This is a genomic window from Nostoc sp. (assembly GCF_036917095.1).
Taxonomy (GTDB): Bacteria; Cyanobacteriota; Cyanobacteriia; order Cyanobacteriales; family Nostocaceae; genus Nostoc.
This window is the reverse complement of record NZ_JBALFH010000006.1, coordinates 1-57,671: the sequence shown is the minus strand read 5'-3', so window position 1 is coordinate 57,671 and position 57,671 is coordinate 1. Positions and strand designations below refer to the sequence as shown.

Annotated in this window: 37 protein-coding genes (1 of these 37 running past the window's edge); 19 read left to right on the top strand and 18 right to left on the bottom strand. The window is 42.0% G+C overall.

The features are described 5' to 3' along the window. Positions 1 to 329, top strand: the 3' end of a protein-coding gene (locus V7L01_RS01605) for a tetratricopeptide repeat protein (RefSeq protein WP_335031292.1). Its footprint begins 613 nt before the window's first position; 329 of the gene's 942 nt are visible here — the last part of the coding sequence; the start codon falls outside the window, past its left edge; it ends in the stop codon at positions 327 to 329. A gap of 11 nt (positions 330 to 340) precedes the next feature. Here V7L01_RS01605 and V7L01_RS01600 read toward each other — a convergent pair whose 3' ends face one another. The 4 genes from V7L01_RS01600 to glgX form a co-directional block, all read right to left on the bottom strand. Further along, positions 341 to 967, bottom strand: coding sequence for a Uma2 family endonuclease (locus V7L01_RS01600; RefSeq protein ID WP_335031289.1), 627 nt, complete (start codon positions 965 to 967; stop codon positions 341 to 343). Positions 968 to 1,052: 85 nt separating this feature from the next. After that, on the bottom strand, positions 1,053 to 1,805 hold the full coding sequence (locus tag V7L01_RS01595) for a hypothetical protein (RefSeq protein ID WP_335031287.1): 753 nt from the start codon (positions 1,803 to 1,805) through the stop codon (positions 1,053 to 1,055). Positions 1,806 to 2,066: 261 nt separating this feature from the next. Next, complete coding sequence (locus V7L01_RS01590; RefSeq protein ID WP_335031285.1) at positions 2,067 to 2,681, bottom strand: ankyrin repeat domain-containing protein; 615 nt, start codon at positions 2,679 to 2,681, stop codon at positions 2,067 to 2,069. Between the two features lie 86 nt (positions 2,682 to 2,767). Then, entirely contained in the window at positions 2,768 to 4,894 is a 2,127-nt protein-coding gene (glgX, locus tag V7L01_RS01585; protein WP_335031283.1) for a glycogen debranching protein GlgX, read from the bottom strand. 509 nt (positions 4,895 to 5,403) lie between these two features. On the opposite strand from glgX, the gene V7L01_RS01580 reads away from it, so the two are divergent. The 6 genes from V7L01_RS01580 (at position 5,404) to V7L01_RS01555 (ending at position 10,949) form a co-directional block, all read left to right on the top strand. Continuing rightward, entirely contained in the window at positions 5,404 to 7,497 is a 2,094-nt protein-coding gene (locus V7L01_RS01580; protein ID WP_335031281.1) for a TonB-dependent receptor plug domain-containing protein, read from the top strand. A gap of 267 nt (positions 7,498 to 7,764) precedes the next feature. Beyond that, entirely contained in the window at positions 7,765 to 8,061 is a 297-nt protein-coding gene (locus tag V7L01_RS01575; RefSeq protein ID WP_335031279.1) for a hypothetical protein, read from the top strand. A 368-nt stretch (positions 8,062 to 8,429) separates the two neighbouring features. Beyond that, positions 8,430 to 9,677 (top strand): AAA family ATPase, encoded by a 1,248-nt coding sequence (locus tag V7L01_RS01570; RefSeq protein ID WP_335031277.1) that lies wholly within the window; start codon positions 8,430 to 8,432, stop codon positions 9,675 to 9,677. Between the two features lies 1 nt (position 9,678). Next, positions 9,679 to 9,978, top strand: coding sequence for a hypothetical protein (locus V7L01_RS01565; protein ID WP_335031275.1), 300 nt, complete (start codon positions 9,679 to 9,681; stop codon positions 9,976 to 9,978). Positions 9,979 to 9,991: 13 nt separating this feature from the next. Beyond that, positions 9,992 to 10,222: a hypothetical protein gene (locus V7L01_RS01560; RefSeq protein ID WP_335031273.1), complete on the top strand. Its 231-nt coding sequence runs from the start codon at positions 9,992 to 9,994 to the stop codon at positions 10,220 to 10,222. Positions 10,223 to 10,559: 337 nt separating this feature from the next. Further along, entirely contained in the window at positions 10,560 to 10,949 is a 390-nt protein-coding gene (locus V7L01_RS01555) for a hypothetical protein (RefSeq protein WP_335031271.1), read from the top strand. Between the two features lie 69 nt (positions 10,950 to 11,018). Here the strand turns inward: V7L01_RS01555 and ptsP are convergent, their stop codons facing one another. Both ptsP and V7L01_RS01545 read right to left on the bottom strand, forming a co-directional pair. Then, a complete protein-coding gene (gene ptsP, locus V7L01_RS01550; RefSeq protein WP_335031269.1) occupies positions 11,019 to 13,541 on the bottom strand; it encodes a phosphoenolpyruvate--protein phosphotransferase in 2,523 nt (840 codons plus the stop codon). 245 nt (positions 13,542 to 13,786) lie between these two features. Beyond that, positions 13,787 to 14,983, bottom strand: a complete 1,197-nt coding sequence (locus V7L01_RS01545; protein ID WP_335031267.1) for a hypothetical protein — start codon at positions 14,981 to 14,983, stop codon at positions 13,787 to 13,789. A 573-nt stretch (positions 14,984 to 15,556) separates the two neighbouring features. Here V7L01_RS01545 and V7L01_RS01540 point away from each other — a divergent pair. Together V7L01_RS01540 and V7L01_RS01535 are read left to right on the top strand one after the other, a co-directional pair. Then, a complete protein-coding gene (locus tag V7L01_RS01540) occupies positions 15,557 to 16,735 on the top strand; it encodes a GNAT family N-acetyltransferase (protein WP_335031266.1) in 1,179 nt (392 codons plus the stop codon). Between the two features lie 758 nt (positions 16,736 to 17,493). After that, positions 17,494 to 18,795 (top strand): serine hydrolase, encoded by a 1,302-nt coding sequence (locus V7L01_RS01535; protein ID WP_335031264.1) that lies wholly within the window; start codon positions 17,494 to 17,496, stop codon positions 18,793 to 18,795. 68 nt (positions 18,796 to 18,863) lie between these two features. Here the strand turns inward: V7L01_RS01535 and V7L01_RS01530 are convergent, their stop codons facing one another. Further along, positions 18,864 to 21,155, bottom strand: coding sequence for a cytochrome-c peroxidase (locus V7L01_RS01530; RefSeq protein WP_335031261.1), 2,292 nt, complete (start codon positions 21,153 to 21,155; stop codon positions 18,864 to 18,866). A 286-nt stretch (positions 21,156 to 21,441) separates the two neighbouring features. Here V7L01_RS01530 and V7L01_RS01525 point away from each other — a divergent pair, with 286 nt between their 5' ends. The 5 genes from V7L01_RS01525 to V7L01_RS01505 all read left to right on the top strand — a co-directional run bounded on the left by V7L01_RS01525 (position 21,442) and on the right by V7L01_RS01505 (position 30,018). Further along, positions 21,442 to 22,365 carry a DMT family transporter gene (locus V7L01_RS01525; protein WP_335031259.1) on the top strand — a complete coding sequence of 308 codons (924 nt, stop codon included), beginning with the start codon at positions 21,442 to 21,444 and terminating at the stop codon, positions 22,363 to 22,365. A 521-nt stretch (positions 22,366 to 22,886) separates the two neighbouring features. Further along, a complete protein-coding gene (locus tag V7L01_RS01520) occupies positions 22,887 to 24,602 on the top strand; it encodes an alpha/beta hydrolase (RefSeq protein WP_335031257.1) in 1,716 nt (571 codons plus the stop codon). A 459-nt stretch (positions 24,603 to 25,061) separates the two neighbouring features. Beyond that, on the top strand, positions 25,062 to 27,446 hold the full coding sequence (locus V7L01_RS01515; RefSeq protein WP_335031255.1) for an ATP-binding protein: 2,385 nt from the start codon (positions 25,062 to 25,064) through the stop codon (positions 27,444 to 27,446). Positions 27,447 to 27,498: 52 nt separating this feature from the next. Next, complete coding sequence (locus tag V7L01_RS01510) at positions 27,499 to 27,972, top strand: response regulator (RefSeq protein WP_335031253.1); 474 nt, start codon at positions 27,499 to 27,501, stop codon at positions 27,970 to 27,972. Positions 27,973 to 28,263: 291 nt separating this feature from the next. Continuing rightward, positions 28,264 to 30,018 (top strand): hybrid sensor histidine kinase/response regulator, encoded by a 1,755-nt coding sequence (locus V7L01_RS01505; RefSeq protein WP_335031251.1) that lies wholly within the window; start codon positions 28,264 to 28,266, stop codon positions 30,016 to 30,018. Positions 30,019 to 30,064: 46 nt separating this feature from the next. Here the strand turns inward: V7L01_RS01505 and V7L01_RS01500 are convergent, their stop codons facing one another. The 3 genes from V7L01_RS01500 to V7L01_RS01490 form a co-directional block, all read right to left on the bottom strand. Further along, the gene (locus V7L01_RS01500) at positions 30,065 to 30,769 is read right to left on the bottom strand and encodes a Uma2 family endonuclease (RefSeq protein ID WP_335031249.1); all 705 of its coding nucleotides are present in this window, start codon (positions 30,767 to 30,769) and stop codon (positions 30,065 to 30,067) included. A 54-nt stretch (positions 30,770 to 30,823) separates the two neighbouring features. After that, complete coding sequence (locus tag V7L01_RS01495) at positions 30,824 to 31,714, bottom strand: ABC transporter permease (RefSeq protein WP_335031373.1); 891 nt, start codon at positions 31,712 to 31,714, stop codon at positions 30,824 to 30,826. Between the two features lie 66 nt (positions 31,715 to 31,780). Beyond that, complete coding sequence (locus V7L01_RS01490; RefSeq protein WP_335031247.1) at positions 31,781 to 32,866, bottom strand: ABC transporter substrate-binding protein; 1,086 nt, start codon at positions 32,864 to 32,866, stop codon at positions 31,781 to 31,783. 422 nt (positions 32,867 to 33,288) lie between these two features. Between V7L01_RS01490 and cruF the strand changes: the two genes are divergently transcribed. After that, positions 33,289 to 34,200 carry a gamma-carotene 1'-hydroxylase CruF gene (gene cruF, locus V7L01_RS01485; RefSeq protein WP_335031245.1) on the top strand — a complete coding sequence of 304 codons (912 nt, stop codon included), beginning with the start codon at positions 33,289 to 33,291 and terminating at the stop codon, positions 34,198 to 34,200. Between the two features lie 194 nt (positions 34,201 to 34,394). Beyond that, entirely contained in the window at positions 34,395 to 35,624 is a 1,230-nt protein-coding gene (cruG, locus tag V7L01_RS01480; RefSeq protein ID WP_335031243.1) for a 2'-O-glycosyltransferase CruG, read from the top strand. A gap of 180 nt (positions 35,625 to 35,804) precedes the next feature. Here cruG and rnhA read toward each other — a convergent pair whose 3' ends face one another. From rnhA to V7L01_RS01465, 3 genes are all read right to left on the bottom strand, one after another. Continuing rightward, positions 35,805 to 36,713, bottom strand: coding sequence for a ribonuclease HI (gene rnhA, locus V7L01_RS01475; protein ID WP_335031241.1), 909 nt, complete (start codon positions 36,711 to 36,713; stop codon positions 35,805 to 35,807). Between the two features lie 175 nt (positions 36,714 to 36,888). Then, positions 36,889 to 39,087 (bottom strand): CHASE2 domain-containing protein, encoded by a 2,199-nt coding sequence (locus tag V7L01_RS01470; RefSeq protein ID WP_335031239.1) that lies wholly within the window; start codon positions 39,085 to 39,087, stop codon positions 36,889 to 36,891. A 197-nt stretch (positions 39,088 to 39,284) separates the two neighbouring features. Then, positions 39,285 to 39,569: a hypothetical protein gene (locus V7L01_RS01465; protein ID WP_335031237.1), complete on the bottom strand. Its 285-nt coding sequence runs from the start codon at positions 39,567 to 39,569 to the stop codon at positions 39,285 to 39,287. A 369-nt stretch (positions 39,570 to 39,938) separates the two neighbouring features. Here V7L01_RS01465 and V7L01_RS01460 point away from each other — a divergent pair, with 369 nt between their 5' ends. Continuing rightward, entirely contained in the window at positions 39,939 to 44,735 is a 4,797-nt protein-coding gene (locus tag V7L01_RS01460; protein ID WP_335031235.1) for a PAS domain S-box protein, read from the top strand. Here V7L01_RS01460 and uvsE read toward each other — a convergent pair. The 5 genes from uvsE to V7L01_RS01435 form a co-directional block, all read right to left on the bottom strand. After that, positions 44,732 to 45,682 (bottom strand): UV DNA damage repair endonuclease UvsE, encoded by a 951-nt coding sequence (uvsE, locus tag V7L01_RS01455; RefSeq protein ID WP_335031233.1) that lies wholly within the window; start codon positions 45,680 to 45,682, stop codon positions 44,732 to 44,734. The genes V7L01_RS01460 and uvsE overlap by 4 nt on opposite strands. An 805-nt stretch (positions 45,683 to 46,487) precedes the next feature. Beyond that, on the bottom strand, positions 46,488 to 47,297 hold the full coding sequence (locus tag V7L01_RS01450; protein WP_335031231.1) for a phytanoyl-CoA dioxygenase family protein: 810 nt from the start codon (positions 47,295 to 47,297) through the stop codon (positions 46,488 to 46,490). 153 nt (positions 47,298 to 47,450) lie between these two features. Beyond that, a complete protein-coding gene (locus V7L01_RS01445) occupies positions 47,451 to 47,849 on the bottom strand; it encodes a signal peptidase I (protein ID WP_335031229.1) in 399 nt (132 codons plus the stop codon). Then, positions 47,839 to 48,918 carry a galactokinase gene (gene galK / locus V7L01_RS01440; protein WP_335031227.1) on the bottom strand — a complete coding sequence of 360 codons (1,080 nt, stop codon included), beginning with the start codon at positions 48,916 to 48,918 and terminating at the stop codon, positions 47,839 to 47,841. Before galK ends, V7L01_RS01445 begins: the two co-directional genes overlap by 11 nt. Before the next feature lie 5 nt (positions 48,919 to 48,923). Beyond that, positions 48,924 to 50,018 (bottom strand): M24 family metallopeptidase, encoded by a 1,095-nt coding sequence (locus tag V7L01_RS01435; protein WP_335031225.1) that lies wholly within the window; start codon positions 50,016 to 50,018, stop codon positions 48,924 to 48,926. 1,081 nt (positions 50,019 to 51,099) lie between these two features. Here V7L01_RS01435 and V7L01_RS01430 point away from each other — a divergent pair. Next, positions 51,100 to 56,508 (top strand): trifunctional serine/threonine-protein kinase/ATP-binding protein/sensor histidine kinase, encoded by a 5,409-nt coding sequence (locus tag V7L01_RS01430; RefSeq protein ID WP_335031223.1) that lies wholly within the window; start codon positions 51,100 to 51,102, stop codon positions 56,506 to 56,508. 75 nt (positions 56,509 to 56,583) lie between these two features. Further along, positions 56,584 to 57,671 (top strand): protein kinase domain-containing protein (locus V7L01_RS01425; protein ID WP_335031221.1); only part of this gene is annotated, 1,088 nt, incomplete at its 3' end.

Below are 57,671 nucleotides of genomic sequence, written 5' to 3'. Positions count from 1 at the left end.
ACTTTAATCTAGCAATTCGTCTCAATGCTAACGATTATAGAGCGTACTTTAACCGAGCTTGTGCTTGCGGACGAAACGGAGATGACTTTGGTGCAGTGCGCGATTTTTCCCAAGTCATCAGACTTAATCCCAGTAATGCCCAGGCTTACGTTAATCGCGGAATAGCTCAGTATCGCTTAGGATATCATTTAGGAGCGATCGCTGATTTACAAAAAGCATCTGAGTACTTTGAAAACCAAGGAAAGAGAGTTGCCTACGAAAAAACTCTAGATTTACTGAAGAATCTGCGACAAAAAATCTCCTTTGCAACGGAAATCGCTCTTTTATAAGATTTTCAGTACTATACAGGGTATCCACCAGCTTGAAAAATCTGTTCGACGGTTAAGTTTAACTCTGGGAAAAGAGGTGAGATAATGCGATCGCTACCTTGAAACTGGCTAACTTGGTATTCTCCCTCAATTAAGGTGTAGAGAGAGACAGTTGGTTGTTTAGGGTTGCCAATAAATCGCCTACCGCCTAAAGCAGCATAGTCTACAATCCAATATTCTGATATACCTACAGCTTCATAATCAGCAGCTTTTTTTAAATAATCATCACGCCAATTGCTACTCACTACTTCAACTACTAAGGGTATTGATTCCGCTTGGCTTACAGTAGATTCTTTTTTCCACAGAGGTTCGTTTACTAAATTGGGGCGATTTAATATCAGCACATCTGGTGAGTAAGCAGATTCATTTTCAGGCGGTTTGACTAATGCTGTTTTGGGTATGAAGTAGGGCAAATTTAAACGAATACACTCTCTAGTAATTTCAAAGGCTAAAAATCCAACTACCTCTTCATGGTCGCCTGTAGGTTGCGGCATCTCTACAATTACTCCATCATGTAATTCATAACGTTTTCCTGTGTTGTCAGGGTATTTAGCAACGAATTCATCGAATGTAACTAGTTTGCGTAAGGTTTGAATCATAAATTATTGTTTTCTATTGTGTTTGTGGAGCTTCCAGTTTTATCAATGCTAACGTAATTCGGAATTGTTACGTAATAGCAAATTATTATTCAAATTCAGGGTTTGTATACCATTGTCGAAATTCCCAGTACCATTCGTTAGCTTGGTCATTCGCCTCAATCCACTCTGGTGTAGTATCTGAGTCTATATACCAATTATTGTGTACGCACTGAAAACGTACTCTATATCCTCTAGGTAAAGTTTTCCAGTAAGTTGCTTGCCAAGGAGAGAGTACATCCCAAACCTCTGTTCCTGGAACATGAATTACAGGAGATACATAGCAATCTATGCTGAGATACTTTTCTATAAATTGTTTAGACGGACATATCACTTCTTCTAAATCTATCTCTTCAGATTCTGTGTTGCTAAATATTATTGAAGCAAAATGACTCCAATCTGGATGAGTAATCGTTTCCCAATGAAAGCCTCCTTTGGGAGTTAAATAGTATAAAATTCCCGATTCTCTTGACAAACTTGCTTCAATTTGAGTAAGGGTTAATATTGCTGGTTTTTCAGCTTTAAATATAGGTCTTAAAGGTTTTTCATTATAATTATTTATGCCTTTACCCAGAAAATTCTCAGGCAAAGAATCTTCGTTAGATTGAACTTTAGATAATAGATTTTCCTTGATATTTTCTTCATCATTAACAATTTCTGCTAAAATATACCCATTTTGAAATAAGCTATTTGCGGCTCTTACAACTTCAAAATTGGGTATTTTGTAATCATTCGCTACATTTATGATATTTTCAGGACACTGTAAAGCTGATTTGAGAATTAAGTACTCTACTTTATTCATCTTTTTTAGTCATTGGGAAAAAAGCTATACTCGACTTTAATCTAGTAATTTATCCCAATGCTAACAATTGCAGAGCGTAATTTTTCTCAATTCATTAGACTTAACCCAGGTTTAAGTTAATCGGGGAGTAGCTTATTATCCCTTAGGATACCATCTGAGTGCATTAGATGTAGATGTAGGTTGGGTGGAGCAACGCGAAACCCAACATCGATCGGACTGTTGGGTTTCATTCCTCAACCCAACCTACAAATTTTTTTGCAACTAATCTTCTTGTCGCAATTCCAGATTTGTTAAAGGATGCAAATAATCAATTATTTCTTGATACCCCCAATATATAGCTTTATCTAAAGCTGTTTCTCCTTCTTGATTTGTCGCATTTATATATACACGTCTTGTTTCCACTAAAAATTTAACTATTTCAAATTTTCCATTATTAGCAGCAACCATTAAAGGAGTGAAATTACTAGAATTTAGATGGTTGATGTTAGCTCCTGCTTCAATCAAAGTTTTAATTATATCAACACGTTCTATTAATACTGCTCTATGAAGAGGAGGTTCATCAATACCGCCCAGATCGGGATTAGCTCCTGCTTGAAGTAATAGTTTGACTATCTCAAGATTACCCAATGAGGTTGATAGTCCTAATGGTGTAGTTTGAATATATTGATATAAATGTACATCTGCTCCTACTTCAATAAGAAGCTTAATAACTTCTATATGAAGCAAATTAATCGCCTGTATTAATGGAGTTAGCCTGGTATGCGAATGTTTCTGATTTATGTTTACTCCATTAGCAATAAGTTCACATATTTTAGATAAATTATTATCAATAACTGCATCAAATATGTCAGTGATTTCTTGATTTAAATTATTCATATTTATGGAATCTTTGAAGCATTTTATCAAGTTTATAGAAAAATATATTTTTCTATAAACTTGAGTATCTTTTTCTTCTCGTACTACTAACTGATCAGGCGTAATACCATCAGAGAGCGATCTGTAACTGGTAAGGTTTGAGAGCCTGAAACTAATTTTCCCCGATCTAAAAAGCGAGGTTCATTAGTGTCAATTACTATCTCCCATACCTTCTCTTTAAATTCATTTGGCAAAGCAAAGTCAATTAACTCATAGTGTGCGTTAAAAAATACTAGAAAACTTTCATCAATAATCCGCTCCCCACGATCGCCTGGAGTAGCAATTCCTTGCCCATTCAAAAAAATCTCCATTACTTTGGCATAACTAACTAGCCACTGCTTCTCAGTCATTTCACTGCCATCAGAATTAAACCAAGCAATATCATTAATGCCTAAACCGTGAATGGGGCGACCTTGAAACCACTTACGGCGTCGAAATACTGGATGCTGATGGCGAAAATTAATTAGTTCGCGTGTAAAATATAGTAAATCCGCGTTCGCTTTATGCAAATCCCAATGCCGCCAGGAAATCTCATTGTCTTGGCAGTAGACATTATTATTTCCCTTTTGACTACAGCCAATTTCATCTCCCTCTAATAGCATTGGGACACCTTGAGATAGCATTAGGGTTGCTAAAAAGTTTCGTCGTTGCCGTTCGCGCAAACGCATTACTTCTGGATCGTCGGTTTCGCCTTCTGCACCACAATTCCAGGATCTATTATGGCTTTCACCATCTCTACTGTCTTCCCCGTTTGCCTCGTTATGCTTTTCGTTGTAGCTGACCAAATCATTTAACGTGAAACCATCATGAGCAGTGATGAAATTAATACTTGCATTTGGGTTGCGCCCGTTGCTTTGATACAAGTCAGGGCTACCAGTAAAACAGTAAGCAAATTGTCCTAAACTATCATCTACACCACGCCAAAAATCTCTGACTGTATCCCGATATCTACCATTCCACTCAGACCAACGCAGTGGAAAGTTTCCGACTTGATAGCCGCCTTCTCCTAAATCCCAAGGTTCAGCAATCAGCTTCACATCTGCCAAGATTGGGTCTTGATGAATAATATCAAAGAAAGCTGATAGGTTATCTACCTCATATAATTCCCGCGCTAGCGCCGAGGCCAAATCAAACCGGAAGCCATCTACATGCATTTCTATTACCCAATAGCGCAGGCTATCCATGATTAACTTCAGAACTTGAGCATGACGCACATTCAGAGAGTTACCGCAGCCTGTAAAGTCCATGTAGTAGCGAGGATCGTCCTTTACCAAACGGTAATATACAGAATTATCAATACCTCGCAAAGATAGCGTTGGCCCGAAATGATTTCCTTCGCCAGTGTGGTTGTAGACTACATCTAAGATCACTTCAATTCCGGCTAAATGTAGTGCCTTGACCATTTGCTTGAATTCAGTGACTTGTTGTCCCGCAGTCCCACTAGCACTGTAACTAGAATAGGGAGCAAAATAGTTGATGGAATCGTAGCCCCAGTAATTGCTTAATCCTTTTCCTTCTAAATGTCCCGGATGAGATAGAAAATGATGTACTGGCATCAACTCAACTGCTGTAATTCCTAATTGCAGTAAGTGTTGAATTGCAGCTGGATGCGCCAACCCGGCATAAGTGCCGCGCAACTCTTCTGGAATACCTGGATGTAGTTTAGTAAAACCTTTAACATGAGTTTCATAAATAACAGTTGTATACCAAGGTGTAGCAAGCAGTTTATCGCCTTCCCAATCAAAAGATTGATCGACCACAACACACTTGGGCATTATTTTGGCATCATCTAGTTCAGAAAAAACTAAGTCTTTTTCCTCAGCATCTAGAGAATAGCCAAAGACAGCTGGATCGTTACTAAACTCACCGTCAATTGCCTTGGCATAGGGGTCAATCAATAGTTTGTTTGGATTAAATCGATGGCCTGCTTCTGGTGCCCACATCCCATGCACTCTAAACCCATACTTTTGACCTGGGCCCACTCCTGGTAAGTAACCATGCCAAACAAAATTATTTTTTTCTGTCAAAGGCAAACGAATTTCTTCGCCATCGTTATCAAATAAACAAAGTTCTACCCCTGTTGCATTTTCCGAAAATAAAGCAAAGTTTGTCCCTTTACCATCCCAAGTTGCACCTAAAGGATATACATTCCCTGGCCATAAAGCTAAATACATAATTAAATTTAGAATAATTACTTTTTTGGCAAATAATTGACTTCGATTTTTTTGAATAATTAGTCAAAATTTAAAGTTACTAAGAATTCAGCTAAAATCACTAACACTATAATCTAACTTAAAAAATAATATTATTTGCTCTATCAGTAGTAATAGAAATTTCTATTCCTTAAGTCTGAAAAATTAAGGCGGAGGGCAAAAAACAGGAGGAAAACGGCCCTGTCCGCGATCTGCTTCAGTAAAGCGATCGCAGGAAGCAAGGATTTAAAACCCCCACTGTTGCGTCAGCTTCTTGCAGGGTACGCTCTTTAGTTTGGCTCTAATTCATCCTGGGTCGAATCCCTTCATGCCTTCTTAAGATGCTGGCCATTCCAAATTTTAACACATAATGAATTGACCAACAGTCTCGTCTGAACTGTAGAAATATGACAGCGTGTCTTTTGACACGATTTTACTATTACAGCAACAATGCTACGTGGTGACTGTTTTTACTTGGTGTGAAAGAGAACGTGAAAAAGGATTTTTTATTGCTAACAGTTGCTTTACCAAGTTTACTGATAGCGTTTCCTAGCTTGGCTGCTGAGAGTGAAATTAAGCATAGAAATACTGATAAATCAACCGAAGTCATTTCAGATATTCCGAGTTTGAGCGAAATCGAGCTACCCGCCACTAATGCCGAATTATTAACTCAACAATCTGCGCCGAGTGAAATTGGCCCAGAGAATCAGCCAGAAACAGAGCAAACTCCGAGCGATGAGCCAGATATTTCTATAGAAGCGATCGGAGAACCAGACAACTTACCTCAATCTACTCCAACTTACGTAATTCAGAAAGAAGAAATTCAAAAGCAGGGCGCTACAAGTTTAGCCGATATTTTGAAAAGAATGCCTGGTTTTGCGATCAATGATGTAGGACATGGCGCAGATACTCACACGGGTACATACTACCGGGGAGCCTCAATTAATCAGTCTGTATTTCTGATTAATGGCAGACCAATTAACAATAATGTCAACACTTATCATGGTGGAACTGACTTAAATAGTATTCCTGTAGAGGCGATTGAACGAGTGGAATTATACAGCGGGACAGCCTCCGCATTGTATGGTTCTTCAGCCTTTGGGGGTGTTGTGAATATCATCACCAAGGAAGGTTATGGTAAACCTAAATTGAACGCTAGTGCAGAATTTGGCTCATTGAGTTTAAATAATCAACAAGTGAGTTATGGTGGTTCATCTAATAATGTTAAGTACAACTTTAGCTTTGAAAGGTTCTTTACAGATAACCGTTACCGCGTCCCTGTAGGTGCAGCAAATCGCGATGAACAAGGATTTTTATTCAATGCAGACACAGCTACAAGTACCTACTTTGGTAGCATTGGAGTAGATTTAGATAAGAAAAATTCTCTGAATTTAGATGTTACTGCACTCAGCAGTCGTCGCGGTTTAATTTATTTCGGTTTCCCTCTCCAAAGAGATAGATTAGACCACGATGGTTTAAATGTCGGCTTATCTTGGAAAACTCGACTAGGTAATGGGGAAAGCTCTAACCTGACAACCTCAATTGGTTATAATCAAGATTATTTCAGCACCTATGGGCCCACAGGAGCATTTTACCGTACAGGAACTTTAGATACACAACAACTCACAGCCAGAGTAGATCATGAGTGGAAAATTACTGCCAATAATAAATTGCGTTGGGGATTAGATTTAAAAAACACCGATTTAAATGGTGATGTTTTTAGTACAAATCCTAGTAGGTTGGGCACAAATGAAACTGAAGATAGAAGTTTGTTCAATACAGCTTTATTTGCTGTCAATACTTGGAATATTAGCGATAACTTTTTGATAGATTTAGGGCTAAGGCAAACTTTTGACAGCCAGTTTGGAAATTATCTCAACCCTAGTGTTGGGTTACGTTATGCCGTCACACCAATAGTAGCAGTGCGTGGAAGTTGGGCAGGCGCACAACGCAATCCTGGGTTAGATCAGTTGTATGTTTATGATACAGTTCATGGTTGGGAACCTAATCCTGATTTAAGACCGGAAACTGGTTCTACTTGGAGCGCGGGAGTAGATGTAAATTTTTCTCAAAATCTGATTGGACAGTTTACTTACTTTGGTAGTAGTATAGGCGATCGCTTGGGAGTCATCGCCGGCAGATGGGAAAACATTGGATTAGTAGATACCAATGGTTTAGAAGCAGCTTTGCAATTTAAAATTGCGGCTGGCTGGTCAACTTTCCTCAACTATACTTATACGGATGCTCAAATAAAAACAGGTACAGAGAAAGGTTTACAGTTAGGTTTAATTCCCTACTCTGTACTTCAAACTGGCGTAGGTTATGAAAATGCGGGATGGCAGGCTAACTTGTATGTTACTTACAATAGTGGCGCTCGTAGATCCATCTTCGCTAACTCTACTGACAAGCCTACAGATTTTGCACCATCTTTCGTGAATTTAGATTTGACCGGTCGTATACCTTTAACTACCAATTTAGGATTGACAGTTTATTTAGAAAATCTACTCGGTGAGCAATATGAGCGAGTTAATCGCATATATAGCCCTGGATTCACTTTTCGTCTGGGTTTAAGCGCTAATTTTTAGGTATTAAATCTAGAGATTTTGTTATTGCAAAATCTCTGCGTTGCGCCAGTTGCTACCCTGCGGGAACGCTTTCAGCGAACAAGTCGGGGAACCCGCCCAATGCACTGGCTTCTCTGTGCCTCTGCGGTTTATAAGTTATTTATTGAACCACAGAGGCGCAGAGTACACAGAGAAAAGATAAAGACAACGCACCGCCGTACAATATGGTGCGTTAGGCTAAAGCCTTAATGCACCCTATTTAAGATTTACTTTTAATCTAAAATTGACATGAGAGCCAGAATTGAAAATCAAATCCTTTTTATCCACCACGAAGATGTGCCAGAGTTTAAGAAGGGTGGCTCGGTGGTGCGGAACTCTTATTTCTGGGCGCTACGTTCAATTGCTGGTAAAGCCTCGCGTTATCGTGATTGGGAATACGAACCGGAGGTTTGGTTAGCGCTTTCACGAATGCTTTTGTCGTTTGCTGAATCTGGATATTTAGGTATTAGAGAAACCTTGCTGGAGTTTCCATTATCTCAAGGGGAAATTCCTAATTTGCTGCGAGATGTATCCACTTGGGAGTAGGGATGCATAGCTGTCATTGGTTTTTAGCCGGAAGCCAGCTTTTTGCGTTAATCAAAGTGGTGAAGACGGGAGCCGTTCTGGTTAGTCAGTGAGATTTCGACTTTTTTGTTCGCTCCTGGTTTGGCATCAGGCACTAAGCCGCTAAATTTTATTGTGGCCTCACTGGTTAAGCATATAGTGGATGCAGAGGATTGGCAACTATGTCATGCTAGAAAACAAAAGTTAATTCGGTGAGAGTCTTCGTTTTTCGTATTGAGAAGACAGTGAACCAAAAGAGGGAGATGGAATTCAATTATAGTAGTATACTTTATTGGCAATAATAAAAAAGTAATTGACATTTTAGTTCGTAAAGTGAAGAATTAAAAATTATGAAATTAAAATCTATTTCCTTTGAAAATTATAAAGCATTTTCCGAAAAACAGACAATGCAATTAAAGCCAATTACTGTTTTAATCGGGAAAAATAGTTCTGGCAAAAGTTCTAGAGCCAAAATATTTACCTTGTTTGAAAATTCGCTTATGGGTAATATTAATGAACCATTATTATTAAATAACAATGGGGTAGAGTTGGGCGGAGAATTTGATAATTTGTTTTTTGAGAATAACCGAGGTGGGATTCCTTTAAATTTTAAGATTGTATTTGAAAATAATGTACAGATAGAAATTGGTTTACTAAAAAAAGTGGACGGCTATGGATTAGAAGTTTTTCAGTGGAAATATAAAGATGAAATACAGGAATTTGAACTTGAGCTTAATGATGATGGATACTTTGACACTATTAGTCAAAAATTATATGAATGTGCATTTAAAGGATTTATTCCTACTAAATTTACCGAAAGTAATACGAATAAAAGTTTATCTATAAAGAAATTGGAAATTGATGTTGATTATATCGGGCCTTTTAGAATTTTGCCCAAAAGATGTTTTTATTTGACGGGGCAGATACAATTTAGAGATACGGGTGTTACAGGTGAAAATGCTTACGCAATGCTTGGGGTAAGTAAATTAAAGAAAGACGATGAATTATATAAAAATGTAGGAAAGTGGTATGAAGAACACTTTGATGGTTGGACATTAACAGTTGATGATAAAAACCGACCTTATTTTGAAGTTGTACTTTCTAAAAATATTATCCGCACAAAAAATATCAATAAAATACATGAAGAAGAATTTAAAATAAATATTGTAGATGTTGGACAAGGAATGAATCAAGCCCTGCCTTTAGTTGTTCGTGCTAATGTCACAAATAGACCTGACTCTATAATTGTTTTAGAACAGCCCGAACTGCATTTACATCCTGCGGCACATGGCGATTTAGCGGAGTTATTTGCAAGTTCTGCAAAGAAAAATAGTCAGACTTTTATCATTGAGACTCATTCTGAAAATATGCTCTTGCGTTTTCGTAAGCTAGTTGTTGAAAATGATTTTGGCTTCACAAAAGATGATTTAGTAATTTATTGGGTAGAAGATGCCAAATTGAAAGGGCAAGAACTTCGTGAAATTACTGTTGATGAAGACGGCGTTTTGAGTGATTGGCCTAATGGTGTTTTTAATGAGAATGTTAAAGAAATAATTTCTATGAGAAAAACATTAAGTAAAAAAAAGAAGCCCCAGTAAAATGATAGTAAAATTCAATCCTGATTTATTTTTTTCTGAAGATGTAAATATTCAATCTAAAACTTCAAAAATAATTTTGGAGATTTTAGAGGATAAATTTCTGTGGGATATAGATAATTTAGATGAATTGTTTTTGGCAGACGACGTAAATAATTTCAAAATGCCATTTAATGAGAAATGGATTTCTATTGGAGATAAGGAAAGATTAATTGATAAAATAAACGAAATTTATAGCATTTCAGGAGGGAATAAAAGAAATTTTCATTTTTTCAAAAACAAAAAAAGACAAACCTCCAGCTAATATTATTCTTAGATTGTCATCTGAATTTGAGGAAGATAAGGATAAAAAACAAATTAATAATTTTATTACAACTTCTCCACTACGAGTTCTAGAGAGGCATTTTATAAACCAAGAAATGGTGGATTTATATAAACAAGATAAAATAGATGACTTCATTTCAGCAAGAGAGATTTATTTGAAATTAAAAGAACGTGATTTTGTAGAAAAGATGGGGATTACCTATGTAGACGTGCCAGAAAAATAGTTAAAAATAGTAATCTAGGTTATAAGGTGAATAAGTTGAGCGGTAACAAAAAAGCAGTAAAGCTTTCGGAGGTGAAATCCAAATTAGTCTTTCAAGTCTTTTGGTAATTAGCGATGGCTTTTTTGTGATTTTACCAACACCACTTATTGTTTACTTTGTTAATGCGTAATTTATTCCTATTTAATTAATATTACATTACCAAAATAATGCTTGAACTCATCGGGCACTCAAATGAAGTTCAATCCGTCAGGACTAGCCATTATGCCCAAACTTTGGTTGGAGTAAGGGCAGTTGTGAGAAGACAATTAAAATACACCAGTTAGTGGAAGAAAATAACGTGAAAATAGCGATTATTGCTAAAACATTACTTACATCCATCGGTTTGTTAGTTTTATTTGCCCCAAGTCAAGCATCGGCTCAACTTATACCGCAACCTTGGGTTTCAGTCGGTGGAAAAGATGGTGATATAACTTATGCTGTAGGAGCTAGGGCTTTGGATTTAGGGGTTGAGGTAGGAATTGGCCCTGATGGTGCTACAGGAGTAGATGTTTTAAAATTTATCCGTTTACCTGTAATTTCACCCTATGTAGGAGTTGGGCTTTATTCAGAGGATAAAGGTGTTGCAGTTTCCGGTGGTGTTCAGGTAGGTGCTACTGATAACGTTTTTGTGGGAGCTGGTTACAATTCTATTCGTGGGTTTAACGGGCAACTGGGAATAAGATTTTAACTAATTCGTAATTCGTAATTCGTAATTTGTAATGAGGTTCTCCCAGCTTCATTATTAATTACGAATTAATTATGCAGGGGGAGTAATTGAAGTTGAAATTAGTTCTCTAACATGCTCTGCGGAATCCTGTTGCAATGCTGATGCCACGATCGCTTCACTTTCAACTATACAAAACCTAGCGATCGCCTGTTTGATTGCAGGTATACTTTGGGGATTCACACTCAATTCATCCAGCCCCAAACCTAATAAAATTGGTGTTGCTAAAGTATCTGCTGCCAATTCTCCACATAATCCCACCGAAATCCCCGCCGCATGAGCAGCTTGAATAGTTTGCTGCACCATTCGCAAGACGGCTGGATGTAGCGCATCAACTAAATTTGCCACGCGGGGATTAGTGCGATCGCTAGCCATGACGTACTGACTCAGGTCGTTAGTACCTATACTAAAGAAGTCTACTTCAGTGGCTAACCGATCTGCGATCGCAACTGCTGCCGGAACCTCTACCATAATTCCTACTTTCATCGCTGCATCAAATGCGATACCAGCTTGATTTAGTTCAGCCTGCACTTCACCCAAAATTACTTTAGCTGCGCGTACCTCAGTTACACTGGCAATCATCGGCAACATGATCTTAATTTGGTGTCCTACACTAGCTCTCAAAATTGCCCGTAGCTGAGTTTTGAACAAATCCACACGATCCAAACAGAAACGAATTCCTCGCCAACCTAAGAAAGGGTTAGCTTCTGGAAACCCTACTCTGAGATAAGGAAGGGGCTTATCACCACCGACATCTAAGGTACGAATAATTAGCGGACGATTATCTAAAACTTGGGCGATCGCTTGATACACTGCTAGTTGTTCTTCTTCAGTGGGGGCGCTTGTCCTATCCAGATAGAGAAACTCAGTGCGGAGTAATCCCACGCCTTCTGCACCGTTAGCCACAGCAACTTGGACATCACTTATACTACCAATATTGGCGAAAACGCTAACTTGCCGACCATCACGAGTAATTGCTGGCTGGTGTGCTGTAGTTCGTGCTTCCTGTTGAGCAGCTTGCCAAGCTGACTGCTTTGCTGCCAGTAAATCCAGGATATGTGATTCTGGTTCTACCCAAGCTCTGCCACTTTCACCGTCAAGTGCCATAAGTGTACCATCTGCCAAGTGCAACACCTGGGCATCTACTCCCAAAACTGCGGGAATACCCAATGTCCGGGCGATAATTGCGCTGTGAGATGTGGCACTACCTGAAGTTGTACAAATACCCAATACCTTTGTCGGGTCTAGTCTAGCGGTATCTGAGGGAGTTAAATCAGTCGCCACCAAAATTGCAGGTTCATCAAGATGCAAGTTAGCAGCGGCATTTCCAGCTAATAATCGCAGCACTCTTTGCCCGACATCCACAACATCGTCAACTCGCTCTTGCAGATAAGAATCCTCAAGTGTGCGGTAGGAAGTTGCTACTTCATCGACTACGGCTTGCCAAGCGGCTTCAGCATTTATATGGTGTTCAAAAATACGCTCTTTAGCCGCTTCCAACAGTACTGGATCTTCTAAAAATAGTAGTTGGGCATCGAAGATAGCGGCTTCCGCGTCACCAATTTGAAGAGATGCTTGTGAGAAAACTGCTTGAATTTCTTGTCGGGCGGTGTGGATTGCTGTTTGTAATCGTTGCCACTCTGCATCAGGGTCATTTACGTGGTATTGCGTAATAACAATGTGGGTGGGTTGATAACGAACAACGGGTGCGATCGCTACTCCAGGAGAAGCTGCTATTCCCGAAAGTTCGCCATGAGTTGGTGGGGTAACCGCATGTTGAAATGCTGGTGGAGAATTCAAGGCAACATTATCTTCACCAAAGTTATTTGCGAATAATGCCTGTAATGCCGCCAGCGCCTCATCTGCATCGGAACCAGTGGCAGCGATCGCCAATTCGTGTCCTTGACGCACCCCTAAAGTTGTGACTTGGTTAATACTGTCACCCCTGACTAACTCAGTATTTCTCGTTAAATTCTGTACCAAAATTTGGGATTGAAACCGGGCTGCGGTTGCCACAAACTGCGCTGCGGGACGGGCGTGTAATCCTAAACGATTGCTTACAATCAGTCGGATTTCTCGCGTTGGTGATTCTATATTAGTTGTTGGGGTGTTATGAGTGACAAGTGTTAACGGCCTACTAACTACACCCAATTGAGTTGCTTTTGCTAGAAGTGCGCCGCGTGCTTCTGCCATAACTTGGTGAATATCTCCACCAGCCGCCGCCGCTACCACAGCAGCGATCGCGCCTTCTACTAGAGGTGCTTCACACAAATGCACTTTTTGCTGCTGTGCTTCTGGCAAAAACTCGATTGCCATTTCTGCACTCAGCAAAGCACTACCCAAATCCATTAATACTAAGACACCATCATCAGAAAAAACAGAAGCGATCGCTTCATAAACCTGGATGGGATCTGTACCCAATGGATTGTCCGGATCTTCAATACCTGCTGCAACAGCAATGGGAACTTGACCCTGAACCATCTGCGCGGCGAGTTCCCGCACACCCAAAGCTAGTTGTTTACTGTGAGAAACGATAACAATTCCGATCGCTGCCACACCGTTAACCTTGTTGAGAGGTTTGCGTTTAGCTCGTTTAGCTAGTTATCCATTTCATTTTCCCATTCTGCACCGCTAAAAACAGTGTTTATCTTTATAGCCCTTCTTAGTTGATTCCAATACAGACCTAACCCCCAGCCCCTTCCCTGCAAGGGAAGGGGAGTAAGATTCAAAGCCTCTCTCCTCTTAAAAGAGAGGTTTTGAGAGAGGTAAGAGTGTATTGTATACAAACGAAAAGCACTATATTACAGTTGCAACTGCCCGAAAATATTCCGGTCTTTCCAGCTAGAAATACGAATAAAATAGCCTTCTTTTACCGGAATACGTGGTGTCCACTCATAAACTCCATCACTAGCAGTACGGGAAGAAATGTTTTGGATAAGTTTGTTTCCATCGTACAACTTAATCGAGACATCGCCGTCAAAATTATCTCGCCACAATATTAAATAAGGCCGATCCTTTTTTGGAAGTACTTTATTCACTGGCTGATCGATCGAGATTTTTGGTACAACCTGATTTTTGCTTTTCTTACGGAATCCTAGATAATGAGGTAGGTGTCGGAAAACAGGATTTTCTTGCGGATTAGATAGTTGTGGAACAAGAATATTTCCATTCTGCGAATTGAATAAATAAGTCGATCTGCCCCCATCAACAGTAATGATATCTCCCTTAACTCCTAATTTCCGTAATAAATCGGCTGCCTCATCCAGAGTTGCTTGGTTCACCGTCATAATTAACAAAAGCTCGTCACCTTTAACACCATCTTTGTTCAAAGTACCCATGACTTGATACTTATTCACTTGGTTTTGGGCTAATACTTTCGCCGGATGATCGCTGTATCGGTAAGTGACGATCGCATTCTTCACTGCGTTTTGGTTGAGAGGCGAACCGCTAACCTGGTCGTAATCGGTAATGTATGCCTGCTTACTGTTCCAGACTAGGGCTTTGAGGTGAACATTACTATAGTATTTATCTTTTGGTTGCTTGATTGGGCCGTAAGGGCTAGTGCCACCACTGATGACTACACCATTGAGTTTAATGGGAAAGGATAATTGAGAACTAGATTCGTATTGCTCAAAAAAAGAACAATTAATCATCGAAAAAACATTGTTTGCATAAAGATTCTTATATTCGTCTGTTACTTCCGAAAACAACTTGGTTTTGAAAAAAGGGCTGTAATATCCACCTTCACCTTTATAATATTTACCCTCATTTAGACCCATATTATCTACCTCTCCGGTAATTTGGTCTATGTGCATTTTGCCCAGATCGATAACTTGTAAATATGCTTCGTTACCATTTGTTAATTCTTTTTTATATAAAGCTGCCCCGTCTATAGTTTGGAGAGTCTGATAAGAAGATAAAGGGTTGGAAACCTGGGCAATCAAAAGGCTACTCAGAATTGGCAGCAAAAAAAGCAATAAATTGATTACAACATTCATAGTCTCTTGACCACAATTGCACAAAAAGTTTTCGTTACCACTTTAAGGCTAATGAGTTGCGATCGCATTTACAAAACTTTAGTTAATTTTACTTAGAAAACTTTTTAGTTTGAACTAGTAAACAGATTTATAAGTTCATTGCAATGATTGCTGCAAATGTTAAAGCGTTTCTTATACATCAAGCAACATTAGCTGCAAACGTTAAATTGCTTGCAATAACAACTTATATGTATCTTGCAAATGCTTAATTTTTTCTTATATATAAAAGAGCAATTGTTGCAAATATTTAAGCATTTGCTGCAACTAATTATAGGTTAACTGCAAATAATTAATCTTTTCTTATATATCAAGCCACATTAGCTGCAAACGTTTAAATTTTGACAACTAATATTTAAATAATAGCGATGTCTACGACGGGGTACGCCTACGCTGTTTGATTAGTAGTTGTTAAGGAGGCAGTAGGAATCCCTATAAATAAATTATGATGGGTTGAGTCAAAGAAACATAGTTGATGAAGCATAGAGACAACGCTTGCTGTAGCATAATTGTGGTTTTGTACTAATGGTATAAGAGATGACGGCTCAATTTGAATACAGCACTCTTGCCCATCGACAGGATATTCAGCAGCTTGGGAGTATCTTTGAGCAATGTTTCATCAGTGGACTTGGTGGCGAAGAAGCTTACATCAATCTGCTTGGCGTAGAAAACTTCCGCATTATTCGTGAGTCAGAACAATTAATTGGTGGATTGGCAACTCTGGATATGGGCCAATGGTGGGGTGGTGTGCGTGTACCAATGACAGGAATTGCCGTAGTAGGTATTGCTCCAGAGTATCGCGGTTCGGGAGCTGCGATCGCTCTCATGCAGCACACCCTCAAAGAACTTTATGCTAGAGGTATACCCCTCTCTGCTCTTTATCCAGCAGCTCAAAGCTTATATCGAAAAGTCGGGTATGAGCAGGGGGGTAGCTGGTGTAATTGGGAAGTTCCGACTAAAAGTATCCAATTGCGAGAGCAATCCCTACCTTTGCACCCAATAGTGCCAATCAATCATCAAGTCTTTCACGAACTATATCAGCAGCAGGCGAGATTAACGCATGGATATTTAGACCGACATCCCGCAATTTGGGAGCGCTTAATCCAGCCAGATGAGAAGGAAACATTTTACGCATATTTTATCGGTACAAAAGAGAAACCCGAAGGCTACATCCTCTTTAGCCAACATTCAACAGAAGATGGCGCAATCCTGCGGGTAAAGGATTGGGTAATTCTCACAGTTGCGGCTGCACAAACATTCTGGTCTTTTCTTGCCAGTCATCGCTCCCAAATTGACCAAGTACGATGGAGGAGTTCTGCAATTGATTCCTTGACATTGCTGCTACCAGAGCAAACTGCCAAACTTAAGAATACAATGCGTTGGATGCTGCGGGTAGTAGATGTAGTCAAGGCGCTGGAGATGCGGGGTTATCCATCGGGAGTTGAAACTGAACTGCACTTAGATATTCAAGATAATTTGCTAGATGCAAACAATGGTAAATTCATTCTTTCTGTTGCCAATGGACGCGGTGAAGTTACCAGAGGTGGAAAAGGTGAGTTGCAGCTAGATGTTCGAGAACTAGCACCAATATATACAAGTTTGTTCGCACCCCACCATTTGCAAATAGCCGGAAAACTGCATGGGACAGAAACAGCTATTGCAGCAGCTACGCAAATATTTGCGGGTAGCCCTCCTTGGGTGGCTGATTTTTTTTAATGTGAGATGTCAACGAACCTCTATGCGAGTTGAACTAAAGTTCAAGTCTGTCCCTCTGCGACTGGGCGAGGGATTGCGTATTTATCCCGTTCCCATTTTATTGTCACGCTTGGTTACAGGTTAAAATTCATAGTTCTCGTTTACGTGAGGTACACCCGTAGGGGCACTGCACTGCCCATTGGTGTCAACTTAAGGCAAAAGTCATGTCTCGCAAGGAACTTCAGTTCCTTGCTAATAGCGAAAATCATCTAAGAGATGACTAAAAAATCCGAAAAATCTTTAGTCTACTTGAGTAGACTTTAGCTATTAGCCTTGAACTTTAGTTCGAGGCGGGTGAGTCAGCCAAGCCAACAGTTAAGCTATTTCTAGGCTTTTGTTGACACCAATGGGCTGCTGTGCCCCTACTCCTGGTGATGTAATGTTGTCATTTGAATGGGAACCGCTATAAGGACTTTTCAAACATCCTCAAAATTAGCTCTATACAAAATATAAGTTGGAAACATAATTAATCCTTCGCTCGTCCTTCGGCTAGATTAACAATTTCTGTTGTTGTCAACTCACACCACAAACAAAACTATCAGCGATTTACTTTTGACAAGTAATGATAATTTCTCGTGCTTATCTAATCCCAAATACTATCTCAAAAAATAACTCAATGGGATTTCTGAATTTTTCTCCGGAAGTTCAGCACGAACGTCAGAAAACAATCTAAGTAAAGTTGATTAGTCGCTCCTAACTTGCACACCCACATTCACAACATGAAATCACATCTACTAGCGATTGCTTTAAGCAGTTTGGTTTTAGTCGCAGGACAAGCTAAAGCGTCACAATTACAGTCTTGGTACTATGATTCTAGCCAAAACCAATTAGACTTAACTACCACTTCGGGAATAGAACCAAAAGCCTTTTTATTAGATAATCCTAGCCGATTGGTAATTGACTTACCTGGAACTAATTTTAATTCTGATACTATCAAACAAAGTTTTGGCAAGGCGGTGAAAGAAATTCGCCTCGGCAAACCAGACTCTCAAACAACTCGTTTTGTTGTAGAGTTAGCTCCTGGTTATGATGTTACCTCCCAAAATATATCAATTAAAGGAGATTCTCGTTCTCATTGGATTTTCAAATTCAATTCATTTGACCGCCAAAACAATCCCATTGTTGGGGAAAATAGAGAAGATATTGCCATCAAATCTACAGATGCTTCCACATTTGCCGGAGTTGTGAATCTTGGACAAGAGATGGTTGGTATGACTTCTCAAATTCGCAGTTTGTTAGCGAGTTATAAAACATTAAATCCAGGAATATTTTTCTTAGATTTAGCTACAGGAAACTATATAGATATCAATGGTGAAAAGAGATTTGCGGCTGCTAGTACAATCAAATTTCCCTTATTAGTGGCTCTTTTCCAAGAAATAGACGCTGGTAGAATTAAACTCACCGATAAATTAGTGATGCGGCGCGATTTAAAGGTTGGCGAATCTGGAACTATGCAATACAAACCCATAGGAACTAAATTCAGCGTCCTAGAAACTGCTACCTTAATGATGACAATCAGCGATAATACTGCCACAAATCTGATTCTCGATCGCTTGGGTGGTGCAGCAAAAGTTAGCCAACGTTTTCGTAGCTGGGGATTGCAAAATACAGCACTTCGGAATCTACTTCCAGACATAGCTGGCAAAAATACAACCAGTTCTAAAGATTTGGTCAGATTGGCGGCGCTAGTTTATAACAATCGTTTGCTATCCCCAAACAGCCGCAATCAAGTTTTAGGCATTATGCGCCGTGTCAAAACCAATAGTTTATTACCATCTGGTATTGGTAAAGGAGCGACGATCGCACACAAAACTGGTACATTGAGATTTATCATTGGTGATGCCGGTATAATTCAAATGCCCAACGGCAAAAGCTATTTAGCAGGTGTTTTGGTGCAAAGACCAAACTACGATCCCAAAGCTGGAGATTTTGTCCGGGAAGTTTCGAGAAGAGTCTACAATTACCTAGACAATACCAAAGTTAGCAATATAGAACCGATACTTGGCAATCGCACTCCTTAATAAATGTAGGGGCATACATCTGTACGCCCCTACATATCTATCGGTATCAGCTATTTCGTGAAATGTTATTACTTCAAGAAATTTCGTATAGCACTACCGCCATTCCTACCAACAGCAGGAATTTCCAGGAAGCTATCTGTAGCTTTGCCCGTACCATCGTCATTAACGGATCTCTGATTACCCGGATGTCCATTGGGTACGAAAAGTTGCGGATGATCGAAAGGCGCTTTCTCGTACCTAACTCGGTCATCAGTCAGTCCCTTTAAAAAGGCGACCAATTGCTGTTTTTCTTCTGGTGATAGATTCAGCGGGGGAAGAGCGCCAAAGTCACCACCTCGATTGTAAAAATCAACCACTTGCTCTAAAGTCGCTTGACCTCCATTGTGGAAGTAGGGGGCAGTTAGTTCGACATTGCGAAGTCCAGGTGCTTTGAAAGCTCCGTCTGCAATCACTTTTTCACTAAAGTTCAACGGTGGATTGAGTGTGGGGGGGTTTTGTCCGAGGAGAAGCTGAAATTTCCCCAACTGAGCCAATCGTGCCTCTGAAAGCGGATTATTACCCTGTAAACCGTCATTAGCACCCAAACCGGGGTCTTCCGTCACAGGTCTAACGCCGATATTGAAGAAACCATTGTCTTCAGGGGATTTTGCACCGACCGGCGAACGTTTGATTCGTCCGTCTTTAGCCACACTGCTCACTGAAGCAGCTGTTAATTCTGAACCAACGTGGCAACCAATACACAGAGCCTTGCCCTGAAATAGTTGTTTGCCTAGTTGCTGCTGAGAGGTTAGAGCTGTGGTGTTTCCTGCCAAGAAGCGATCGAAGGGCGTATCGTTGGCAATGAGTGTAGACTCGTACAACTGAATTGCCAGCCCAAAGAACAGCGAGAAGTTATACTCCAACAGCGTGTACTCATCGGTTTGAGAAGAGTTATCAGGGCTGTTGACAAAAGTCCGTCTACCTTTAGCATCAACTTGGATGAGTTGATTAGACTTCCACCACTCCGGCTTAAAGGCATTTTGAATCAGCTGCTCGTAGGTTCTATCCTTCAGTCCGGGCTGAGGCGATCTACTATCTGCACCTAAAACACTGTCTTGTGGATGCACAACCTGTTTGCCTAGCGGTCTGAGGCGAGATAACTTTTGCCCCAGTACTCGGGGGAGCTTTGTACCTCTAAGTGACAGAACATTTTGCAGCAGCGTGCTGAGAGATGTACTGTTGTCAATTTGCGCCAAATTACCAGTCAGTTCGTCAACGGAATTGAGTAGCGGGCCAACCAGAGTATCAGTTAGATTATCTAGATTATCTAGATTATCTAGCGGCAGTGTGCTGAGAGATTTTTTGTTGTCAACTCGCCCGAACTTATCACCAATTTCTTGAAAAGTGCGCCCATCTGCGGACAACTCGAAGGAACTGAGTGGCGGCCCGAGCGCTTGAGAGGCCAAAGACGAATTATTCAGTCTGATTTTGACAAATTTGAGTTGATTTGGCTTTTCTGCTTTTACTACAGAGGCGTTAGGGTCTCTTAAACCGAAGGGATTCACCCCATTAAAGATGTTCTGTGCCCTTCCATCCCAAAAGTTGCGGAAGTTGAATGCTGAATTAATCACGGTTGGGGTGTTACGCGGCTGGACGCGGCGCACATTAGTACCTCCCACGTTAAACACCGGATCTAGCTCGGTTTTTACTTCGTCTTCTGCGCTACCAGGTTTAACATCAACAAACTTAGCGTTAAAAACGCCCTGAGAGGAACTGACATCATTTCGGTCAGATACAACGGTTTTAGGATCGTTCGGATTTGACAGCTTGTGGAAGGGAAAATCTTCTGGTTTAAGTTGGTAGTTTGGTGAACCACCTACATCAAAAACTGTATCCGGATTTACTGTACCATTAGCGTTAATCCGCAAAAGCCCCGGAGAAATCTGATTTTTGGATCTATTGTCGGCTCCAGCATGGAAGTGACAACTAGCGCAGGAGGTCTGTCCGTCGCTCCCAACCTGCATATCCCAAAAGAGAGTTTTTCCTAACTTGATTGCAGCTACTTTGTCTTTTACGAAGTCTCCAAGATTGCCAGGCTCCGGAACCGATACACTCTTGAGTGAAGTTAGAGGCGGCGGCGTAACCTGGGCCGATACAGTATTTCCAGCTATTACTGCTGCTAAAATAATGGCAGCAATTGTTGTAGTCTTTGAAAATCTTGACCTCAGGTAGTTAAGCTTACCATTCCTGAATTTCCACCCTTGGCGTTTTATTTTTGTCACCAAAGATTTTAGCAAAAACCGACCCCTTGAGGTCAGTAGCAAGTAAATTGATAAGCCAGTAATAAAGACTACTAAGCTTATTATGGGTATAATCCCCATAGTTTTTTTGCCAACAAATAACACCGAAAGAAATTATACATTTATGAGCAAGTTTTATATTTAAGTTTCATGTAAAGGAATTATGCAATTTACAAATTTTATGTGAACAGAAGACGCTATAGGTCTACAAATAAATTCAGTAGAGTAGGTAAGATATTCTATGTTTAACTGGCATTAGCTAGGCTATTGACATGCTTTCTCTACAAGAGTTTGGTGATAAAATTTAGATATGCAAATTAGATATGTTTTAGCTTATTATCAGCCCTACTTTGAGCAGGAAATTTAAATGTCACTACATCAAAGTTCTGGTCGGTGGCGCTTAGGGCTAGCGTTATCGCTATTGACTGTCTTATTGTGGGGAATTTTACCTATTGCTCTTACAGTAACTCTGCAAGCACTTGATGTCTATACCATCATTTGGTTTCGCTTTTTGGTATCTTTTTTACTGCTTGCTGTGTATTTAGGAATACGTGGAAAATTACCAAAGTTAGAACAATTGCGTTCTGCATCTTGGAAGTTATTAGCGATCGCTACACTCTTTTTAGGGAGTAATTACTTTCTATTCATGCAAGGTTTAGCACTAACATCGCCTGCTAACGCTGAAGTTCTTATTCAATTATCTACCCTTTTATTAGGTTTTGGAGGGTTAGTTATTTTTAAAGAACGTTACCGCCTGTCTCAATGGATTGGTGTAAGTGTAATGACTTGCGGCTATCTTTTATTTTTTCGAGAACAACTAACAAATTTAATTACAGCGCATGGCACATATATACTAGGCAGTGTCTTGATTGCGCTAGGAGCAGCAGCATGGGCTATTTATGCTTTGGCACAAAAGCAATTATTACAATCTTTATCTTCCCCTAGCATTATGCTGATTATTTACGGGGGCTGTGCTTTATTATTCACTCCTTTAGCGAAAATAAAATCACTTTTTATACTTGATAGCTTCCATTTAGGAATGTTAATTTTTTGTGCTTTGAATACTTTAATCGCTTACGGTGCTTTTGCGGAATCATTAGAACATTGGGAAGCATCACGAGTGAGTGCAGTATTAGCTATAGCTCCGATTGTGACATTAATATCAGTCGCAGTTGTATCAGTTATTGCACCTTCTTGGACATCGCCAGAACATTTCACTTTTATCGCAATATTAGGAGCGGGTTTAGTAGTCGCAGGTTCAGTAGCGATCGCCTTGGGAAAAACCGATTAATAGAAATAAATTTCCGGCTTTTTACTAGATGTTTCATCCAGGAAATTTGGGACATATTCAAAGCTACAACATAAATACTGAGGCAGAGGATTTTTTATTTGTTATGATTTATTAGTGAAGGCAAACTACTGGAGTCAGCCTCTTGCAAGATGGATACTTTACCCATCTCTGTGACTCTGTAGTATTTAATTTTTGACCTGATAGCCGAAAAAATCGTTGAATCATAATTCAGAAATCAGAATTCAGGAGTCAGAATCAATTACTGGTGGATTGGGAACCGCTACTTTTTTATTGACTACTAAATCCTAGATTTGGTGGGAATTTTCAACCCACTTCTACCCCTTATCTTAAGCAAGCTCCATCTACAAGTCAGAGATAATTCAGGACGAATGATAGCTCCTGACTCCTAAATTCTGTTTTGACAAAATTGAGGCTGATAACTTTAAGTAAACCAAGCAGGGTGCCCGAATAACTACCAAAGCCAACACCTGATAAAACCAGACTACCGAAATAGTTGAGCGATGAATAGTTTGTTTGGTAATTGGGCCAGCACCCTAAGAAAAAATTTCCTATTGCTGGTTCTTTCAATGGTGCTGCCAACATTTGGAATTAGTAATTCTGTTTTGGCAGCAGAGCGGATTTATGCATCTTATTCAGCTTTAGAGCTTTCGATTTCAGTCACTGCTTTAGAAAACTACGCCAAAACAGGTGTAATTAACGAAGATTTGGCAGCGTATCAACAATATCTGCCTCTTCAACAGCTTCAAGAATTACGGCAGATTTTACTCAATCGTGTGAAAGTTAGTCCGGTAGTACTTTCACAATTTCTCTACACACCGCAAGGAGAATTTTTGCTGCATCGGTTAGCGCAAGTGATTAAAACCAAATCTCCTCAGCCAGAACCAGAATTTCATGCTTTGCGTTCGGCGGTAATTTCAGCCTCTGCTGAATCGGGAGGTTTGACGTTTTTGAATGTGTTGCGTAAATTTCCTACCAGCAGCATTCACCTTGATGTAGCGCAGACTTTGGAAATAGCTACGGAATTGGAGAAACTTGTTAACCAAACCCATCGGGCGATCGCAGCAGTTTCGCAACAGTCTAAGATAGAAGCTACTACCTTCAAACAACCTAATTTATCACAATTACCCGATTTACAGGTTCCGGGAAAGTTGAAGTCACAAAAATACACCCTAAAGTTTTTCGACTCAACGCGCAATCGGCTTTTATTAACTGATGTTTATATTCCCAATATCCAGAATACTGCACCTGTAATTGTAATTTCTCACGGCTTGGGTTTAGACAGCAGCAACTTTCAATATTTAGCCACTCACCTCGCTTCTTACGGATTTGCCGTCGTCGTTCCCAATCATCCTGGTAGTGACGCTAAACAATTGCATTCTCTGTTGAATGGACGCGCCAGTGAAATAGCAGAACCAGGTGAATTTAAAGACCGTCCTTTGGATGTAACATATATACTGAATCAATTGGAAAAAGGTAATCAATCTGATTCACGATTTAAAGGTCGGTTAAATCTGCAACAAGTTGGAGTATTTGGTCAATCTTTGGGAGGCTACACAGCCTTGGCCTTGGCAGGCGCTAAAATCAACTTTGAGCAGCTAAAACAAGACTGTCAACCAGCAGCGCTGCAAAATACCTGGAATATGTCTTTACTGCTCCAGTGTCGCGCTTTGGAATTGAGCATCAGCAAGTCTGGCAAGGATTATAACCTGCGGGATGAGAGAGTGAAAGCTGCGATCGCAGTTAATCCCATTACTAGTTCTATTTTCGGCAAAGCTGGCTTAAGTCAAGTTAAAACTCCAGTGATGATCGTCAGCAGTAGTGATGATACAGTTGCACCAGCTTTATCCGAACAAATTCTACCTTTTTCCTGGTTGGCGAATTCACAAAAGTATCTCGTCATGCTTGTAGGTGGCACCCACTTTTCCACCATTGGCAATGGTAACCCTGCAAATCAACAAGTAGCATTACCTGCCGATATGATTGGCGATGCTTCCCAAGCGCGTCGTTACATGAATGTTTTAAGTTTACCTTTCTTCCAAACTTATGTTACAGGAAGATCGCAATACACCCCTTACCTTAACGCCGGCTACGCTCAAAGCATTTCTAGTAAGTCTCTTGGTTTGAGTCTCGTCAAGTCATTGAATACAACCGAATTAGCTCAATTGCTGGATATAAAAGGAGCCATACCCTTAAAAAAAAAGTCCCCAACACCATAGTCGGCTTCGGATTCTGGATGTTGGATATTGGTGTTGCATTGCTGCATGTAATGATTTTTATTTGACTTGTACAGACTTAATTATGTCTGTGCAGTATATTTGCATGAAGATGCAAATATAAAAGCAATTGACCTAGAAAAATCTATAGCCAAGAGAGTGACATAAGGATATTTGTGCTGAAGCTTCTTATATCATGTCTGGATAAATAGTTATGATTCCCACAGTCATTGCACCCCACCCCCAACCCCTCCCCGCTCTTCGGGAGGGGAGACAAAGCATAGCTTTGGCGGGGTGGGGTTCTTCGGGTTTAATAAGTAATCAAGCGGACATGATATTACTGTCAAAACCGTGACAAGCACAATCGATATGCGATCGCATTCATCCTTGTCAGCATATACTTTAAAGAAATGTGACATTTAATTGCGCTATTGTAAAAATCAGCTTTACATAAGTTGATTTATGAGCCAGTCTGAAAATACTACTGCCCAAGCTACTGCTCTGACTAACCACGATCGCAAACCTATTCACATACCTGGCTCTATTCAACCTCATGGCATTCTCCTGGCACTCAGTACTCAGCTAGAGATACTACAAGTTAGCAACAATACCCAAGTGTATTTGTACAAAGCTCCAGAAGATTTGCTCGGTCAACCTTTGAGCTATTTACTTGAACCTCAGCCAGTAGAAATTGTCAAGCAGTGCTTAGTAAAACAGGTTGGCAGCGCTAATATATTTAAAGTATTAATAAATACTTTGTATGGGGAAATATACTTTGATGCTATTGCTCATCGTACAGAAGAAGCTGTGATTCTGGAGCTAGAACCAACTGACTCGGAATTTGAGGTGAGTTTCTTAAACTTTCATAGTTTTGCGAGTGAAGCGATCGCTAAAATGCAAAGGACATCGAATCTGGGAGAATTTTTGCATTTAGTTGCAGAAGAAGTCCAAAAAATCATCGGTTTCGATCGGGTGATGGTCTATCAATTTGACGAGTCAGAAGCGGGTTCTGTTGTTGCAGAAGTTAAACGGGAAGATTTATCACCTTATTTAGGACTCCACTATCCCGCTACAGATATTCCCGCACAGGCTAGGGAGTTATACACGCGCTGCTTTCTCCGATTTCTCCCTGATTTGACTGCCGAACCTGTCAAACTAGTTCCAACGGAAAATCCGACAACACATCAGCATCTTGACTTAAGTTACTCTGTGCTACGGAGTTTTGATTGGTGTTGTGCGGAATATCATCAAAATATGGGAGTGAAGGCTCTTTTGGTGATTTCAATTATTCAAGAGCAGAAGCTTTGGGGATTAATATCCTGTCACCATCAAACACCAAAGTATATTTCTTACGAAGTCCGCAAGATGTGCGAATTTTTGGGACAGATTGCGTCTTCAGAATTAGCACACAAAATTAGTTACTCAGAATGGGATTATAAAGTAAAACTCAAATCGCTACAGTCTGAGTTTCTAGAATCTATTTCCCAAGCAGACAATTTTATCGATGCCCTAATCAAACCGGAAATTCGCTTGCTCGATCTTGTTAGTGCTTCAGGAGCAGCAGTTTGCCTGGATAATGAAATTGCCCTTGTGGGGACAACACCGAATATTGATGAAGTTCGGGCACTCATTGAATGGGCGGATACTCAAGTTAGTGACAACCTGTTTTCTACTGATTCTCTGCCAAAGCTTTACTCAGAGGCGCTGATATTTAAAGATACTGCTAGTGGCTTGTTGCTACTGCGGATTTCTAAAGTCCGGCGCTATTACATCCTTTGGTTTCGCCCCGAAGTTATCCAAACGGTACACTGGGCAGGAAATCCACAAGAATCCATGCAAGCACAGGCAGACGGTAGCTATACCCTGTCTCCCCGAAAATCCTTTGAACAATGGCAAGAAACGGTTAGATTAACTTCTCTACCTTGGAAACCTTGCGAACTTGACAGTGCGATCGCTTTGAGGAATGCGATCGTTGGTATTGTACTCTCAAAGGCAGATGAATTAGCAAAAATCAACCTGGAGTTAGAGCGCAGCAACCAAGAACTAGCATCCTTTGCCTACGCTGCTTCCCATGACCTCAAAGAACCTTTGCGGGGCATTTATAACTTCTCAACGGTGTTGCTAGAAGATTATGCCCAAGTATTAGATGATGACGGCATTGAGTGCTTACAAACAGTAGTGTCCTTGTCTGTACGCATGGAAACTCTGATTAATGCTCTGCTGCGGCTCTCGCAGTTAGGACAAGCACAATTGCGCTTGCAAGCAACTGACCTCAACGAATTGCTCAACCAAGTAATTGACGTTTTTCGCGCTAGTCGTCAAGACTCTGGGCTTGTGGATATTCGCATTCCTCGGCCTTTACCAACAGTTTCGTGTGACCGAGTTCTCGTTAATGAAGTCTTCAGCAATCTGCTTGGTAATGCGTTCAAATACAACGATAAAGCAGAGCAATGGGTTGAGATTGGCTACTTTTCTCAAGGAGAGGCAGAGGGGCAGGGGAGCAGGGGAGCAGGGGAGCAGGGGAGCAGGGGAGTAGGGGAGCAAAGGAGCAGGGGAGAAGTTACAGTAGTTTCCCCTCTGCCCCTCTGCCCCTCCGCCCCTCTGCCTCTTGTACCCAATGCTCAATGCCCAATCTTTTATATCCGAGATAACGGCATTGGAATTCCACAGCATCACCTAGAAACTATCTTTAGATTATTTAAGCGGCTCCATTCCCAGGAAAAATACGGTGGAGGAGCCGGTGCTGGACTAGCTATTGTGAAGAAGATTGTTGAGCTTCATAACGGTAAAATTTGGGTGAAATCTACTGTAGGCGCTGGCTCAATTTTTTATTTTACGTTGGAATAGTTTAAGATAATGACTAAATATATACTTTTGTTAAGCTCTTTTAAGACTACGAATGACAAAAAAACTTCATGAACCGCTGCTCGTTGTTGAAGACAGCAATGAAGATTTTCGGATGCTACAACGTCTCATGCGGCACATGTCCGTCCAGAACCCCATACACCGTTGTACGAATGGGGATGAGGTTTTAGACTTCCTTTATCAACAGGGAAACGATGCCTACGCTAAGGACGAAGACCTACCCAACTCAAAAGTAGCATTACGACCCTCTGTAATCTTGCTCGATCTGAATTTGCCAGGTATTGATGGCCGGGACATTTTAGATCGGCTCAAGCAAGACAAGAGTTTCAAGGGAATCCCCATTGTTGTTTTTACCACATCATCTAACCCCAAGGATATTGAGTTGTGCTACCAAAAGGGCGCAAATGGATATATGGTAAAGCCGATGGATGCTCAGGAACTAAAAAAGACGATCCAGGCATTTGTGGACTACTGGCTTGAAGCCAATATGCCGCCAGTCTTGGATTAATTTGTTTATTTTCTGTTAGTGAGGCAGTAGTCACAAAAGGATAACAAAAAAGACGGCTCAGAGGGCACAGCTACATTTTCCTCTTTGAGTCACTGTGTCTGTTTGTCTCTGGTAGATGCGTTTTCCCCATCTTTGTGTTTTTTGTACCGCGTTCGACTGCTTGTATTACTTTAGGATTTCTAAAGAATTTAGATTTTATTTAGACTAATTTTATATTATTTTTAGAATTATGCAATAAAAACGCAATCTGGATAAAAGGGATCTATATGGCTCCCCAATCCTCATAACCTTATGTTGGACACATGGACGCTACTTATCATCGATGATTGTGCAGCAGATCGGAAAATCTATCGTCGATATCTTTTGAAAGATCCGCACCAGTCCTACCAGGTTTTGGAGGCAGACTGTGCAGAAGAAGGGCTTGCTTTGTGCCAAAAAGTACGCTGCGATGTCATTCTACTAGATTTTTGCCTACCTGATATGAGTGGGTTAGAACTCTTCGATCAAATGCAGCAAGAGATATTTAAAACTTCTGTCCCCGTAATTATGTTGACAGGGCGTGGTGATGAAGAGATCGCTGTGCAAGCAATGAAACGGGGTGCGTTGGATTATTTAGTCAAGCAAAATGTTACACAGGATGTGCTGCAACTAGCAGTCCGCAATGCCATCAAGCAATCGTGCTTGCAAGCCCAACTCATCAAAACTCAAGAGAGACAACGCCTAATTGCCACAACTGCTCTCCGAATTCGCCAGTCTCTTAACCTAGAGCAAATTTTGAATACGGCTGTAGCTGAGGTACAGCAACTTTTGAAGTGCGATCGCGTGATGGTGTATCAGTTCGCCCCAGATACCGACGGTAAGATAGTTGCCTCCTCAGTTGAGTCATTCCGCACTGTAACATTGTGCGATCGCGTCGCCGCTAGGAAAGAAGCAGGGGAGCAGGAAGCAGGGAGCAGGGAGCAGAGGAAGGAAAGAGGCAAATTAATTACTCATTCTCCCCCTTGCACCCTGCACCCTGCCCCTCTGCCTCTTCTGCCCAATTGCCAATCTCCAATCCCTCATATTTATGAGCTTGGCTTGTGTAATTGTGTCAACCTGAAAGAGCAATTTAATACTGAGGCAAATATAGTGGTTCCCATTAATCTGAGTAACAATGGGAACCCAACTCCTAAGCTTTGGGGTTTGTTGATTGCTCATCATAATTCTGGGGAACGACAGTGGCAAACTGATGATGCCCAAATGCTCAATGAAGTTTCGGTGCAATTAGCGATCGCTATTCAACAAGCTGAATTGCTAGCCCAAACTCAAGCAGCGCTTGCCAAAGAAAAGGAACTCAATACATTTAAATCTCATATAATTGCAACGGTTTCCCATGAATATCGAACGCCGCTAACTTCAATCCTTGCTGCGGCATCAACTTTGGGAAAACATAGCCAACAACTGGATGAGTCTAAACAACAGAGGTTTTTGGGAATCATTGAACAGAAAGCAAGGTATATGTCCAAACTTGTGGATAACATGCTTCTGGTTAACCAATTTGAACTAGAAAAACCCAAATTTCAGCCAATCTTGCTCGATTTACTGCAATTCTTTTCTGACTTGATAGAACAAGAGCGAGAAACAGCAGGCGATCGCCACGAATTGATTTTTAAAATTACTGGGAATAGCCAGGGATTTTGGGGCGATCGCGGACTCTTGCAGCAAATTTTTATTAACTTAATGTCTAATGCAATTAAGTACTCTCCAGATGGAGGGACTGTGGAATTCCATCTTATTGGCAAAGAATCACAGGTGATATTTTACATTCAAGATTGGGGAATTGGTATCCCGATTAGAGATCGAGAAAATTTGTTTCAATCCTTCAGTCGTGGAAGTAACGTTGATACAATCTCTGGTACAGGCTTAGGGCTAGCGATCGCTAAAGCTTGTGTGGAATTACATGGTGGCGATATTGCCTTGTCTAGTGAAGTGGGGCAAGGAACTAAAGTTACAGTCAGCTTACCTAAAAAATGCCCAACAGGTCAACTATTTCCATCATCAAGTTGACCTGTAACAGTTTGCGATCGTCTTTGGTGTGTCGAAATTAAAAGCCTTAATTACCAGGTAGATTATTTGGATCTACGCCCAGAGAACGTAAATACTGTGCTAACTGTTCAGCCCTTTGTCGCTCCTGTTCTGCCTGTTCTGCATCTGTCAAATAGCGCTTTCCTTGCTCGTCATACCAACATAAAAACTCTTGTTGTATCCCGGCAATTACAGCTTGGTGTCGCCCGATACCTAACCCCACCTCTGGCATCAAATAAGGTTCGCCTATTTGTAGTTGGTAGTTTCCATCTATTAACTTATACACTTCAAATGGTTGATGTTGGTCGCGTTGCCAAAACTCAGGGTTATAAATTACGTAGTACAATACACCAAGTTTTCTGTAGATATCTAGCTTCTCATCGTATTCACCTCCTGGGGTGTGGGATACCATTTCTAATGTGAATATTGGAACTATGCCATTTTCTTCCCAAACCGCGTAACTTTTGCGTGATTTACCACCCTTTTTCCGTTCTACTCCCACACTTAAAAAAGCATCTGGCACTACAGGTACTCTAGGATTTACTCCTGTGGTGTGATACACACCCATATCTACTCCGAAATACCAATCCATGCGATTTGCCCAAATGGAGTTGAGTAAAAAAAGTAAAATATTGGGCAAAAAGTTTTGGTCTTCGTTATCCACTGGTGTATCGTCAGAACAGGGAAGTTCATCAGTAGTTGGTAACGCATTTTTGAGATCGGGTGAGAGCATAACCGTTGTCTCGCTGGCGTTTGATGCCTTTATTATAAGTGAGTGACCAAAAGTTTAACGTTTGGGTGCATCGCCAAACTTAATCAAAAGCGCGATCGCAATACTAACAAGCAAAATTAACGTCATACTTAAGGCTGAACCAAATCCCCAATTTTGCGTTGCTCCAAGAAACTGGTTATAAATTAACCGTGCCGCCGTCATACTAGAAGCACCACCAAGTAATTCTGGATCGACAAAATCCCCTAAGCCTGTGATGAATACAAGCATAGAAGCAGCCGCAATTCCAGGAAAAATTTGTGGTACGGTTACTTGGCAAAAAGTTTCCACCGAATTTGCACCTAAATCAGCCGCTGCTTCTAACAACCGCTTGTCTAGCTTTTCGAGAGAAGCATATAAAATCAAAACCATATAAGGTAACAAGCTGTAACTCATACCAATTAATACAGCTTGACTCTGGTTAAGTAATTCCAAAGTAGGCAAGCCTAAATTGCTGAGTAAACTGTTCAACAAACCACTAGGACGAAGAATTGTAATCCAAGCATAAGAGCGAAGTAACGAAGAAGTCCACAAAGGTAAGACAAAGCCTAATAGCAGCAAATTTCGCCAACGCTGCGGCGCTATTTGAGCAATCCAATAGGCGACGGGGAAGCCCAAAAATAAACAAATGATGGTGGTGCCAAACGCAAAAAATAGCGATCGCCCAATTACTTGGATGTAAAGGGGATCAAATATTCTAATATAGTTTTTGAATCCGTTGGGATTGACTATATCTCCCGGTCGGATATCTGCAACTAAACTTAACTCGAAAATTATCAAACTTGGCAGCACCAACAAAAGCAATAACCAAATCCCAGATGGTGCAAGTAATACCAAAGGTTGCAGCCAGTTTCCTCGCAGTGGATGCAATTCTTCTATTTTGGAAATCTCATTTTTTTCAAAATTCATCATTTATAACTCTTAACTCCTAACAGACGCGATTAATCGCGTCTCTACTTTTAACTTATAAATATTTTAGCTGCTAGTTAATTGAGTCCAATAGCGGTCGTAAACCTCTTCAAATTGCCCTACAGGAGCGACACGTTCGCAATTTGCTAAAAGCGACTCTGGGGGAAATAAATTAGAATTGTTTTGTATTGTTTTTGGCAATTGCTCAAAGCCAATCCTATTAGGCGTAGAAATACTCAGGCGCTGACTGATTTCGGCTGCTAATCTTGGTTGCAAAATCATGTTAATCCAAGCATAGGCTCCAGCTAAATTTGGGGCTGATTTGGGAATAACAATAGTGTCTGTCCATAATGAAGAACCACTGCGAGGAATCACATATTTTAGTTTAGGGTTTTCTTGAGAGATTCTCACTGCATCTGCTGAATAACACATTGCCAATAGTAAATCTCCTGCCAGAATTTGATTTTGCCATGCGTCAGTGTCAAAACGTGCGATCGCAGGTTTTAGCACCTTCAATTTTTCATAAGCTTGTTTGATTTCTTCTTCATTTCTTGAGTTGTAAGAATAACCTAGCATCCGTAACGTTGCACCCATCACCTCTCGAACGTCATTAAGCAAGGTCATCTTTTGATTAAGTTGCTCTTGATTTTGCCAAAGGTAATCCCAGTCTTGTGGTGCATCTTTGAGTTTTTCAGAATTGTAAAGTAAACCTGTTGTTCCCCAGTTAAAAGGGATACTATATCGGTTATTGGGGTCATAACTAGGATTCTGAAACCGGGGGAATAAATTCTCTAAACCGATTAAGCGATTGTGATTTATTTCTGTTAACAAACCTTTGTTTACCATCTTCTGCACCATGTAATCGGATGGGTAGATGATGCTATAAGTGCCACCGCCTCCAACTTGCAACTTAGCTAGCATGACATCATTGGAATCATACACATCCGCTAGCACTTTCATGCCAGTTTGGCTGCTAAAAGTTTTCAGTAATTGGTTGTCAGTATATTGCGTCCAGGTAAAGATATAAAGTTGGTCGCGTTGACCATTCGTATTAGAATTAGCACGTACCTCAGCCAGCCTCCAGCCACAACCAGCTAAAGATAAGCTAGAAAGCGCTGTCACCCCTTTTAAAAATTGGCGTCTGTTAGTCATTCAGTTAGAAGCTGTTTATCAACAACCTCTAGATTACGGTATACCTACTAGCCCCTGCCGTAATTTTTTGGGATAAATGTGTCATTCTTCATACTTACTGTAGAGCTTGCTTAATCTATGATGGTTGTCCAGCCTCAAGCAGATCCCTGTATGGAAGGAGTTTTTCAACATACGGGTATCAATGGGACAAGAAACCAGAAGTTTTTGCAGATGAAATTATGTAGATTTTGACTATATGGCTTAGACTAGTAAATCTATCATCATATTTTTATAGCTTCAATCAATAGGCTGTTATGCTCTTCCCAAGAAAGCCAAACAAGTTTGTAGAGAATTGCGGCCCAAAGTAGTTAAATATGTTGTTAAACATTTGTAAACTGTTAGCAGCCGAGTAGCCGCGTGTCACATCTTGTTAAGGAATTATCATGAGACAACTTGTTATTGCTGAACGCGTATGCCTCATTGGTCATATCGTGTCAAAAGCCTTTGGACTGGTAGGGATGCTACTGGTCGTACCTAATGCCGAAATACTTTTCAACTTATCGCAGGTTGGAGAAACTGCCGTACAGTTAAGTATGGCAGGTGGCGGTGTAGTTGATATCATCTTGGGGACAATAGCTGTCTCGATTTATGCCTACCGGACGTTAGGATTGGGAACTTGGCTAGCATTTATGCTGCCGGCTATGTTTATCTCCTTGGGGAGCGAACTACTGGGAACCAGCACAGGTTTTCCATTTGGTGATTATAGCTACTTGAGTGGCTTGGGTTATAAGATTGCGGGGCTAGTTCCTTTCACTATTCCTTTATCTTGGTTCTATGTTGGGCTGTCGTCTTATTTAATTGCGAGAACTGGTTTGAAAGTGGCTCAAAAACCCAGTTGGGGACGCCATATTGCGGCTATAGCCGTTGGTGCTTTGCTCTTCACTTGCTGGGATTTTGCCCTTGAGCCAGCTATGAGTCAAACTTCTCTGCCCTTCTGGTATTGGGAAAAACCAGGAGCTTTCTTTGGGACACCTTACCAGAACTATGCAGGTTGGTTTGGTACTAGCGCCCTGTTTATGAGCGTGGCAGGATTGTTGTGGAGAAACGCTTCGATTAAATTAGAGCGATCGCAACTCAATCTACCCTTAGTCGTTTATTTAACTAACTTTGCCTTCGCCGCCGGACTAAGCTTGGCCGCTGGGTTCTCTATCCCCGTGTTGCTTGGCTTAGTGCTAGGTGTAACTCCTGCTGTGGCGCTGTGGTTAAGCAGTTCAACCACACCTACTCAAGTTGCTGTTGAACCAGCAACCAAGGAAGTCTCAGTGGCAAGAAGCGTTAAAGTTGCCGTTAAATAAGTCCATAAATTAGTGAGTAGGGGAGTAGGGGAGTAAGGGAGGCAGGGAGCAGGGAGCAGGGAGCAGAGGGGAAAGAGGTAATTTTCATTTTCCCCCTTGCCCCCAGCCCGTCTCCCTCTTCTCCATACTTAATGACTAATGACAAATGACCAATGACTAATGACCAATGACTAATGACCAATGACTAATGACCAATGACTAATGACAACGCTTTAATGGTAGAAAGCGCCATCTCCCTTTTATTGCTACTTATCCAAGTACCAGCAACGGCAATTCTGTTTTCGCGCCTGCTAAAGGGGCCAAGACGCCTTCCTCCAATAGAACCGCAACAACCGACGCTGGAGCTTTTAGGTAAGGTTAGTGTCGTCGTTCCCACATTGAACGAGGCGCTTCGCATTAGCCCTCTATTAGCTGGTTTAAGTCAGCAAAGCTACGAAGTTCGGGAAATTATTGTTGTAGATAGCAAGTCTACTGATGGCACCCCCGACTTGGTAAAAGCTATACAGCAGAAAGATCCGCGCTTTCGCGTGATGACAGACGATCCCTTACCATCTGGTTGGGTGGGGCGTCCTTGGGCGTTGCATAACGGTTTTCTATATAGCTCAGAGGCTAGTCAGTGGTTTCTGGGACTGGATGCTGATATCCAGCCGCATCCTGGTTTGGTTGCTGGTTTGGTGAAGATGGCGGAAGCGCAAGGCTACGATCTAGTTTCCCTTTCACCCCAGTTCATCCTCAAATATCCTGGGGAATGCTGGCTACAACCTGCTTTGTTGATGACTCTGCTGTACCGATTTGACCCCGCTGGGATCAATACAGAACAGCCAGAACGGGTGATGGCAAATGGGCAGTGTTTTTTGTGCCGTCGCTCCGTTTTAGCTGCTGTGGGTGGCTATAGCAGTGCGAGTGGTTCTTTTTGTGATGATGTCACGCTGGCACGAAATATTGCTGTTCAAGGATATAAGGTGGGCTTTTTAGATGGAGCAAAGGTGCTGAAAGTACGGATGTATGAAGGGGCGATGGAGACGTGGAAGGAATGGGGGCGAAGCCTCGATCTCAAAGATGCAACTTCTCGTTCGCAGTTGTGGGGAGATTTATGGCTACTCACATCTGTTCAAGGTCTACCCCTTTTAATTGTCCTTGCTTTTTTGTTGATTTCTCCCCCACTCTCGTACTCGCTACAGACGCGATTAATCGCGTTACCCACTCCCCCACTTCTTCTGCTGGGACTGAATTTATTCTTGGTGGTGATTCGCTTTGCTATGCTATTTGCGATCGCACCTTCCTACGATCGCAAAAGTGCAAAAGGTAGCTGGTTATTCTGGCTTTCCCCTTTAGCCGATCCCCTAGCTGTGCTACGAATCTTCTTATCTGCGTTCCGCAAGCCACGCGAGTGGCGGGGACGGAAATATAGTGGTGAGTTATGAGTGGGGCATTCATTAGGCATTGGGCACGATCTATTAGTTCTTCTCCCTCATCTCCCCTGCTCCCCTGCTCCCCTGCTCCCTCATCTCCCCTGCTCCCCTACTCCCCTGCCCCCCTACTCCCCTGCTCCCCTGCTCCCCTGCTCCCCTGCTCCCCTGCCCCCTGCCCCCTGCCCCCTGCCCCTACTCCTCTTCACCTCCCACTCGATCCCCGCGTTCCAGTTCCCAAAGAATTTGATTTCCTTCACGGCGTACCCGTGACACTATCCAGTTTCGCCAGCGCCATTGATCTCCCCGACTGGTGACAGCACTGGCGTGGACATCCATCAAGTCTGCTAATTCAGAACTCGTGATTAAGTAGCCTTTTTCAGCAATTTCGTCAGCGATACGGAGAGTTTCGACCAAGCTGCGGAGTTGCGAAACCCTCATTTCTGGCGGTTTTTCATCGGTAGCGGACGCACTTGATCCAGTTGATGGTTCCATAACAGTTATTTCTGGTGCAGAAGTACTGACTTCTTGTGTATTTTGGTTAATTATTCTAGAATTTTTTTCAGAATCAGCTACTTTTGCTACATTTATTTCATTTTCGGAAGGTAAAGATTTATAAAAATTTGTCGGAGTCAATTGCTGTAGCGAAGGAATTTTGCCACTGGCATATGTGCGAGCGATCGCATCACAACGTTCGTTACCTATGTTACCAGAATGTCCCCTGACGTGTTGCCATTTTACCTGCTGCGTATTGAGTTCATCGAGAGTTTCCAAAAGCTCTTGGTTTTGGACGGGTTTTCCATCTGACTTTTTCCAGCCTTTATTTTTCCAGCCTTTCACCCACTTGGTAACGCAGTTAATCAGGTATTCGCTATCGGTATGAAGGATGATGGGTTGGGTTTGTTGAGATGTTTGCAGGAATTGGAGGGCGGCGATCGCAGCTTGCATCTCCATTTTATTATTAGTGGTATGAGGAGATGCATCGCCCATTTCGTGGATTGAGCCATCGCTGAAGTAGACGACAACTCCCCAACCGCCAGGGCCAGGGTTACCGGTGCAAGCACCATCGGTGTATATGCTTTGGATTGTGGGTTGAGTGGACATGGTTAGGGTATCGAACCGCAAAGGACGCTAAGGACGCTAAGGGAAGAGTGATTAGCAGCGAATTTTTTTAAAGAATATCCAGGCTATTATACTGGTTTGCACTCTAGCTAAGGTAACTAACGATGTGGGCTAAAGTTGTCCGTTAGTGTGCATATGCGATTTCTAATCGCCAGAGCTATATACGTTTCAAATCTTGTAAAACTGCGGCGGCTGATTGATAGCGATCGCTAAAATGATAGCAAACCATTTTATCTAAAATTGCCGCTAATTCTTCACTCACTTGCACCGTTTGCCGCCACATCACATTCCCCGTTTCTGGATCTGGGTGGAGGTCTTGCGGTGGTATCCCAGTTATGGCTTGAATGCCAATCATTCCTAAAGCGTAAATGTCACTGGATAAGCGGGGATGACCGGCAAATTGTTCTGGAGGTGCATAACCCCGCGTCCCGATGGCTACTGTGGCTAATTCTGTTTGCTCGCTATTCGGCGGTTGCATCAATTTGACAGCACCAAAGTCAATCAATACCAGCCGATTATCTTCAGCGCATCTAATAATATTAGCCGGTTTGATATCGCGATGAATCACTCGATGGTGGTGAACAAATTCTAGAACTTCTAAAACTTGTTTAAGCATCTCAATCGCAAATGATTCGTTCCGCACATTCTGCACTGGTGGTAATTCTTCACTTAGGGTATGTCCCTCGATATATTGTTGAATTAAATAGAATTCTTGGCCATCTTCAAAATAAGCAAGTAATTCGGGAATTTGATGATGTTTTCCCAAAGATTGTAATATTTCAGCTTCACTCTTAAATAACCTGCGAGCAACTTGCAAAAATCGTGTATCTTGACGGGCTGGCATTAACTTTTTAACTACACAAATAGGATTGCCCGGCCGTTGAGTATCCTGTGCTAAATAAGTGCGACCAAATCCACCTGCACCTAAAGTTTGAGAGATTTTGTAGCGTCCACCCAAAAGCAAATCACCAGATTTTATTTCACGTAAATCAATTGCGGGAGGAAAATCAACAGAGGAGTCGGGAAATGCTGTTTTATCTTCTAAGAGTACATTTAATTGGGCGATCGCTTCTTGTTGTTTTTCAACTTGCAGAATAATCACCTGAGTTTGCCGCTGATTTTGGTAACTAGTATAAGTAATCACACAGATGCTACTAATCGCCAAAGCCAGGGCAGAGGGAACTAATGGTATCCATCCGGCTTGAAAAAACAAAGCAACGCAGATTCCTACTAAGCCAAGTAGAGTTGTCGTTCCTACCACTAGCAAAAGCAACGGATTTTGCCACCGCCATGCTATAATTCCACCTAAAAGCGACCAGCCCCATACCCAAATAAGTTCCGCCCAGTCGGGCCAATACCAAATTAGAGGTCGCCCATCTAACACTGTACTGATGAGTTGACTTGCTATCTGTGCATGAATAAACAGAGCAGGCATTTTAGCTGGTCGATCTGGCAAACTGCTGTAAGGTGTATAAAAGCCACCTGGAGTTAGATTAGCTGCTGTGGTGCCAATAATTACAAGACGGTCTTTGAATAAATTGGGGTTGACTTGCCCGCTGAGGACTTGGGTAAGGGTTACTTCGTCGGCGAAACTATTGGGGTGACGGTAATTTAATAATATTTGATAGCCATTTGCATCCAGATGTTGGTAGCTACCAGAATTAGCTTGTAAACGCGGGAATAGGGTTTTACCTAACTGAAATTCTCCCTTATTTGCGAAGTCGTATTCAATGCCTTGTTTTTCCAGATAATTAATTGCTATTAGCGTACCAAATGCAAATGATGTCGTACATTTTTTGTCTGTAGATTTAGCAAATAATAAACTGCGGCGGAGAATTTGGTCGTTTTCATTGTCAGCAACCACATCGCTAAACCCAACATTATCTATAGGAAAATTGGATGGCGGTGGAATTTCATCTCTACCCAAGCTGCTGAACAAACAGGTGCTGACAATGTTATCTTGATTTTGGAGATTAGCCGCGAAATTGTTGTCTTCTGGTTGGAAAAGATATAAACCAACAATTCGCGGTTGATAAGACTCTATTTTCTTTAATAGCTGATTGATTGTACGATCTGATAGAGTCCATTTCTCTCGTTTGAGATCCTCTTCAGTAATTTTTACCAGCAAAATCCGCCGATCGGGTGCTTCGACTGGACGCGATCGCAGCATCTGGTCATAAACTCTTAACTCCCAAGGCTGTAACCATTTGAGTTCCCTAACTCCCCAAATAAAAGCGGTGACTCCTACACTGGTAACCAAAATAATTTGCAGCCAGCTTTTGCTCTTGGAGGTTTCACGGGAATCCTGAACTTTGACAAAGGGGACACGGAGTTTTTTTAATAGTCCACTAATCACAGCGTTGCGGCGATAGCCTGAATTGGGTAAATGTTGCAGGCAAAGTTAATTTTCGCAATTTAGGTTAAAAGCTAGTTAACCTAAGCTTTTATTAATGTAGCAATTTCCTCGCTAATTAAAGACTTTGGCGTATTACTACTCTTAAAGCAAGTTTTGGGGCAGCGTCAACCACAGAATAAGACAATCGCGCTATACGGCTAATTCTCTGTTTGAGATGTGTGAGCATCTTCAACAGGACTGGCAATTGGGAAAGAAATAGGATTAGTAGATGGGGTTAGTGAATCTAACTGGGGTTGTTCGAGTGATGCTTCGATACTCGGATCGTCAAAATAAGAACCAACGATTTTATCATAGTTAGAAGCAACAGCTAAAAAAGCGCCACCCAAAATATAGATAGGTAATGGCAAATTAAATTCTTGCAACCAGTCAAACAGTTCCGCCAAGGCAAACAGTACCAAAAAGCAGGCAAGCCAAACTTTCATATTTTCATCCATTAGATTGAAACAACTCTATTACTAGCTTAAATAGCTTGGATAATAGTTGATGTAACCAATTTACAACCTCTATAGCCCTAGATAGATGCAGTCAGAGTTATAACAGATGCTATATTCCAATATCTGGTATAAAAAAATATAGCTATTTATTCTTTCTCTCCTACACCCCGCACCCTTTTCTTGTAAAACTGGCGACGATATTAGGGGTTTCGTTCCACACATATAAACCGATGGAAAAACGGACGGACACGACCTTCCCCACTGGCTATCAAACAAAGTAAAGAGCTACTATCTCAAATGGGAGAACCCGGTAAGGGGCTTTTAGCCAGATACCTTCAAAAATGAGGAGCAGAGACTGTGACTGCTGAAGTTCCAGCAACTATCACCCAAGATGTTGAACAGGTCTTAGCTAGGATCGGCGATGCTTTTGTCACATTGGATCGTGAATGGCGCTACACCTACGTTAATGACAAGCTAGCTGAACTAGCTGGGATAAATCAAGAAGACTTCTTAGGCAAGAGTATTTGGGAGTTTCCTGATACAGCTAATAGCCGACTCTACACTGAATTGCACCGCGCTGTTGCCGAACAAGTTACAGTAAATTTTGAGTATTTCTATCCAAAATGGGATTGCTGGTTGGAAAACCGCGTTTATCCCTCAGAAACTGGCCTATCAATCTTAATTACAGATATTACTGAGCGCAAACGCAGCCAACAACTTCTAACTGCACAGTATGCGATCGCTCGCATTTTCTCTGAAGCTACCACGCTTGTGAATGCGGTTCCAGCTATTCTACAATCCTTGTGCGAAAGTTTAGGATGGCAAGCTGGTATTTTATGGAGTGTAGACGATGAAGCTAATGTTCTCCACCGCATGAGTACTTGGTATTCATCTGACTTGGAGAAAGAACCATTTAACCAGGACACAATTGCTTTTAGCGAAGGGTTAGCCGATCGAATTTGGGCCAGCGGTCAACCTGTTTGGATTTCAGAAACCCAAGACGAGAATTTTTTTGCCACCGCTATCGGATTCCCGATTCGGCTGGGTAATAAAATTTTAGGTGCGATCGAATTTTTCAGCGACGAAATTTCCGAACCTGACACTAATTTACTCCAAATGATGAGTGCGATCGCCACTCAAATTGGTCAGTTCATCGAGCAGCAGCGAACTTCGTCGTTACTACAAGAAAGCGAGGAAAAATATCGCCGGATTTTTCAAACCCCAGGTGTCTCGATTGGCGAGGAAGACTTTACCATTGTTAAAGATTTAATTGAGAACCTGAAAGCTCAAGAGGTTACAGATTTGCGTCAGTATTTGAGCCAAAAGCAGCAAGTAGAAGAAAACCTGCGCGATAGTGAAGCACGCTATCGTTCGCTGGCAGAGGCAAGCGCATCCATCGTCTGGAGTGCAGCACCTTGGGGCAACGTTGTTGAGGAGATTCCGACTTGGCAGGCGTTCACAGGGCAAAGTCCCGAACAATACAAAGGATGGGGTTGGGTTGAGGCACTGCACCCAGAAGATCGTTCCTCGATGGTGGCAATTTGGAAACAAGCATTTCCAACACGCAGGGTTGCAGTTGCCGAGTATCGTGTTTTGCGACATGACGGCGAATACCGTTACATGAATATACGCGGTGTGCCTATACTCGATGAAACAGGCGAAATCCGCGAATGGATAGGAATGTGCGTGGATATTACCGAACGCAAGCAAGCTGAGGCAGAACGCGAGCAACTGCTGGCACTACTGAAAACAGAACAGACTCGCTTGCTTGAAGCTAACGTTCTGCTTGATACCCTCTTCAATAACGCACCTATAGGTATTGGTCTATGGGATGAGAAATTAAGATACGTTCGATTGAATGACGCTTTAGCTGAGATTAATGGTTTTCCCCAAGAAGTGCATATCGGTAAGACTGTCGCCCAAGTGCTACCTGGGTTAGATTCTGCGGTTATGGAAGCTTTCCGCCATGTAGTCGAGACGGGAGAATCTATTACCCAAGAGACTAGTGGAGAGACACCCGCAGCGCCTGGAAAGCAGCGGTATTGGTCGGTAAATTATTATCCGATAAAACTACCCAATGAAATCACTTGGGCGGGTGCAATCTGCCAAGAAATCACCGATCGCAAACAGCTATTTCAACGGGAGCAAGCGGCTCGTGTTGAGGCTGAAACTGCCAGAGAGCAAGTTACCAAGATTTTGGAGAGGATCGCTGATGGCTTTCTCGCCTTTGACAGTGAGTGGCGCTTCACTTACCTCAATCATGAGGGAAGCAGAACTTTGGGGCGTTCCTGCGAGGATCTGCTCGGAAAAAATTTGTGGTCAGAGTTTCCAGAACTGGTTGATACAAGCTTTGGTCAACTTTATCAAAAGGCAGTTGCTCTAGGAATACCACTTGAGCTTGAAGATTATTACCCACCCTTTGATGCCTGGTTTGCGGTTCGCGCCTATCCTTCAACCACAGGGTTATCACTTTATTTCCGTAACATTAATGTACGCAAGCAGGCAGAAGCAAAACTGCGCGAGAGTGAGGCGTGTTTTCGGCTGCTGGCTGAGAATTCAACTGATATTATTTCCCGCCACAGAATAGATGGAACTCTTCTGTACATTTCACCAGCTTGCTACACAGTATTAGGGTATCAACCAGAGGAATTAGTAGGTAATCACAGCCAAGAGTTAGTTCACCCTGACGATTTGGCAGAGATTGTCAGGAATTATCCAGTCAATGCCGATTTACCAGATATTTATACTGTTACTCACCGCGCTCGTCACAAAGACGGACATTATATCTGGTTGGAAGCAACTATTCGAGCTATTCGCGATCGCCAAACCCAAGAAATTTTAGAAATGCAGGCGTCTTCGCGAGATATTACTGAGCGCAAACAGGTGGAGGAACAGCAGCGTTTCTTAGCTGAGGCTAGTGGGATTTTGGCTGCATCATTAGACTACGAGACAACCTTAGCCAGTTTGACGCGTTTAGCAGTGCCTGAAATAGCTGATTGGTGCTTAATTGATATTATTTGTGACAATCAATCAGTCCGCCGGGTTGCAGCAGCCCATGCCAATCCAGAGAAACAACAATTGGTAGAACAGTTACAAAATTATCCGCCTGATTTGACACAAAGAGAAGGTATTGCTGAGGTAATCCGGACAGGCAAATCACAAATTACTGATTTTATTTCTAACGAACTGATAGAAGCGGTAAGTCGCAATCCCAGTCATCTAAAAATTTTGCAAGAACTAAATCCGACATCTGGCATGAGTGTACCGCTGATAGTTCGGGGACGAGTCTTGGGAGTGATGATTTTGGTATCTTCTTCAGGTCGTCGCTATGATACCAAAAGCCTGATGTTAGCTGAGGAATTGGCAACTCGTGCAGCGATCGCTGTTGATAATGCCCGACTTTACACAGAAGCACAACAATCTCAACAGGCGGCAATTCGTGCAGCATCTCGCACTGCGCGTTTGCAAACCATCACTGCTGCGCTTTCGGAATCTCTAACTCCAACACAGGTTGCGGAAGTAATTGTAGAGCAAGGTATGGCAGCTTTGGGAGCTAGTTGTGCTTTAGTAGCATTACTGACTAAAAGCGGCACTGAACTAGAAATTGTTCGTGCAGTAGGTTATCAAGAGGAAATCCTAGATTCATGGCGGCGATTCTCGATTAATACATCCGCGCCACTGGCAGAAGCAGTACGAACCAAAAAGCCTATCTGGCAAGAGCCAACAGCAACAAGGGTAGCTCGTTACTCAAATCTTGCTAAGGAGTATGCTCAGAACAACTACGAAGCTTGGATTTCGATTCCATTGATCGTTGAAGCACGAGCCATAGGTGGAATATCTCTAGGTTTTGCGGAAATTCAGGAGTTTAACCAGGATGACCAAAGTTTCGTCTTGGCACTAACACAGCAGTGCGCTCAAGCGATGGAACGTGCCCGCCTATACGAGGCAGAGCAAACCGCACGGGAAGCAGCAGAAAATGCCAACCGGATTAAAGACGAGTTTCTTGCAGTCCTTTCTCATGAATTGCGATCGCCACTCAACCCAATTTTAGGATGGTCAAAGCTACTCCAAACTAAAAAACTTGATGAAAAGACAATTCCTCAAGCGCTGAAGACTATTGAGCGAAATGCTAAGTTACAAGCTCAACTGATTGAAGACTTGTTAGATATCTCCCGGATTTTACAAGGTAAACTGAGCCTGAATATCTATCCAGTTGATTTGGCATCTGTGATTTCGGCTGCAATGGAAACAGTGCGGCTGTCAGCAGAAGCTAAGTCAATTGAGATGCACATCCGCCTAGAACCAAATCTGGGGCAAGTTTTGGGTGACTCCAGCCGATTGCAGCAAATCGTTTGGAACTTGCTCTCAAATGCGGTTAAGTTTACACCTGCGGGGGGACGGGTTGATATTCGACTAGAAAAGGTACAGGGTATAGGGGACGTAGAGGGAACAGAAAATAGTCCCATGCTAAATCCTGTATTTTATGCTCAGATCGTAGTCAGCGACACTGGCAAAGGCATCGATCCTAATTTTCTGCCTTACGTGTTTGAATATTTTCGCCAAGAAAACAGCAGCACCACCAGAAAATTTGGTGGATTGGGGTTAGGGTTAGCGATCGTCCGTCGCTTAGTCGAATTGCATGGCGGGACAGTCCAGGTAGAAAGCGCGGGCGAAGATCGGGGGGCAACTTTTACCGTGAGACTGCCGCTGATTCAAAATCAATTAGAGATTAAACAGGACACCACTGACTCTGAGCCATCCTCAAATTTGAATGGTGTCAAAATTTTAGTAGTGGATGATGATGTAGATACGCGAGATTTTATTGCCTTCTTACTAGAGCAGTATGGGGCAAATGTCACAGCAGTAGCATCAGCAAATGAAGCACTAGCCGCTTTAGCCAAATCCTTGCCAGATATAATTTTAAGCGACATTGGGATGCCAGAAGTGGATGGATGTATGTTCATGCGACAGTTGAGAATGCTGCCAGCAGAGCAAGGAGGGCAAATTCGGGCGATCGCACTTACCGCCTATGCTGGAGAAATGAACGCCAAGCAGGTACTAAAAGCCGGATTTGACAAGCATCTTGCCAAACCAGTAGAGCCGACCGAGTTAGTAGAAGCGATCGCCAACTTAATCGCTGAAACCTGCCTTTAGGTGCTTATCTTTAACCACCAAGAGCGTAAGTGGGCGATCGCTTCTTGTTTTTGTTTGGCTTCAACTTCGATCCACGGTGCTTGGTGGTAGACGTTGGGCATATCGGTAATCAAGTCGCTGTGTTTTCTGTCATTGAAAGCTTGCTCGCCATTAGAAATATGGACTAATTGCCAATCTGGATTTGTCCAAGTTTCTCGTGCTGCGTAAAACATAGATGCTACACTCGGATCGTCGTAGCTATCTAAATTTTCGTGGCAAATATGGTGATGGGCATCAAATACCATCGGCACGCCAGCTTGCTGACATACTGCTAAAATTTCATCGGCGCTATAGGCGTATTCATCGTTTTCTAAAGTCAAGCGGCAAATGATATTTTCTGGTAGTTCGGAAATTACTTTTATTAGTTGTTCAGCCCGTTGAGATTTACCACCATGAATATTCATCAATGACCAAGGCGATCGCGGCAAGCCCAGTAAATCAAGTATACGTGCATGTCCTGCTAGATTATTGATACTTGCCTGTACCACTTCCGGAGAATCGGAACTCAACACTACATATTGATCTGGATGCAACACCATTCTGATGTTCAATGCATTGGCTCGTTGACCGATTGTTGCTAAATCAGCGCTCATTGCTTCTAATATATTTGCGCCGATTTCGTCTTCTAAGTCACTTAAGGGAAATAAAGCAGAAGACATCCGATACAGGTGAATAAAATTTAGCTGACAAAAGGAGAGGGCATCATGCAAGCGCTGTAAGTTATGCCGATACAGTTCACTCAGGGCACTTTGGCGATCGCTCAGAGAAAGTTTTAAGTATCTTGTGCGCGTCATTGTCCGAAAGCGCACTTGTTTGTCAGAGGTGATGCAAACTAGCCCTAAGTTGGGCAGCGTACTTTTTTGACACTGCTGTGCATTCGGTAAATTTTGAAACTCGATTACGCTCATTAACTAAATTTACTAACTGTTGCCTTAAGCCATTTTTTAATTTAAACAAGTTCTACCATTGACTTCCGAGTATCTAAAGAATGAAGTCTTATACCAATTCTTTCTGAAGCTGCATAGAATCCGATCCCCCCTAGCCCACGCCAGTCGCTCCACTTGGGGAGACCCCAAGACCGCGCTGGCTCCCCTTTTTAAGGGGGGAATTCAAAGTCCCCCAATTTATCGGGGGATTTAGGGGGATCAAGATATGTGCAACTTCACATTAAATTGGTATTAAGCCTTAAAGGTGTAAATGCTCGGTGCTTGTTGCTTAAGACTTACGTACTTATAGAGCGAGCAATTCTTCTTTTTAAGCCCATTTACACGGCGTTGCAAAATAGTGGAATGAATTGGGGCAACGCAACTCTAAAAAATAAATTATCCAATTTTTGGAATCAGGGGCTTCCAGTTAGGGACTTCCAAGAAATAAATTATCCAATCTTGTGGGGTGGACATCTTGTCCGCCTTTGACTATGGGCGGGCGAGACGCCCACCCCACAATAATAAATAGTTGTATATTTTTTTATTTGGGAGTCCCTTAAAAAAAACATCCAATCCTTGCGGGACGCTCTGCGAACTAGTGGTTAATCGCGTTAATTCTGCTGGGTGAATCAAATTTCAATTTCTCTTCTTTCTTCCTTCGTGTACTTCGCGCCTTCGCGGTTCGTTCTCTTACCCCTGAAAATTAATGCGATAGACCACTAGGGGCGCTAGGTCTTGCGCCCCTATCTCATACCTCACGAAAGCGAGAAGTGACTAATGTCAACTACTAATACTTGAAATTTACATAAGTTTCCAGTTTTTCTTTAGGTAACTGTTCAACTACCTGACACCGCAGCATCTGCCTTATCTCCATCGGTAGGCTCTCATAGTAGTCTTGTGGGAGAGTCAATTCTACTTTTGGTGTGTGCAACCAATGCATTGCATAGCCCATCACTACCATTGGTCTTGGCTGGTTTGTCCGATTTGGGGAACCCCGATGCAGTGCTAAAGGCGATCGCACCATCACGTCACCAGGCTGCATATAAAAAGATTCCATCGGAATTTCACCACTGGCAACCTTTTCTAATCCCTCTTCTCGCGGGATAACATGGGTTCCACGCGCCATTTGGAACGGCCCGTTTTCTGCGGTTACTTCCACCAGGGGAAAGTTAACTGCTAGGGCGTAAAGTGGGGTGACAATGCGATCGCTAAACAATGGGCGAAAGTCCCGATGGGTTTCCTGATAATCCGAACCCTGGAACGGGACATCAACTCCCATCTGAACCATCACGTATTCTTGGAAAAACACGCGTTCTAGGATACCCATAATCACTGGGTTGGCAAAAACTAACTCATTAGCGAATGGATAAATCCAAGGCAAGGTCAAATAGTAGCGGGAAATTTCACGAGGAGCCAACCCACCTGGTTGATTTTGACGCTCTCTAAATAACTTTTCAAAAGCTTGTGCCCACTCGTCAATTAATTTTTGCTCAAAAACACCGGGAATTACACAAATTCCGTCTTTATTTAGTTCTTCAGCAAATCGGTCTAGGTCGGTAGCTGAATATTTCGCTATACCGCCTATACTTTGAACCATCTTTTTTATCCTCTCCAACTTATAACTAGAGTCGTATTAATATCAGACCTCTAGGGTATTTTTTAATTGCTTGTCGATAGTAGCGCACTATTTTCAAAATTAGTGGCTGATACCAATTCTCTGCAACAATTAATTAAAATTATTTATGTCCAATTACTTAACAAACTGACTCTTTGACGCTTCAGGCAATGCAACACTATCGCCTGGCTTTGAGGGCCATCTGACAGTGAGAATAGTGCAGTCGGACTCAGCAACCCACCAATGGGACACACCCGCACACCAAAGAACGTAATCACCTTCACGAGTTAATAAAATTTCTCTATCTTCAAATTGCAGCCGAAATTCTCCGTGAATGAGAATTGAAAGCGTCGCAGCTTGGTTATTTACTGCCCATTCAGTTCTACTGTCACCTGCTTTGTGGACAGCCCATTTTACTTCTAGCATTTCCGTGGAACGCGGATCGTCTTCAGGGGTGATAAAGTGACCCATGAACCATCCCCAACGATTTACACCTTCAGCGGCTGCATTTCCATAAACAACTTTAGGCTGCATCACTTAACTCCAAAGAGGGAACCAAAATTTGCCCGTTGTAACCGGCTTGCTTGTATTGTTCAAGGATATGGGTTGCAATACTTCTGGCTTCACCAGCCGCAACCAAAGCTACACAAGCACCGCCAAAACCAGCACCTGTAAGTCTTGCACCAAATACTCCTGGAGTTTTTTGCAACAGTTCTACTAGAGTATCCAGCGCCGGTACAGACACTTCGTAATCGTCTCGCAAGCTGGCGTGGGATGCGTTCATTAATTCGCCAAAGCGCTCAGATGTTACTCCCTGCAATACTTCTAAGACGCGGTTATCTTCTGTAACTACATGACGGGCACGCCGCCGTAGAGGTTCGGGTAGCTTTTCTGTTACTTCAGCGTCAGTAATATCTCGCAGTGCCTTAACTCCTAGCGATCGCGCCGCCTCTTCACACTCAGCCCGGCGCTGGTTATAACCGCTAGTTGCCAGGGTGCGAGGTACACCGCTATCAATCACCAAAATCTCCGCTTTTTCAGGCAAAGGCATCACCCGGCGTTCTAAAGTCCGAGTATCTAAAAACAAGATATGCTCGGTATCAGCCAAACTAGAAGCCATCTGATCCATGATGCCGCACTGGACGCCAGCATAATGAATTTCTGCTTGCTGGGCGAATTGGGCAATTTCAACATCATCAATGGTCAGGTTCAAAAGTTGGCGTAATGCCCGCAGCGTTGCCACTTCCAAGGCTGCGCTGCTAGACAAACCCGAACCCATAGGAACCGATGATTTGACGTATACAGAAAGCGATGGTATTGTGTGTCCTGCTTTTTGCAAAATCTCAATACAACCAAAAATATAACTGGCAAATCCAGACGGGGAATGATTGTCTAAAATGCTCACTTGCTCGTTTAAATTTTCCGAGTAAAAGTGATGATGGCCATCGCTACTCAAACCTAGCTCTACCGTCGTAGATTGAGGAATCGCAGTTGGCAGAACGAAGCCATCGTTATAGTCAGTATGTTCGCCGAGTAAATTTACTCTTCCTGGCGCACTGGCTTGAGTTTCAGATGGTTTACCGAATACTTGTTGAAAATCCATAATTTTTAATTGTACAAAGGTACAGGGCGTAACCTTCCTTCTACCTCAACATTAGGAAAATTTTGATCGAAAGTCAGATTTTCCAACTTTCCATCCTTGAGAATCACAAAAGTATCTTCAATCTTTGCTCCTGGTAAACTGGGATTCCAAGCAAGAGCAATACCTTCTGTCAAAGTATCAGTAGTAGTTGGATTTGCCACGATTTCTCGCGCTAAATATCCAGTGGTTCCTCCTTGGTGGTGTTCGCGGATCGCATTGGGAAATCCATGCTGCTCATAAGCCTCAGCTAGGGCGTGATAAACTGCATCGAGACTGGTTCCGGGTTGGCACAAATTCAAAATTACTGCTTCTACTTCACGCACATGGGAATGCAATTCGGCCCGTTCGTCTGAAAGCTTACCAAAAGAAACAAATCGCGTCAGATTTGCATACAAACCGTAACCTCTAGCGCAAAACACCAGCATCGCTTGCTGCCCAATCTGTTCTCCGGTAGCTGTAGCATGACGGTATAGCGGTAAACGCCTTTCACCCGCTACCAGTGTCAGCGCTGGATGCAACCCTTTCGCCCATAAAGCCTCTGCACCCGCACCCGCTAATTGATATTCTGTCCAAGTTGGCTTGGCGGCTTTGAGTACCTCTGTCATTGCCTGACTAGCTTTTTGCCCAACTTGGCGATATCGCTCTAATTCACTTGACATCATTACCCGTTTATGATTTTGCAGAGATGGGGGTAACAGCTTTTCTGAATTGGAGATGGGGCGATCGCTAACTGCTATTCCACCGCCAATTACATCACGTACAAAAGACTCACGGGCAGCATAATCAGCCCAAGGGTTAACATACACCTTAAAATTAGCAGGTAGTTCTTCATCCTTAAGACGCTGCGCTTCAATTTCATCCGTCAATACCCAGGCATCTTCAGTAGTTACTAATACTTCTGCTACGCCAGTTTCAGCAGTCAGCAGCACGGTGTTAGAAGCGCCAGCCGTTGCCCAAGCAAACCAGTCTGTACCGCGCAAACGCACGCCTTGCACTTGCACTTCGGTTTCACGCAAGGTTTCCCTAATTAACTCTAGTTTTTTGGAAACTTCTTCATTCATACAAAATTAGTAACCACAGATGAATACAGACAATTATGAGATTCATCTGTGTTTATATGCGTATGTCTGTGGTTTGAAAAAAATGTGGCTAAGGTATTGTTTATTTTTTGGAATTCCCTAAATACCGCGTTATCGATGAAATGAAAGATGCGGGTGTAACGTTTTTGGGATGCTGCAATCACGCTGAGGCGAAATCCAAAAAATTGGAAAGCTAGGGACAAGGCGGGAATTGATACTATCCCTCACATGATTAAGCTTTTTCAGAATATTAAATAGAAGCTGATAATTACGCTTGTATATCTCAAGTTTAAGCTCACTCAATAATAATTCATTCTCAAGAGCTATGAAAGTAGCTTCTCTAAGCAGCTAAATTAAGAAGGAGAATACAATCACAAATAAGTAGTTAAACATAATTAATTACACAATGTCATTGCGAATGTAGCGTTCGCGGTCTATGGAATAAAGGATAAGTGGCTTTCAATTCTCGATCGACGAAGAACAGGAATTTCTCTTTTAGTTGCTACTATTATTTTGCTGAGTTATGCAGTAATTAGTGGAGATTGGGAAGATTATACTCAGCAGTTTTTCCACAAACTTTTGTTCACCTTATCAGTCTCGATTTCTGTTTGATGTGTTTAGTATTCCCGATTACTTGCTTATTTGATGATGATATGGCACGTCGAGGAATCAAGGATAGACGTATTTTTTGGGTAGTTGCTCTTTTTCTCTTGTTTGGGCCATTAGTATATCTGTTTTTACGTCCGTCATTACCAGAAACTTTTTTAAAAGAGTGTGACGACACAGTAAATAAAGTGAGTTCGACGAACCTCTCGGTGTCTTGAACTAAAGTTCAAGTCTGTCTCTCTCCGAGTCGGAGAGGGGCGGTTTTACCTAGTAAAATCAGGGAGAGGTGTTTTGATTTGGCTAATTAGACGGACACTATACGAACTGTCGAATTCACGTTAAATAGCTTGTTATAACATCTCTGAAACTCAGTTTGGATAAGTATTTGGCAAAAGACATCAAACTGGTGTTACTGATTTGGGAACACTAAATTCAGAAATCACCAGGGTTAAGCACTATGGTTAGCACTTTTGTCAGTATTCCCGGATATCGCATCTATGATTTACTCTACAATGGTTCGAGAACGATAGTTTATCGGGGATATCGAGAGGCTGACTCCTTACCGATAGCGATTAAACTGCTGAAAAATCCTTATCCGAGTTTGGGCGAACTCTTATCGTTTCGGAATCAATACACTATTGCTAAAAATCTTAACTCACCGCTAATTGTCCAAACCTACAGCCTCCAAGCTTACCAAAATGGCTATGGGTTGGTGATGGAAGATTTTGGAGGGATTTCTCTCAAGGATTGGAGAGTGAGGGTAAGGCGACAATCTATAAAGGAGTTTTTAGAAATAGCGATCGCACTCTGCAACACCTTAGATATATTGTATAACGGTCGCATTATTCATAAAGATATTAAACCTAGCAATATTTTAATTAACCCCGAAACTAAACAAGTTAAATTAATTGACTTTAGTATTGCATCCTTACTACCACGGGAAACTCAAACCCTAATGAATCCGAATGTGTTAGAAGGGACACTTAATTATATCTCTCCAGAACAAACAGGCAGAATGAATCGCGGGATTGATTACCGCAGTGACTTCTATTCTTTAGGTGTTACTTTTTACGAATTACTCGCAGGGCAATTACCATTTCCATCAAACGATCCGATGGAATTAGTGTATTCTCACATAGCTAAACCAGTACCTTTAATACATAAAATTAACCCACAAATTCCTGCTATACTCTCAGAAATCGTCATCAAATTGATGGCAAAAAATGTAGAAGACAGATATCAGAGTGCATTGGGACTGAAGTTTGATTTAGAAAATTGTTTAACTCAACTTCAAGAAACTGGTAAAATAAAAGGTTTTGAGATTGCGCGAAGGGATCTGTGCGATCGCTTCATCATTCCAGAAAAACTCTACGGTCGAAAAACCGAAGTATCAACCCTCCTGCAAGCATTTGAAAAAGTCAGCTTTGGGGCAACAGAAATGATGTTGGTAGCAGGTTTTTCTGGGATTGGGAAAACTGCTGTTGTGAATGAAGTTCATAAACCAATTGTCCGGCAACGCGGTTATTTTATTAAAGGGAAATATGACCAATTCCAGCGCAATATTCCTTTCAGCGCCTTTGTCCAAACCTTCCGAGACTTAATGGGGCAATTGCTCTGTGAATCAGATGCACAACTGCAAATCTGGAAAACCAAGATTCTGGAAACTGTTGGCGACAATGGACAAGTTTTGATTGACGTAATTCCAGAACTAGAACGGATTATTGGCGCTCAATCCGCAGCTACAGAAATATCAGCGACTGCTGCCCAAAATCGCTTCAATCTGCTGATGCAGAAATTTGTGCAAATCTTTACAAGCCAAGAACATCCCTTAGTGATGTTTTTAGATGATTTGCAGTGGGCAGATTCCGCATCGCTGAAATTGCTGCAAATGTTGATGCAAGACACAGAGTATTTATTGATATTGGGTGCCTATCGAGATAATGAAGTATCACCGATTCACCCCTTCATCTTGACTGTAAATGAGATCGTCAAAAATGGGGCAGTGGTCAATAAGATTGCACTGCAACCATTAAGTCAGCGAGATATGAATCAGTTGGTGGCAGATACGCTAAATTGCGAATTATTGCTTGCCCAACCTTTGACAGAACTGATTTATCAAAAAACTCAGGGTAATCCTTTTTTTGCTACCCAGTTTCTCAAGGCATTAAATGACGATAAGCTAATTATATTTGACTTAGAATTTCGCCATTGGCAGTGTGATATTGCTCAAGTCAGAGCCTTAGCAATTACTGATGATGTGGTGGAGTTTATGGCACTGCAATTGCAGAAATTGCCGAACCAAACTCAGAATATTCTCAAACTAGCAGCTTGTATTGGAGCGCAGTTTGATTTGAATACATTGGCAATTGTTTTAGAACAATCCCTAGAAGCAACGGCGGCTGATTTATGGAAAGCCTTGCAAGAAGGAATGATTATTCCGAATACGAAAATCTATAAGTTCTTTATTCAGTCTGACAGTGAGTCGGTTTCTGATGCAGCAGCTAATCCGATTTATCGGTTTTTACATGACAGGGTTCAACAAGCTGCTTACTCCCTGATTCCTGACGAGCAAAAGCAAGCAACCCATCTCAAAATTGGGCAGTTACTTCAGCAAAACTCCTCAGAAATAGAACGAGAAGAAAAACTGTTTGATATTGCCCTGCATTTGAACCAAGGACAGGCGTTAATTACTCAACAGCAGGAACGAGAAGCTTTAGCGCAACTCAACTTAAAAGCTGGTGGTAAAGCCAGAAGTTCAACTGCATACACCGCCGCCAGACTGTATCTACAAACTGGAATTGAGCTATTAGAGGTGGATTGTTGGCAACATCAGTATGAATTGACTCTGAATTTGTATGTCGCAGCTGCGGAAGCCAGTTATCTCAATGGTGACTTTGCGGGTATGGAACTCTTCGCAGCATCGGTATTGCAGCAAGCACAGACGATTTTGGACAAAGTGAAAATCTACGAAATTCAAATCGTGGCATTAGTGGCTCAGAGCCAAATTTTAGCAGCGATCGCAGTGGGAAGAGAGGCTCTAGCGCAATTGGGAGTAGAATTTCCGACGGAAGTAGACGAAGCTTTGATTGGCAACGCCTTACAAGAGCTTAAAGAGCAACTCCAAGATAGAGAGATTGCTGGGCTGATTGACTTGCCCGCGATGAGCGATCGCACCACCATCGCCGCAATGCAACTGTTAGGTATGTTGTTTCCACCAGTGTTACTGGGAATGCCAGGTTTAATCCCCTTGTTGAGCGCGACAATGGTGCGGTTATCGCTCCAATTTGGCAATGCCCCCACCTCAACGGCAGGGTATGCGATTCATGGCATAGTGCTGTGTGCCTTTTTGGGTGAAGTCGAAATCGGCTATGGGTTCGGTAGATTAGCGCTCTCGTTGCTAGAGAGGTTGAATGCTCAGGGTATGAAGTGCATCACTTTGAACCTGTTTGGCGCTTTCATCCAACATCGTCGGCAAGCCCTCTTGGTAACGCTACCAACGCTGAAAGAAAGCTACACGGCTGGTATGGAAACCGGTGATTTTCTCTACGCTGGCTACAGCATACAAGGGTACACTTATACGGCGTTGTTCGCCGGTGTAGACCTACACGCGTTGACTCCTGAATTATCTGCTTACAGTATTGCCCTGGCTCAGGTGAAACAAGATTCGGCACGTATTTATTTGGACATGGTGGGGCAAACAGTGCACCAATTGAGAGAAAGGATGAGCCAACCCGATTGCTTAATTGGCACGATCTACGATGAAACAGTGATGTTCCCCAAACACCAGCAGGATAGGGATCTCACGGCTTTCGCCTTTGCCTACAGCTACAAACTTCTGCTTGCCTATTCTTTTGGCAATTATCAGGCTGCCCTCGACTATATCACCCAAGGCAAGTCCTATTTGATGGCAGTATCAGGAATGCTTTTTATTCCCATCTTCCATTTCTATGCCGCCTTAACGCACCTGGCACTTGTTCCCACACAGCCACAAGAGCAAGCTGAAATTCTCGCCGAGGTAGAAACCCATCAAACAGTTCTGCACCAGTGGGCGGAAAATGCCCCGATGAATCACTTGCATAAATGGCATTTAATTGAGGCAGAAAAGTATCGGATTTTGGGCAACAAAGCAGAAGCGATCGCTCTTTACGATCGCGCCATTCAACTCGCCAAAGAAAACCAATTCCTTAACGAAGAAGCTTTAGCCAACGAACTCGCCGCCAAATTCTATCTCGATTGGGGCAAAGAAAAAATTGCCACCATTTACATGCAAGAAGCCTATTACTGTTACAGCCGATGGGGAGCCAAAGCCAAAGTTGTCGATCTAGAAACCCGCTATCCTCAACTACTCGTAGCAATTTTGCAGAAACAGCAACTATCTTTCACACCCACGGAAACGATTTCCTCTCACACCCTCCAAAGTTCCACTTTCGGTAATACTAGCTTCTCAGAAGCCCTGGATCTGGCGACCATTCTCAAAGCTTCTCAATCTCTGTCGAGTGAAATAGAGTTGGAGAAATTACTCTCAACCCTACTTGAGGTGATACTGGAAAGTGCGGGAGCGGATAAATGTGCGTTGCTGATGCCAAAAGGTTCATGCTGGGTAATTGAGGCATTATCCCAATTGGAACAGCCTAGCATTATCTTGCGATCGCTACCCATTGAAGATCGTCAAACAGTACCTGTTGCCCTAATCAATCGGGTGAAAAATACCCGCTCCTTGACTGTAATTGAGAATGCAGTAGTTGAGCCAACCCTTGCGGCCGATCCTTATATTCTGCGCCATTCACCCAAAAGTATTCTCTGTGCGCCAATTCTCAACCAAGGCAAGCTGATTGGCATTTTGTACCTGGAAAATAACCTAACGGTGGGAGCCTTTACTAGCGATCGCCTACAGGTTATCAAACTTCTCACTACTCAAGTAGCCATTTCTCTAGAAAACGCCCAACTTTATCATAAATTAGAGAACTATTCCCATAATTTGGAGCAAAAAGTAGAAGAACGCACCCAGGAAATAACAGAAAAAGCAACTCAGCTAGAAGCAACATTGGAAAAACTCTACTCGACTCAAGCCCAACTCATTCAATCAGAAAAAATGTCCGGTTTGGGACAGCTAGTTGCTGGAATAGCTCATGAAATTAATAATCCAATTAATTTTATCTATGGCAACTTACAACCAGCAAGTGAATATGTTGCATCTTTAATTGAATTAAATAATTTATATCAACGACTTTATCCGCAACCATTGCCAGAGATTGCCGAGAAAATTGCCGATATTGAACTAGAATTTCTGGTGAATGATTTACAAAATATCTTGTCATCGATGAGGGTTGGAGCAGATCGCATCCGTCAGATTGTGCTGTCACTGCGAAATTTTTCCCGCTTGGATGAATCAGAAATCAAACCAGTAGACATTCACTCTGGGATTGAGAGTACGCTGTTAATTTTGCAGCATCGACTTCAGAATAATAGTAAACATGCAGAGATTGCGCTCGTGAAAGAATACGAGCAATTACCTTTAGTTAATTGTTATGCATCGGCTCTGAATCAGGTATTTATGAATATTATCAATAATGCCATTGATGCTTTAGAAGTATCAGATACCAATTTCCAACCGACTATCACAATTCAGACGGAATTAAAAAAATCAAACATATTAATTCGCATTGCCGACAACGGTATAGGGATGAGCAAGTCTGTACAAAATAAGATATTTAATCCATTTTTTACGACGAAATCAGTAGGTAGTGGTACAGGGTTGGGATTATCAACTAGCTATTCAATTGTGGTCGAAAAACATGGGGGTCAGTTAAGCTGCATTTCCGCACCAGGACAGGGTGCAGAATTTTTCATTGAAATTCCGGTGTAAGATTCCACTCTTATTTATAAATAACTTGATATATCTGGGAACACTATATCTGTAAATCATTAGGATGAGCACAGTATGGTTAATACTCTTGTCAATATTCCTGGATATTGCATCAGCGAAGAACTCTACAATGGTTCCAGAACCGTAGTTTATCGAGGCTATCGAGAGACTGACTCATTACCTGTAGTGATTAAATTGCTGAAAAATCCTTATCCGAGTTTCAGCGAACTATTGTCGTTTCGCAATCAGTACACGATTACCAAAAATCTCAACTCTCCTTTAATTGTCCAAACCTACAGCCTCCAAGCCTACCAAAATGGCTATGCGCTGGTCATGGAAGACTTTGGGGGGATCTCCCTCAAGGAATGGGGAGTCAAGGTCAGGCGGCAATCTCTACAAGAGTTTTTAGTTATAGCGATCGCACTATGCAATGCCTTAGATATACTCTATCATCAGCGGATTATTCATAAAGATATCAAACCTGCCAATATTTTAATTAATCCCGAAACCAAACAAGTTAAATTAATTGATTTTAGTATTGCATCTTTACTACCACGAGAAACGCAAACACTAATCAATCCCAATGTATTAGAAGGGACACTTAGTTATATATCCCCAGAACAAACCGGCAGAATGAATCGGGGGATTGATTATCGAACTGATTTTTATTCTTTAGGTGTAGCTTTTTACGAGTTACTCACGGGAGAGTTACCATTTCAATCAAACGATCCAATGGAATTGGTACATTCTCATATTGCTAAACTTCCACCACTTTTAGGCAATAGAGAAGAGATTCCCCAAGTACTTTGTGATATCGTCATGAAATTGATGGCAAAAAATGCCGAAGACCGCTATCAAAGTGCTTTGGGATTGAAGTTTGATTTAGAAAATTGTTTATATCAACTACACGTTTCTGGTACAATAAAAGGTTTTGAGATTGGGCTTAGAGATGTTTGCGATCGCTTCATCATCCCTGATAAACTTTATGGCAGAGAAAACGAAGTAGAAAACCTACTGCAAGCATTTGAAAGAGTCAGCCTTGGTGCAACAGAAATGATGCTGGTAGCTGGGTTTTCGGGGATTGGGAAAACTGCGGTTGTCAACGAAGTTCATAAACCGATTGTGCGTCAACGCGGTTATTTTATCAAAGGGAAATATGACCA

What these genes read in the sequence shown, in the direction of transcription:
- V7L01_RS01600 (WP_335031289.1), bottom strand. Translation starts at nt 967, where the DNA reads ATGATTCAAACCTTACGCAAACTAGTTACATTCGATGAATTCGTTGCT.
- V7L01_RS01595 (WP_335031287.1), bottom strand. Translation starts at nt 1,805, where the DNA reads ATGAATAAAGTAGAGTACTTAATTCTCAAATCAGCTTTACAGTGTCCT.
- V7L01_RS01590 (WP_335031285.1), bottom strand. Translation starts at nt 2,681, where the DNA reads ATGAATAATTTAAATCAAGAAATCACTGACATATTTGATGCAGTTATT.
- glgX (WP_335031283.1), bottom strand. Translation starts at nt 4,894, where the DNA reads ATGTATTTAGCTTTATGGCCAGGGAATGTATATCCTTTAGGTGCAACT.
- V7L01_RS01575 (WP_335031279.1), top strand. Translation starts at nt 7,765, where the DNA reads ATGAGAGCCAGAATTGAAAATCAAATCCTTTTTATCCACCACGAAGAT.
- V7L01_RS01570 (WP_335031277.1), top strand. Translation starts at nt 8,430, where the DNA reads ATGAAATTAAAATCTATTTCCTTTGAAAATTATAAAGCATTTTCCGAA.
- V7L01_RS01565 (WP_335031275.1), top strand. Translation starts at nt 9,679, where the DNA reads ATGATAGTAAAATTCAATCCTGATTTATTTTTTTCTGAAGATGTAAAT.
- V7L01_RS01545 (WP_335031267.1), bottom strand. Translation starts at nt 14,983, where the DNA reads ATGAATGTTGTAATCAATTTATTGCTTTTTTTGCTGCCAATTCTGAGT.
- V7L01_RS01540 (WP_335031266.1), top strand. Translation starts at nt 15,557, where the DNA reads ATGACGGCTCAATTTGAATACAGCACTCTTGCCCATCGACAGGATATT.
- V7L01_RS01535 (WP_335031264.1), top strand. Translation starts at nt 17,494, where the DNA reads ATGAAATCACATCTACTAGCGATTGCTTTAAGCAGTTTGGTTTTAGTC.
- V7L01_RS01530 (WP_335031261.1), bottom strand. Translation starts at nt 21,155, where the DNA reads ATGGGGATTATACCCATAATAAGCTTAGTAGTCTTTATTACTGGCTTA.
- V7L01_RS01525 (WP_335031259.1), top strand. Translation starts at nt 21,442, where the DNA reads ATGTCACTACATCAAAGTTCTGGTCGGTGGCGCTTAGGGCTAGCGTTA.
- V7L01_RS01520 (WP_335031257.1), top strand. Translation starts at nt 22,887, where the DNA reads ATGAATAGTTTGTTTGGTAATTGGGCCAGCACCCTAAGAAAAAATTTC.
- V7L01_RS01515 (WP_335031255.1), top strand. Translation starts at nt 25,062, where the DNA reads ATGAGCCAGTCTGAAAATACTACTGCCCAAGCTACTGCTCTGACTAAC.
- V7L01_RS01510 (WP_335031253.1), top strand. Translation starts at nt 27,499, where the DNA reads ATGACAAAAAAACTTCATGAACCGCTGCTCGTTGTTGAAGACAGCAAT.
- V7L01_RS01505 (WP_335031251.1), top strand. Translation starts at nt 28,264, where the DNA reads ATGTTGGACACATGGACGCTACTTATCATCGATGATTGTGCAGCAGAT.
- V7L01_RS01500 (WP_335031249.1), bottom strand. Translation starts at nt 30,769, where the DNA reads ATGCTCTCACCCGATCTCAAAAATGCGTTACCAACTACTGATGAACTT.
- V7L01_RS01495 (WP_335031373.1), bottom strand. Translation starts at nt 31,714, where the DNA reads ATGAATTTTGAAAAAAATGAGATTTCCAAAATAGAAGAATTGCATCCA.
- V7L01_RS01490 (WP_335031247.1), bottom strand. Translation starts at nt 32,866, where the DNA reads ATGACTAACAGACGCCAATTTTTAAAAGGGGTGACAGCGCTTTCTAGC.
- cruF (WP_335031245.1), top strand. Translation starts at nt 33,289, where the DNA reads ATGAGACAACTTGTTATTGCTGAACGCGTATGCCTCATTGGTCATATC.
- cruG (WP_335031243.1), top strand. Translation starts at nt 34,395, where the DNA reads ATGACTAATGACAACGCTTTAATGGTAGAAAGCGCCATCTCCCTTTTA.
- rnhA (WP_335031241.1), bottom strand. Translation starts at nt 36,713, where the DNA reads ATGTCCACTCAACCCACAATCCAAAGCATATACACCGATGGTGCTTGC.
- V7L01_RS01465 (WP_335031237.1), bottom strand. Translation starts at nt 39,569, where the DNA reads ATGAAAGTTTGGCTTGCCTGCTTTTTGGTACTGTTTGCCTTGGCGGAA.
- uvsE (WP_335031233.1), bottom strand. Translation starts at nt 45,682, where the DNA reads ATGAGCGTAATCGAGTTTCAAAATTTACCGAATGCACAGCAGTGTCAA.
- V7L01_RS01450 (WP_335031231.1), bottom strand. Translation starts at nt 47,297, where the DNA reads ATGGTTCAAAGTATAGGCGGTATAGCGAAATATTCAGCTACCGACCTA.
- V7L01_RS01445 (WP_335031229.1), bottom strand. Translation starts at nt 47,849, where the DNA reads ATGCAGCCTAAAGTTGTTTATGGAAATGCAGCCGCTGAAGGTGTAAAT.
- galK (WP_335031227.1), bottom strand. Translation starts at nt 48,918, where the DNA reads ATGGATTTTCAACAAGTATTCGGTAAACCATCTGAAACTCAAGCCAGT.
- V7L01_RS01435 (WP_335031225.1), bottom strand. Translation starts at nt 50,018, where the DNA reads ATGAATGAAGAAGTTTCCAAAAAACTAGAGTTAATTAGGGAAACCTTG.
- V7L01_RS01430 (WP_335031223.1), top strand. Translation starts at nt 51,100, where the DNA reads ATGGTTAGCACTTTTGTCAGTATTCCCGGATATCGCATCTATGATTTA.